This window comes from Streptomyces sp. NPDC005263, assembly GCF_042872365.1.
Taxonomy (GTDB): domain Bacteria; phylum Actinomycetota; class Actinomycetes; order Streptomycetales; family Streptomycetaceae; genus Streptomyces.
The window spans coordinates 1-57,671 of sequence record NZ_JBIAKJ010000004.1 but is presented as its reverse complement, the minus strand read 5'-3'; the positions used below and the strand labels follow the sequence as shown (position 1 = coordinate 57,671).

General features: G+C 68.8%; 47 protein-coding genes and 1 rRNA gene (1 of these 48 running past the window's edge). 31 read left to right on the top strand and 17 right to left on the bottom strand.

The window, feature by feature from the left end:
* The 3 genes in view from ACFYRY_RS18835 to ACFYRY_RS18825 are tightly spaced (at most 48 nt apart) and all read right to left on the bottom strand, a layout consistent with a single transcriptional unit that may run on beyond the window.
* Positions 1–330 carry the 5' portion of an aminoglycoside phosphotransferase family protein gene (locus ACFYRY_RS18835; protein WP_389146460.1) on the bottom strand. 567 nt of this gene lie to the left of the window's left edge, so only the first 330 of its 897 coding nucleotides appear in the window; it begins with the start codon at positions 328–330; its stop codon lies beyond the left edge, outside the window.
* A gap of 48 nt (positions 331–378) precedes the next feature.
* On the bottom strand, positions 379–846 hold the full coding sequence (locus ACFYRY_RS18830) for a ferritin-like domain-containing protein (RefSeq protein WP_389146457.1): 468 nt from the start codon (positions 844–846) through the stop codon (positions 379–381).
* Positions 843–1,397, bottom strand: coding sequence for a hypothetical protein (locus ACFYRY_RS18825; protein WP_389146454.1), 555 nt, complete (start codon positions 1,395–1,397; stop codon positions 843–845). Before ACFYRY_RS18825 ends, ACFYRY_RS18830 begins: the two co-directional genes overlap by 4 nt.
* A 225-nt stretch (positions 1,398–1,622) precedes the next feature.
* On the opposite strand from ACFYRY_RS18825, the gene rimP reads away from it, so the two are divergent.
* The 9 genes from rimP (at position 1,623) to ACFYRY_RS18780 (ending at position 13,168) form a co-directional block, all read left to right on the top strand.
* Positions 1,623–2,132, top strand: coding sequence for a ribosome maturation factor RimP (gene rimP / locus ACFYRY_RS18820; RefSeq protein ID WP_389146450.1), 510 nt, complete (start codon positions 1,623–1,625; stop codon positions 2,130–2,132).
* Between the two features lie 2 nt (positions 2,133–2,134).
* Complete coding sequence (gene nusA / locus ACFYRY_RS18815; protein WP_356767317.1) at positions 2,135–3,121, top strand: transcription termination factor NusA; 987 nt, start codon at positions 2,135–2,137, stop codon at positions 3,119–3,121.
* Between the two features lie 102 nt (positions 3,122–3,223).
* The gene (locus tag ACFYRY_RS18810) at positions 3,224–3,502 is read left to right on the top strand and encodes a YlxR family protein (protein WP_389146448.1); all 279 of its coding nucleotides are present in this window, start codon (positions 3,224–3,226) and stop codon (positions 3,500–3,502) included.
* Positions 3,503–3,648: 146 nt separating this feature from the next.
* Positions 3,649–6,792: a translation initiation factor IF-2 gene (infB, locus tag ACFYRY_RS18805; RefSeq protein ID WP_389146445.1), complete on the top strand. Its 3,144-nt coding sequence runs from the start codon at positions 3,649–3,651 to the stop codon at positions 6,790–6,792.
* Positions 6,793–6,946: 154 nt separating this feature from the next.
* The gene (locus ACFYRY_RS18800) at positions 6,947–7,240 is read left to right on the top strand and encodes a DUF503 domain-containing protein (protein ID WP_389146442.1); all 294 of its coding nucleotides are present in this window, start codon (positions 6,947–6,949) and stop codon (positions 7,238–7,240) included.
* 58 nt (positions 7,241–7,298) lie between these two features.
* Positions 7,299–7,745 (top strand): 30S ribosome-binding factor RbfA, encoded by a 447-nt coding sequence (gene rbfA / locus ACFYRY_RS18795; protein WP_389146439.1) that lies wholly within the window; start codon positions 7,299–7,301, stop codon positions 7,743–7,745.
* Complete coding sequence (gene truB / locus ACFYRY_RS18790) at positions 7,742–8,647, top strand: tRNA pseudouridine(55) synthase TruB (protein WP_389146436.1); 906 nt, start codon at positions 7,742–7,744, stop codon at positions 8,645–8,647. Before rbfA ends, truB begins: the two co-directional genes overlap by 4 nt.
* A 275-nt stretch (positions 8,648–8,922) precedes the next feature.
* Positions 8,923–11,970, top strand: coding sequence for a trypsin-like peptidase domain-containing protein (locus tag ACFYRY_RS18785; RefSeq protein ID WP_389146433.1), 3,048 nt, complete (start codon positions 8,923–8,925; stop codon positions 11,968–11,970).
* Positions 11,971–12,214: 244 nt separating this feature from the next.
* A complete protein-coding gene (locus ACFYRY_RS18780; protein ID WP_356767305.1) occupies positions 12,215–13,168 on the top strand; it encodes a bifunctional riboflavin kinase/FAD synthetase in 954 nt (317 codons plus the stop codon).
* 115 nt (positions 13,169–13,283) lie between these two features.
* Here ACFYRY_RS18780 and ACFYRY_RS18775 read toward each other — a convergent pair whose 3' ends face one another.
* From ACFYRY_RS18775 to eccE, 3 genes are all read right to left on the bottom strand, one after another.
* Positions 13,284–16,439: an SCO5717 family growth-regulating ATPase gene (locus ACFYRY_RS18775; protein WP_389146430.1), complete on the bottom strand. Its 3,156-nt coding sequence runs from the start codon at positions 16,437–16,439 to the stop codon at positions 13,284–13,286.
* A gap of 620 nt (positions 16,440–17,059) precedes the next feature.
* Positions 17,060–17,815, bottom strand: coding sequence for a hypothetical protein (locus tag ACFYRY_RS18770; RefSeq protein WP_389148318.1), 756 nt, complete (start codon positions 17,813–17,815; stop codon positions 17,060–17,062).
* 5 nt (positions 17,816–17,820) lie between these two features.
* Positions 17,821–19,212, bottom strand: a complete 1,392-nt coding sequence (gene eccE / locus ACFYRY_RS18765) for a type VII secretion protein EccE (protein WP_389146427.1) — start codon at positions 19,210–19,212, stop codon at positions 17,821–17,823.
* A 204-nt stretch (positions 19,213–19,416) separates the two neighbouring features.
* Between eccE and eccB the strand changes: the two genes are divergently transcribed.
* The 6 genes from eccB (at position 19,417) to ACFYRY_RS18735 (ending at position 25,646) form a co-directional block, all read left to right on the top strand.
* Complete coding sequence (eccB, locus tag ACFYRY_RS18760; RefSeq protein WP_389146424.1) at positions 19,417–20,943, top strand: type VII secretion protein EccB; 1,527 nt, start codon at positions 19,417–19,419, stop codon at positions 20,941–20,943.
* Positions 20,944–20,968: 25 nt separating this feature from the next.
* Positions 20,969–22,237 carry a type VII secretion-associated serine protease mycosin gene (gene mycP / locus ACFYRY_RS18755; RefSeq protein WP_389146421.1) on the top strand — a complete coding sequence of 423 codons (1,269 nt, stop codon included), beginning with the start codon at positions 20,969–20,971 and terminating at the stop codon, positions 22,235–22,237.
* 413 nt (positions 22,238–22,650) lie between these two features.
* Positions 22,651–23,004 carry a DUF4333 domain-containing protein gene (locus ACFYRY_RS18750; RefSeq protein ID WP_389146418.1) on the top strand — a complete coding sequence of 118 codons (354 nt, stop codon included), beginning with the start codon at positions 22,651–22,653 and terminating at the stop codon, positions 23,002–23,004.
* Between the two features lie 469 nt (positions 23,005–23,473).
* Positions 23,474–23,779 carry a hypothetical protein gene (locus ACFYRY_RS18745; protein ID WP_389146415.1) on the top strand — a complete coding sequence of 102 codons (306 nt, stop codon included), beginning with the start codon at positions 23,474–23,476 and terminating at the stop codon, positions 23,777–23,779.
* A 26-nt stretch (positions 23,780–23,805) separates the two neighbouring features.
* Positions 23,806–25,095 carry a putative T7SS-secreted protein gene (locus ACFYRY_RS18740; protein WP_389146413.1) on the top strand — a complete coding sequence of 430 codons (1,290 nt, stop codon included), beginning with the start codon at positions 23,806–23,808 and terminating at the stop codon, positions 25,093–25,095.
* A 35-nt stretch (positions 25,096–25,130) separates the two neighbouring features.
* Positions 25,131–25,646 (top strand): hypothetical protein, encoded by a 516-nt coding sequence (locus tag ACFYRY_RS18735; RefSeq protein ID WP_389146410.1) that lies wholly within the window; start codon positions 25,131–25,133, stop codon positions 25,644–25,646.
* Between the two features lie 84 nt (positions 25,647–25,730).
* Here the strand turns inward: ACFYRY_RS18735 and ACFYRY_RS18730 are convergent, their stop codons facing one another.
* From ACFYRY_RS18730 to ACFYRY_RS18700, 7 genes are all read right to left on the bottom strand, one after another.
* Complete coding sequence (locus ACFYRY_RS18730; RefSeq protein WP_389146407.1) at positions 25,731–26,444, bottom strand: hypothetical protein; 714 nt, start codon at positions 26,442–26,444, stop codon at positions 25,731–25,733.
* A 630-nt stretch (positions 26,445–27,074) separates the two neighbouring features.
* Positions 27,075–27,581 carry a hypothetical protein gene (locus ACFYRY_RS18725; RefSeq protein ID WP_389146404.1) on the bottom strand — a complete coding sequence of 169 codons (507 nt, stop codon included), beginning with the start codon at positions 27,579–27,581 and terminating at the stop codon, positions 27,075–27,077.
* A gap of 54 nt (positions 27,582–27,635) precedes the next feature.
* Positions 27,636–29,963 (bottom strand): hypothetical protein, encoded by a 2,328-nt coding sequence (locus tag ACFYRY_RS18720; RefSeq protein WP_389146401.1) that lies wholly within the window; start codon positions 29,961–29,963, stop codon positions 27,636–27,638.
* 102 nt (positions 29,964–30,065) lie between these two features.
* Positions 30,066–30,572: a hypothetical protein gene (locus tag ACFYRY_RS18715; RefSeq protein ID WP_389146399.1), complete on the bottom strand. Its 507-nt coding sequence runs from the start codon at positions 30,570–30,572 to the stop codon at positions 30,066–30,068.
* Between the two features lie 417 nt (positions 30,573–30,989).
* Complete coding sequence (locus tag ACFYRY_RS18710) at positions 30,990–31,667, bottom strand: hypothetical protein (protein WP_389146395.1); 678 nt, start codon at positions 31,665–31,667, stop codon at positions 30,990–30,992.
* A gap of 73 nt (positions 31,668–31,740) precedes the next feature.
* Positions 31,741–33,978 (bottom strand): hypothetical protein, encoded by a 2,238-nt coding sequence (locus ACFYRY_RS18705; RefSeq protein WP_389146392.1) that lies wholly within the window; start codon positions 33,976–33,978, stop codon positions 31,741–31,743.
* 11 nt (positions 33,979–33,989) lie between these two features.
* Positions 33,990–34,460, bottom strand: a complete 471-nt coding sequence (locus ACFYRY_RS18700; RefSeq protein WP_389146389.1) for a hypothetical protein — start codon at positions 34,458–34,460, stop codon at positions 33,990–33,992.
* Positions 34,461–34,945: 485 nt separating this feature from the next.
* Between ACFYRY_RS18700 and ACFYRY_RS18695 the strand changes: the two genes are divergently transcribed.
* From ACFYRY_RS18695 to ACFYRY_RS18670, 6 genes are all read left to right on the top strand, one after another.
* Positions 34,946–35,395, top strand: a complete 450-nt coding sequence (locus ACFYRY_RS18695; protein WP_389146386.1) for a hypothetical protein — start codon at positions 34,946–34,948, stop codon at positions 35,393–35,395.
* Between the two features lie 2 nt (positions 35,396–35,397).
* Positions 35,398–37,164 (top strand): hypothetical protein, encoded by a 1,767-nt coding sequence (locus tag ACFYRY_RS18690; protein WP_389146382.1) that lies wholly within the window; start codon positions 35,398–35,400, stop codon positions 37,162–37,164.
* Between the two features lie 90 nt (positions 37,165–37,254).
* The gene (locus tag ACFYRY_RS18685; RefSeq protein ID WP_389146379.1) at positions 37,255–38,496 is read left to right on the top strand and encodes a S8 family serine peptidase; all 1,242 of its coding nucleotides are present in this window, start codon (positions 37,255–37,257) and stop codon (positions 38,494–38,496) included.
* A gap of 127 nt (positions 38,497–38,623) precedes the next feature.
* Positions 38,624–38,974, top strand: a complete 351-nt coding sequence (locus ACFYRY_RS18680; RefSeq protein ID WP_356767263.1) for a WXG100 family type VII secretion target — start codon at positions 38,624–38,626, stop codon at positions 38,972–38,974.
* 74 nt (positions 38,975–39,048) lie between these two features.
* Positions 39,049–39,348, top strand: coding sequence for a WXG100 family type VII secretion target (locus ACFYRY_RS18675; protein WP_356767261.1), 300 nt, complete (start codon positions 39,049–39,051; stop codon positions 39,346–39,348).
* 190 nt (positions 39,349–39,538) lie between these two features.
* Positions 39,539–39,694 (top strand): S8 family serine peptidase, encoded by a 156-nt coding sequence (locus ACFYRY_RS18670; protein WP_389146376.1) that lies wholly within the window; start codon positions 39,539–39,541, stop codon positions 39,692–39,694.
* 539 nt (positions 39,695–40,233) lie between these two features.
* Here the strand turns inward: ACFYRY_RS18670 and eccCa are convergent.
* Complete coding sequence (eccCa, locus tag ACFYRY_RS18665) at positions 40,234–44,208, bottom strand: type VII secretion protein EccCa (RefSeq protein ID WP_389146373.1); 3,975 nt, start codon at positions 44,206–44,208, stop codon at positions 40,234–40,236.
* 336 nt (positions 44,209–44,544) lie between these two features.
* On the opposite strand from eccCa, the gene eccD reads away from it, so the two are divergent.
* Positions 44,545–46,053: a type VII secretion integral membrane protein EccD gene (gene eccD, locus ACFYRY_RS18660; RefSeq protein WP_389148315.1), complete on the top strand. Its 1,509-nt coding sequence runs from the start codon at positions 44,545–44,547 to the stop codon at positions 46,051–46,053.
* A 74-nt stretch (positions 46,054–46,127) separates the two neighbouring features.
* Here the strand turns inward: eccD and ACFYRY_RS18655 are convergent, their stop codons facing one another.
* Positions 46,128–46,418: a DUF397 domain-containing protein gene (locus ACFYRY_RS18655; protein ID WP_356778304.1), complete on the bottom strand. Its 291-nt coding sequence runs from the start codon at positions 46,416–46,418 to the stop codon at positions 46,128–46,130.
* 268 nt (positions 46,419–46,686) lie between these two features.
* Between ACFYRY_RS18655 and rpsO the strand changes: the two genes are divergently transcribed.
* From rpsO to ACFYRY_RS18630, 5 genes are all read left to right on the top strand, one after another.
* Entirely contained in the window at positions 46,687–46,974 is a 288-nt protein-coding gene (gene rpsO / locus ACFYRY_RS18650; RefSeq protein WP_003993372.1) for a 30S ribosomal protein S15, read from the top strand.
* Between the two features lie 344 nt (positions 46,975–47,318).
* A complete protein-coding gene (locus ACFYRY_RS18645) occupies positions 47,319–49,559 on the top strand; it encodes a polyribonucleotide nucleotidyltransferase (RefSeq protein ID WP_389146368.1) in 2,241 nt (746 codons plus the stop codon).
* A complete protein-coding gene (locus ACFYRY_RS18640) occupies positions 49,556–50,935 on the top strand; it encodes a M16 family metallopeptidase (RefSeq protein ID WP_389146365.1) in 1,380 nt (459 codons plus the stop codon). Before ACFYRY_RS18645 ends, ACFYRY_RS18640 begins: the two co-directional genes overlap by 4 nt.
* A 55-nt stretch (positions 50,936–50,990) precedes the next feature.
* Positions 50,991–51,743, top strand: a complete 753-nt coding sequence (gene dapB, locus ACFYRY_RS18635; protein ID WP_389146362.1) for a 4-hydroxy-tetrahydrodipicolinate reductase — start codon at positions 50,991–50,993, stop codon at positions 51,741–51,743.
* A 12-nt stretch (positions 51,744–51,755) separates the two neighbouring features.
* Positions 51,756–52,208, top strand: a complete 453-nt coding sequence (locus ACFYRY_RS18630; protein WP_389146359.1) for a hypothetical protein — start codon at positions 51,756–51,758, stop codon at positions 52,206–52,208.
* A gap of 77 nt (positions 52,209–52,285) precedes the next feature.
* Here ACFYRY_RS18630 and ACFYRY_RS18625 read toward each other — a convergent pair whose 3' ends face one another.
* Together ACFYRY_RS18625 and ACFYRY_RS18620 are read right to left on the bottom strand one after the other, a co-directional pair.
* Complete coding sequence (locus ACFYRY_RS18625; RefSeq protein ID WP_389146356.1) at positions 52,286–52,840, bottom strand: hypothetical protein; 555 nt, start codon at positions 52,838–52,840, stop codon at positions 52,286–52,288.
* A 101-nt stretch (positions 52,841–52,941) separates the two neighbouring features.
* Positions 52,942–53,181, bottom strand: a complete 240-nt coding sequence (locus ACFYRY_RS18620; protein ID WP_389146354.1) for a hypothetical protein — start codon at positions 53,179–53,181, stop codon at positions 52,942–52,944.
* A gap of 190 nt (positions 53,182–53,371) precedes the next feature.
* Between ACFYRY_RS18620 and thyX the strand changes: the two genes are divergently transcribed.
* The 4 genes from thyX to ACFYRY_RS18600 all read left to right on the top strand — a co-directional run.
* The gene (gene thyX / locus ACFYRY_RS18615) at positions 53,372–54,112 is read left to right on the top strand and encodes an FAD-dependent thymidylate synthase (RefSeq protein ID WP_389146351.1); all 741 of its coding nucleotides are present in this window, start codon (positions 53,372–53,374) and stop codon (positions 54,110–54,112) included.
* A gap of 212 nt (positions 54,113–54,324) precedes the next feature.
* Positions 54,325–55,224: a 4-hydroxy-tetrahydrodipicolinate synthase gene (dapA, locus tag ACFYRY_RS18610; protein WP_389146348.1), complete on the top strand. Its 900-nt coding sequence runs from the start codon at positions 54,325–54,327 to the stop codon at positions 55,222–55,224.
* 153 nt (positions 55,225–55,377) lie between these two features.
* A complete protein-coding gene (locus tag ACFYRY_RS18605) occupies positions 55,378–57,063 on the top strand; it encodes a ribonuclease J (protein ID WP_389146345.1) in 1,686 nt (561 codons plus the stop codon).
* A gap of 516 nt (positions 57,064–57,579) precedes the next feature.
* Positions 57,580–57,671, top strand: a 16S ribosomal RNA gene (locus ACFYRY_RS18600); the annotation flags it as partial.

Here is a 57,671-nt window from a genome sequence, read left to right as displayed (position 1 = left end):
CAGCCGCTCCAGGAGCAGCACACCCTCCGCCGTGCAGGGTTCGAGCAGCTGTACGGCACCCCGACCGGCCCACCGGACGAGCGCGGCCCGCTCGCTCTCCGGACGTGCCCGGGGCGGGGCCAGCTTCAGCACCGCCGGCGTCCCGTCCGCCCGCCGTACCAGCACCACCAGGCTGCTGCGCCCGCCGGGCACCTGCACCCGCTCCACGGTCGCCTCGCCCAGCGCGACGGCCTCCCTGGCCGCCTCGGGCAGCTTCTCCAACCAGCCGTCACCGTCCGGTGCCGTCTCACCGAGCGCCCTCACCAGACGCGGCGGTGGTTCGAAAGCCATACGCGAGCCGTTCCCTTCCCGCACGAATCGAGCCGTACGCGTTACGCGTTACCCAGTGGGCGTCGCCGACGCCGAAGCGTCCTGGGCCCGCTCGGCGAGCCCAGGGAAGGCTACGCTCTCGCCCCGCCACCGCACCGCCCGCACCGCCGCCTCGCGCAGCGCCCCGGCCGCCGCACCCCGCCGCTCACCCGTCGCCGCCCGCACCAGATCGGAGTACACCCCGGCCACCCTGTCCTCCAGCTCGGCCGCCAGCCGCACCGCCGAGGCCGGGTCCGGCACCGGGAAGGGCAGCGCGTACCCCGGCGCCGCGGACACCGGCGTACCGCCCAGGTCCCGCACCTGACGGACCAACGCGTCCCGCCGGGCGCGATGCGCGTCGTAGGCGGCCCGCGCCTCGGCGCGCCGGTTCCTCGGCACCCGGCCGCCGACGACCCCGTAGCCGTACACCGCCGCGTGCTCGGCGGCCAGCGCCGCCTGCACGGCCCTCAGTTCTCGTGCCCTCGCCGGTCCCGTCACTTCGTGCCCTCCGTCAGCAGGTACGCGTGCGCCGCCCCGGCCGCCGCGACCGAGGCCAGCAGCCGTGCCAGCTCGCCCGGCACGTCGAGCAGCGCCTTCGCGCGCCGGTCGGCCAGGGCCCGCTCGGCGGCGGCCAGCTCCGCGAGGGCGTCCCGCTCGGTCCCTGGTACGGCGGGCGAAGGGGAAGCGGAGCTTGGCAGCGAGGGTGAGGCCCCGGACGCCTTGGCGGGAGCCCCCTGGGCGGCGTCCTCGGGCGCCCTGCCGCCGAACGCCTCCGTGTGCCCCGCGACCGCCGCCCGCAACGGCCCCAGCCGGTCCGCCAGCGCGGGATACGCGGCGAGGACGGCGTCGTACCGCTCGGCCAGGCCCTGGCTGTCCCGGGCGGCACGCGCGCGTGCCCGCGCCGCGACCGACGGACTGCCACCCGTCGTCCCCCCGGACCCGTCGGAACCGGCGGAGCAGCCCGCCGACAGGGCGGCCCCGGCCGCCGAGACGAACAGCGCTCTTCTGCGCGGCCCCGAGGGGGTGCGCGGCGGTGGGGAAAACGGCACGGCAGACGTCCTCGGGAGCTCGTACGAACACACGGGCGGGAAGGGCGGCCCCGCAGGTGATCACGGTACCCGCGTACCGGCCCGCCGCCGATCATCGGCGCCGCCGAAGCCCGCGCCGGGTGCCCCGGGCACACGGTGGACGGCAACACACCCTGGGACCGGATACCCTTTGACCAGACACGCGACGTTCCCCACAACAGCACACGCGGCCGAGGAGTCACCCGGATGAGCACCACCCAGAGCGAGAGGCTGCGAGAACTTCTGGAGCCGCTCGTCGGCTCCCAGGGCCTCGATCTCGAGGAGATCGCGGTGGACTCGGTCGGACGCAAGCGTGTGCTGCGCGTCGTCGTCGACTCCGACACCGGTGCGGACCTCGACCAGATCGCCGATGTGAGCCGCGCGCTCTCGGCGAAGCTCGACGAGACGGACGCGATGGGGGAGGGCGAGTACACCCTCGAAGTCGGCACCCCCGGCGCGGAGCGCCTCCTCAAGGAGCACCGGCACTACGTACGCGCCGTCGACCGGCTGGTGAAGTTCCAGCTGCACGAGGGCGACGAGCTGGTCGCGCGGATCCTCCAGGTCGCGGACGAGGGTCTCGACGTGGAAGTGCCCGGCGTCAAGGGCCGCAAGGCCACCACCCGCACACTCGCCTTCGCGGACATCGACAAGGCCCGCGTGCAGGTGGAGTTCAACCGCAAGGACAACAAGGACATGACGGAAGAAGAGGAGGCGTAGCCGTGGACATCGACATGAGCGCCCTGCGGGGCTTGGTTCGGGAGAAGGAGATCTCCTTCGACCTGCTGGTCGAGGCGATCGAGTCGGCCCTCCTCATCGCCTACCACCGCACCGAGGGAAGCCGCCGTCACGCGCGCGTGGAGCTCAACCGGGAGACCGGGCATGTGACCGTGTGGGCGAAGGAGGACCCGGACGACCTCGAAGAGGGCCAGGAGGCCCGCGAGTTCGACGACACCCCGTCCGGCTTCGGCCGTATCGCCGCCACCACCGCCAAGCAGATCATCCTGCAGCGGCTGCGCGACGCCGAGGACGACGCGACGCTGGGCGAGTACGCGGGCCGTGAGGGCGACATCGTCACCGGCGTGGTCCAGCAGGGCCGCGACCCGAAGAACGTGCTGGTGGACATCGGCAAGCTGGAGGCCATCCTGCCGGTGCAGGAGCAGGTGCCGGGCGAGACGTACCAGCACGGCATGCGCCTTCGGTCGTACGTCGTACGCGTGGCGAAGGGGGTGCGCGGTCCGTCCGTGACCCTCTCCCGTACACACCCCAATCTGGTGAAGAAGCTCTTCGCCCTCGAGGTGCCGGAGATCGCCGACGGTTCCGTCGAGATCGCGGCCATCGCCCGTGAGGCCGGTCACCGCACGAAGATCGCCGTCCGGTCCACCCGTTCGGGTCTGAACGCCAAGGGCGCCTGCATCGGCCCCATGGGCGGACGCGTGCGCAATGTCATGGGCGAGCTCAACGGTGAGAAGATCGACATCGTCGACTGGTCGGACGACCCGGCCGAGATGGTGGCGAACGCGCTGTCCCCGGCCCGCGTCTCCAAGGTGGAGGTCGTGGACATGGCGGCCCGGTCGGCGCGGGTGACCGTGCCGGACTACCAGCTGTCGCTGGCGATCGGCAAGGAAGGGCAGAACGCCCGGCTCGCGGCCCGTCTCACCGGCTGGCGGATCGACATCCGTCCGGACACCGAGCAGCCCGGGGAATAGATCCAAGCCGCAGGTCGCTCAGATCACGACAGTTTGGTGTGCGGCAACTGTTCGATGCTTGCCCCGAAGGGGTGAGGTCGTTGCGGGGAGGTAGACTTAAGAGTGTCTGGCCGGACGCGAGCCCGCGCATGCCCTGAGCGCACCTGTGTGGGGTGCCGGGAGCGAGCGGCCAAGAAGGACTTGCTGCGGACCGTGGCGATCGAGGGCGAATGCGTCCCCGATGATCGCGGTACGCTGCCCGGCCGGGGTGCGTATGTGCACCTCGCCCTGGTCTGTCTCGATCTGGCGATACGCCGTCGGGCGTTCCCAAGGGCGTTGCGCGCCCCGGGACCGCTCGACACCGAGGCGTTGCGCCGCTACGTCGAGCAGGCAACACCGTAAGAAGTGTCGCGCGGAACCCCGTGCGGCCCTGGTACCCCGCGAGTTGGAAGTAGGTCGAGATTGCGATGAGCACTCGATGAGCACGCGATGAGTACGCCCATGAAGTAGCGACGGTCCGGACGCAACCCGGACCTAAAAGGAGCGAAGTGGCTAAGGTCCGGGTATACGAACTCGCCAAGGAGTTCGGGGTGGAGAGCAAGGTCGTCATGGCCAAGCTCCAAGAACTCGGTGAATTTGTCCGTTCGGCGTCCTCGACGATCGAGGCGCCCGTTGTACGCAAGCTGACCGATGCCCTCCAGCAGGGCAACGGAGGCGGCAAGCCCGCCGCACGCAAGGCTGCCCCGGCCAAGCCGGGCGCCCCCTCTCCCGCGCAGGGAGCCCGTCCGGCTCCTCCGCGCCCGGCGGCCCCCAAGCCGGCCGCCGCCGAGAAGCCCGCGGCTCCCGCCGCGCCGGCCGCTCCCGGCCCCCGTCCCACTCCGGGCCCGAAGCCCGCGCCGCGGCCCGCCCCGGCGTCTCCGGCTCCGACCACGCCCGAGTTCACGGCCCCCCCGGCGGCTCCCGCCGCACCGGCTGCCTCCTCTGGCTCCTCCGGCTCCGGCCCGCGTCCGGGCGCTCCGCGTCCGGCCGGCCAGGGTCAGGGCGGCCAGGGCGCGCGTCCGGGTGCCCGTCCGTCCGGCCCCGGCCAGGGCGGCCAGGGCCGTGGTGACCGCGGCGACCGTCCCGGTGGCGACCGTCCCGGTGGTCAGCGTCCCGGTGGCCAGGCGCCGCGTCCCGGTGCCCGTCCGGCCGGTCCGCGTCCCGGCAACAACCCGTTCACCTCTGGTGGCTCCACCGGCATGGCGCGCCCGCAGGCGCCCCGTCCGGGCGGTGCCCCGCGTCCCGGCGGTCAGTCAGGCCCCGGCGGCGCTCCGCGTCCGCAGGGCTCCGGCCAGGGCGGTCCCCGTCCCCAGGGCGCGTCGGGCGGTCCCCGTCCGCAGGCTCCGGGCGGCGCTCGTCCCAGCCCGGGCGGCATGCCCCGCCCGCAGGGCGGCGGTCCGCGTCCCGGCGGCGGCCCCGGCGGCGCCCGTCCCAACCCCGGCATGATGCCGCAGCGTCCGGCTGCCGGCCCCCGTCCCGGTGGCGGCGGCCCCGGCGGTCGTGGTCCCGGCGGCGGCGGTCGTCCCGGCGGCGGCGGTCGTCCGGGTGGCGGCGGCTTCGCCGGTCGTCCGGCCGGTCCCGGTGGTGGCGGCGGCGGCTTCGCCGGTCGTCCCGGCGGTCCCGGTGGCGGTGGCGGCGGTTTCGCCGGTCGTCCCGGTGGTCCCGGTGGCGGTGGCGGTCGTCCCGGCTTCGGTGGTCGTCCCGGTGGTCCGGGCGGTCGTGGTGGCACGCAGGGCGCCTTCGGTCGTCCCGGCGGTCCCGCGCGTCGAGGTCGCAAGTCGAAGCGGCAGAGGCGCCAGGAGTACGAGGCCATGCAGGCCCCGTCGGTCGGCGGTGTGATGCTGCCTCGCGGCAACGGACAGTCCGTCCGCCTGTCGCGCGGTGCGTCCCTCACCGACTTCGCGGAGAAGATCAACGCCAACCCGGCGTCGCTCGTCGCCGTGATGATGAACCTCGGCGAGATGGTCACCGCCACGCAGTCCGTCTCCGACGAGACGCTGAAGCTCCTCGCGGATGAGATGAACTACATCCTCGAGATCGTCAGCCCGGAGGAGGAGGACCGCGAGCTGCTCGAGTCCTTCGACATCGAGTTCGGCGAGGACGAGGGCGGCGAGGAATTCCTCATGCCGCGTCCGCCGGTCGTGACCGTCATGGGTCACGTCGACCACGGTAAGACCCGCCTCCTTGACACCATCCGCAAGACGAACGTCGTCGCGGGCGAGGCCGGCGGTATCACGCAGCACATCGGTGCGTACCAGGTCGCCACCCAGGTCAACGACGAAGAGCGCAGGATCACCTTCATCGACACCCCGGGTCACGAGGCGTTCACCGCCATGCGTGCCCGTGGTGCGAAGTCGACCGACATCGCGATCCTGGTCGTCGCGGCCAACGACGGCGTCATGCCGCAGACGGTCGAGGCGCTCAACCACGCGAAGGCGGCCGACGTCCCGATCGTCGTCGCGGTCAACAAGATCGACGTCGAGGGCGCCGACCCGACCAAGGTGCGCGGTCAGCTGACCGAGTACGGGCTGGTGGCCGAGGAGTACGGCGGCGACACGATGTTCGTCGACATCTCCGCGAAGCAGGGCCTCAACATCGAGAGCCTGCTGGAGGCCGTGGTCCTCACCGCGGACGCCTCGCTCGACCTGCGGGCCAACCCGGAGCAGGACGCGCAGGGCATCGCGATCGAGTCCCACCTCGACCGTGGCCGCGGTGCCGTCGCGACCGTCCTGGTGCAGCGAGGCACCCTGCGGGTCGGCGACACCATGGTGGTCGGCGACGCGTACGGCCGTGTCCGCGCGATGCTCGACGACAAGGGCGAGAACGTGGAAGAGGCGGGTCCCTCGACCCCGGTCCTCGTCCTCGGTCTCACCAACGTCCCGGGCGCCGGCGACAACTTCCTGGTCGTCGACGAGGACCGCACGGCGCGTCAGATCGCCGAGAAGCGTGCCGCCCGTGAGCGGAACGCCAACTTCGCCCGCCGGGGTGTCCGGTTCTCCCTGGAGAACCTGGACGAGGCCCTCAAGGCCGGTCTGGTGCAGGAACTCAACCTCATCATCAAGGGCGACGCGTCCGGTTCGGTGGAGGCTCTCGAGTCCTCGCTGCTCCAGCTCGACGTCGGCGAAGAGGTCGACATCCGCGTCCTGCACCGCGGCGTGGGTGCGGTCACCGAGTCGGACATCGACCTGGCGACCGGCTCCGACGCCATCGTCATCGGCTTCAACGTCCGCGCTGCGGGCCGCGCGGCGCAGATGGCGGACCGCGAGGGCGTCGACGTCCGGTACTACTCGGTGATCTACCAGGCCATCGAGGAGATCGAGGCGGCCCTCAAGGGCATGCTCAAGCCGGAGTACGAGGAGGTCGAGCTCGGCACGGCGGAGATCCGCGAGGTCTTCAAGTCGTCCAAGCTGGGCAACATCGCCGGTGTCCTGGTCCGCTCGGGCGAGGTCAAGCGCAACACCAAGGCGCGCCTGGTCCGCGACGGCAAGGTCATCGCGGAGAACCTCACCATCTCCGGGCTGCGTCGCTTCAAGGACGACGTCACCGAGATCCGCGAAGGCTTCGAGGGCGGTATCAACCTCGGAAACTTCAACGACATCAAGATCGACGACGTCATCGCGACGTACGAGATGCGGGAGAAGCCGCGCGCGTAAGCGCTCGGACTTCCGAGACGGTCCGGTCCGGGGCCGGTCGACGGAGATTATTTCCGTCGATCGGCCCCGGCCGTTCGTTGTACGGTTCTGATGTCCCTGCCACATGGATGGCGGGGCCATCGATCCCGGACCGGCGGGTGAACCGGTTACACACATGTATGTGGGGACTCTGTCCTTCGACCTTCTCCTCGGCGACGTACGGTCGTTGAAGGAGAAGCGCTCCGTGGTCCGCCCGATCGTCGCCGAGCTCCAGCGGAAGTACGCGGTGAGCGCGGCCGAGGTGGAACACCTGGACCTGCACCGGCGGGCGGGCATCGGCCTCGCGACGGTGTCCGCCGACGTGGGGCACGTGACCGACGTACTGGACCGGTGTGAGCGGCTGGTCGCCGGACACCCCGAAGTGGAGCTGCTGTCGGTGAGACGGCGCCTGCACGGCGACGACGACTAGAGGCCCTTCGGGCGACCAGATTCTATGAACGTGAAACAGGAAGAACGGGAGACGACCAGTGGCCGACAACGCGCGGGCTAAGAGGCTGGCGGACCTCATCCGAGAGGTGGTGGCCCAGAAGCTGCTGCGCGGGATCAAGGACCCGCGGCTCGGCTCGAACGTCACCATCACGGACACCCGGGTCACGGGTGACCTGCGGGAGGCGACCGTCTTCTACACGGTGTACGGGGACGACGAGGAGCGGGCGGCCGCGGCCGCCGGGCTGGAGAGCGCCAAGGGCGTGCTCCGCTCCGCCGTCGGCGCGGCGGCGGGCGTGAAGTTCACGCCGACCCTGACCTTCGTCGCGGACGCGCTGCCCGACAACGCCAAGACCATCGACGACCTCCTCGACAAGGCACGCCAGTCCGACGAGAAGGTGCGCGAGGTCTCCGCCGGCGCCCGCTACGCCGGTGAGGCGGACCCGTACAAGAAGCCCGGTGAAGACGAGGACGACGCCGCCGAATGACCCAGAAGAACCAGACGCCCGACGGCCTTGTCATCGTCGACAAGCCGTCGGGCTTCACTTCGCACGACGTCGTCGCCAAGATGCGCGGGATCGCCAGGACCCGGCGCGTCGGGCATGCCGGCACGCTCGACCCGATGGCGACCGGAGTGCTCGTGCTCGGCGTCGAGAAGGCGACCAAGCTCCTCGGGCACCTCGCGCTCACCGAGAAGGAGTACCTGGGCACGATCCGCCTGGGGCAGACCACCCTCACCGACGACGCCGAGGGCGAGATCACGGGGTCGGTCGACGCCTCGAAGGTCACCCGCGACGCCGTCGACGCGGGGATCGCCAAGCTGAGCGGCGACATCATGCAGGTGCCGTCGAAGGTCAGCGCCATCAAGATCGACGGCGTCCGCTCCTACAAGCGGGCGCGTGAGGGCGAGGAGTTCGAGATCCCCGCCCGGCCGGTCACCGTCTCGTCCTTCGCGGTGTACGACCTCCGGGACGCCGTCGCCGAGGACGGCACCCCGGTCCTCGACCTGGTGGTGTCGGTGGTCTGCTCGTCCGGCACGTACATCCGGGCCCTCGCCCGCGATCTCGGCGCCGACCTCGGCGTCGGCGGTCACCTCACGGCGCTGCGCCGGACCCGCGTGGGTCCGTACAAGCTCGACTCCGCCCGGACCCTCGACCAGCTCCAGCAGGAGCTCACGGTGATGCCCGTCGCCGACGCGGCCGCGGCCGCGTTCCCGCGCTGGGACGTGGACGCCCGGCGTGCCCGGCTGCTGACGAACGGCGTGCGGCTCGACATGCCCGAGGAGTACGCGGGCCGGGGCGCCGTGGCCGTCTTCGACCCCGAGGGCGTCTTCCTCGCCCTCGTCGAGGAGCAGAAGGGCAAGGCCAAGAGCCTGGCCGTCTTCGGCTGAGGACGCACGCGGTGTCCTTCGCCCGTGGAGCGGCGATCACGGGGTCGTCACTGACGCCGCTCCACGGTCCCCCTCGGTTCCCCCACCCCTAGGGTTATCCAGCCACCCCCGCCCATTCACCCGTCCGGGCAGGCGCTCGGAGTGAAGCGGGGGAGCGGGAGGGGGCGCGTTCGTCCCGGGACCTGTGCGGCTGATCATCTCGGGCCTACCGTCGAAAACAGGCACGTGCGTGCGTACGGAGGACACGCACACGCGTACGGCGGGGAGGTTCGACCATGGCGGGACGGAGCGTGCGGGGCGGGGACGCCGACCACACCGTGCGCCTGCTCCAGGCCGGCGACTTCGCGCGGCCGCCCCGGACCGATGACATCGCAGGCCCGCCCGGGACCGACGGCCCCGCGCGGCCGACCCGGGCGGCGGGCCCCTCCCGGTACCCGCGCGGCGGGTGCGACGAGGCGCTCGTGCGCATCCACGACCTCGCCGGGCGCCCCCGCGGCACCGGCTTCCTGGCCGACCACCACGGCACGGTCGTCACCAGCCACGAGACCATCGACGGCCTGCCCCGACTCGCGCTGTACGGCACCGAGGACCGTGGTTGCGTCGTGACCGCCGACGCGGTGATCCCGTTGCCCGAGCTGGGCCTGGCTCTCGTACGCACCGAGGGGCTCGGCGTGGACCCGCTCCCCGTGACCGTGCGGGGCCGGGTCGACAGCGGCGCGTATGTGCGGCTCCCGGCCGGGTGCTGGCGCGAGGCGCGGGTTCTGGGAGTGGCCGGTGCGACGTACGCGGCCACGGACCGCTCGCATCTCCTCGACGGTGTACTGGAGTTGGCGATCGGCACGGCGGGGCGGGACGCGTTGCGCCCGGGCGGTGGGGCGGCGGGTGGCCCGGTGCTCGACACGGGGACCGGCGCGGTGATCGGTGTCCTCTGCACCGCCCTGCACAGCGGCCACCGGGACGCCGCCTTCGCGGTCCCGCTGCGCCCGGCTCCCGACGGCCCCCTCGCCGCCCTGCTCACCGAGAACGCCACCACCGTCCCCGCCTACGGCGCCGACCTCAACCTCGCGGGCGTACGGGAACTGACGGTCACCTCGGTGGCGCAGGACGGGCCGCCGCGGCTGGCGGAGGTCATCGAACGGGCCGCCACGGCCGCGGAGTTCGGCGCCTTCGTCCAGGGTTCGACCGCCGTCCTCGGTCTCGTCGGGGATCCCGGGAGCGGGCGTACGACCCAACTCGCGGCCCTGGCCGCCCGGCGCCACGGGGGTGCGCAGCCGGCCCCCACGCTGTGGCTGCGCGGGGCCGACCTGGAGGACGGGGACCTGTCGGTCGAGGACGCCGTGAGCCGGGCGCTGACCCGGGCCGCCCGGACCCTCGCGGCATCGCGGTCCGCCCTCGCCGGCGACCTCGGTGACCTCACCCCGGACCGTCTCGCCCGCCTCTCGCACGCCGCGGGCTGCCCCCTCCTGCTCCTCCTCGACGGCCCCGAGGACATGCCGCGGGCCCTGGCCCAGCGCCTTTCCGAGTGGACCGCGGGGACGGCGGCATGGCTGCGGGAGACGGGCGCACGGCTGGTGGTGGCGTGCCGGGCGGAGTTCTGGGAGGAAGCGGGAGCCGGATTCCCGGCAGGGACGCTGTACGACCCCAGGGACCGCACCGGGCGGGGCGACGGACGCGAGACCGGTGATGCGGGTGCGGCTGTTGATGTGGGTGAGGAGGGTGAGGCGGGGGAGGCCATACTGGGGTTCCTCCCTCCCCATGTGCGCCTCGGAGACCTGCGCGAGGACGAGGCCCGCCGAGCACGCGCGCGCTACCGCATCCCCGACGACGCCCTCGCCGAACCCGACGCCCGCCATCCCCTCACCCTCCGGCTCCTCTCCGAGGTCCACGCGGCCCTCCCCGGCTCACCCCAGGCGCAGGTCCACTCCCACACCCGCGTCGACAGAGAGGACGTGTTCTCGGCGTACCTCGACCTGATGTGCCTCCGCGTCGCCCTCCGCCTGGCCGCCGGACAGGGACTGCGCGGCCCCGCCGTGCGCCGGCTCGCCGCCAAGGTCTCCGGACAGGTCCACGAGGCCGCCCGCCGGTCCCTCGGCTCCGGACGGGGCGAACTGGACCGGGAGTCCTTCGAGGAGGTGTTCCCGTGGGGCCGGGCCCCCGCGCGGCTCGGCGGCGGCACCGGCTGGGCGTCCGCCGTCCTCACCGAGGGCCTCCTGGTCCCCGCCGGCACCGGCTACCGCTTCGCCCACGAGGAACTCGCCGACTGGCTCCAGGGCACGCACCTCGACCTGGACCAGGCCCTGCTCGCCCTGATCCACCACCGCCCCGACCCGCCCGGCAGCGCGCCCACCGTGCCCGTACCGCACCACCGCATCGGACCCGTCATCCAGGCCCTGCTGCTCCTCGCCCGCCAGCACGGAACGCCCCAACTCTTCCTCCGCCTGGAGGAGTTGACCGACGCGCTCGACACCGACCCCTCCCCTTGGTGGGCCGCCCGCCTCCTCGCCGAGGTCCTGCGACGTGTCCCGGACGCCACCCCGTACACGCCCGTCCTGCGCCTGCTCACCGACCGGATCGTGCGCCGACGGCAACAGGAGCCGACGCTGCCGCCGCCCGCGGAACTCGGGCCCGACTTCTGGACCGCCCTGCCGCTCCCGCCGGGCACCCGGCTGGACCTCCTGCGCCGCCTCGTCCTGGCCGACGGCGCTCCGCATCAGGCCGGACCACGGTTCCTGGACGCCGTCGCCGGACTGCTCACCGCGGACCCCACCGCCGTACAGACGCACCTCGTCGACTGGTTCGACGACGAACGGCCACTGCCCGCCACCCCGCACGCGACCGTCGCACAGGCCGCGCAGGCCCTGCTGCACACCCACCGGCACCGTGCGCTCGACGACCTCACGGAGCTCCTGGTGACCTGCGCGCACCAGCGGGCCGAGGAACTGCTCGCCGTACTGGCGCAGGACGAGCCGTCCGCGATCTGCCGGGCCGTCGACCGGTGGGCCCGCGACGAGCGGCCCGCACGCCGGGGCGCGGCGGTGGCGTACGGGCTGCGGGCCGCCCCGCACGTACGTACCGAGGCGGACCGCGCACTGCTGCGCCGCACCGCCCTCGCCCTGCTCGACCACCCCGACGACCGCACGGTGGACGGCGGTGCGCTCGCCCTGCTGGCGCACGATCCACGCACCCGCGCCCGCCATCTCCCGCAGGCGCTCGCACACTTCGTCGCCGGCGACCCGCGGCTCCCGCCGAGCACCCTCGTTCCCGCCCTCGCGACCCACCCCGAGCCGGTCTTGGACGCCTTCCACGCGCGGCTGGCGCGGTGACCGGAAGGTGCGCCGGCACGCGTTCCCCGCGCTGACTGCGGCTGCCTCCCGCGACGACGTCCGCGACGGCCGCCCGCGGCGGCCGGTGCGGGTGTGCCCGTGTGGCTGTGTGCGTGCGCTGGGTCACAGCCCCCATGCCGATGCCGATGCCGGGCAAGGGCACGCGGCATGGCACCCTTAGACCTGCGTAAGAGGCGGAGCGACGGACACAGGTTCGGCGAGGATGCGACGAGGAGCGGTCACAGTGCAGCGCTGGCGTGGCTTGGAGGACATCCCCCAGGACTGGGGGCGCAGCGTCGTCACCATCGGGTCCTACGACGGAGTTCACCGCGGACACCAGCTGATCATCCGGCATGCCGTGGAACGCGCCCGCGAGCTGGGCGTTCCCGCCGTCGTCGTCACCTTCGACCCGCACCCCAGCGAGGTGGTCCGCCCCGGCACCCACCCGCCGTTGCTGGCCCCGCACCACCGCCGCGCCGAACTCATGGCCGACCTCGGCGTGGACGCCCTTCTGATCCTCCCGTTCACGACGGAGTTCTCGAAACTCTCGCCCGCCGAGTTCGTCGTCAAGGTCCTGGTCGACAAGCTGCGCGCGAAGGCGGTCGTCGAGGGCCCGAACTTCCGCTTCGGCCACAAGGCCGCGGGGAACGTCGAGTTCCTCGCCGGGCAGGGCAAGATCTACGACTTCGAGGTCGAGATCGTCGACCTGTACGTACGCGGTGAGGCGGGCGGCGGCGAGCCGTTCTCCTCGACCCTGACCCGGCGCCTGGTCGCCGAGGGCGACGTCGAGGGCGCCGCGGAGATCCTGGGCCGTCCGCACCGGGTGGAGGGCGTGGTCGTCCGGGGCGCCCAGCGTGGCCGCGAACTCGGTTTCCCGACCGCGAACGTCGAGACCCTCCCGCACACCGCGATCCCCGCCGACGGCGTCTACGCGGGCTGGCTGCACGTGAACGGCGAGGCCATGCCGGCGGCGATCTCCGTCGGCACGAACCCGCAGTTCGACGGCACCGAGCGCACGGTGGAGGCGTACGCCATCGACCGCGTGGGCCTCGACCTGTACGGGCTGCACGTCGCCGTCGACTTCCTGGCCTTCGTGCGCGGGCAGGCCAAGTTCGACACGCTGGACGCGCTGCTGGAGCAGATGGCCGAGGACGTCAAGCGCTGCCGGGACCTGGTGGCGGGGGCGGCGACCGAGTAGGAGGCCTTCGCCGCTCTCCGCGTCTGCCTCTGTCTGTCTCTTTCTCTTCTCTTCATGACGTCGAAGGGCGGCCGGTGCCTCGGGCACCGGCCGCCCTTCGATCATGTCGTGCCGCCTACTGCTGGGGCGGCGGGGGAGGGGGCGGGGTCTGTCCGTCCGGCTGCGGGTGGCCGGGGTACGGCTGACCGGGCTGTCCCTGCTGCGGCGGGTAGGGCTGCGGACCGGACTGCGGGTACGGACCCGGCTGGCCGGGCTGCCCCGGGTGGGCGGGCGGCTGTCCCGGGTGACCTGGCTGGCCCGGCTGAGGGTAGGGCTGGCCGGGCGCGAACTGTCCCGGTCCCGGTTGCCCCGGCTGCGGCTGCTGAGGGTACGGACCCGGCTGACCGGGGACCTGCTGGCCCGGAACGGGCTGACCGCCGTACAGCTGCTGGCCCTGGTGCCCCGGCATCGGCGGCGCGGCCACCGGCGGCGGGTTGCCGTCGTTCGTCCACAGGCCGTGCGCCTGCTGATGCCGTACCAGGTCCTCCGCGACCAACGCGGCGAGGTTGAAGTACGCCTCCCGCACCTTCGGCCGCATCATGTCCAGGTCGACCTCGGCACCGGCGGCGAGGTGCTCGTCGAACGGCACCACGACCACACCCCGGCACCGCGTCTCGAAGTGCGCCACGATGTCCTCGACCTTGATCATCTTGCCGGTCTCGCGGACACCGGAGATGACGGTGAGGGACCGGGAGACCAGGTCGGCGTACCCGTGCGCGGAGAGCCAGTCCAGCGTCGTACTCGCACTGCTCGCACCGTCCACGGACGGCGTCGAGATGATGATCAGCTGGTCGGCGAGGTCCAGCACACCGCGCATGGCGCTGTACAGCAGACCGGTGCCGGAGTCGGTCAGGATGACCGGGTACTGCTTGCCCAGCACGTCGATCGCGCGCCGGTAGTCCTCGTCGTTGAACGTGGTCGACACCGCCGGGTCGACGTCGTTGGCGATGATCTCCAGGCCGGAGGGCGACTGGGAGGTGAACCGCCGGATGTCCATGTACGAGTTGAGGTACGGGATCGCCTGGACGAGGTCACGGATGGTGGCCCCGGTCTCCCGGCGCACGCGGCGGCCGAGCGTACCGGCGTCCGGGTTGGCGTCGATCGCGAGGATCTTGTCCTGCCGCTCGGTCGCGAGGGTGGAGCCCAGGGCGGTGGTGGTCGTGGTCTTGCCGACGCCGCCCTTGAGGCTGATCACGGCGATCCGGTAGCAGGACAGCACCGGGGTGCGGATGAGGTCCAACTTCCGCTGCCGCTCGGCCTCTTCCTTCTTTCCGCCCAGCTTGAACCGGCCGCCGGCGGCCGCCGGACGGCTGCTCTTCGCCTTCTGCCGCTTGCTGTTGAGCAGCCGGTCCGAGGACAGCTCCACCGCCGCGGTGTAACCGAGCGGCGCGGCACCGGAATGCGTCGCCTGCCGCTGGTCGTGCTGCATCGGCTGCGGCCAGGCGGCACCGGTACGGGGGTCGACCGGCGGGTGGGGCTGCTGACCCTGGGGGTGCTGACCCTGGGGGCCGGGCTGGGGCTGAGGCGGCTGACCCGGCTGTGGCTGGCCCGGCTGGCCCTGCTGTGCGGGCGGCGGCGGGAAGCCGTATCCGCCTGCCTGGGCAGGGGAGTCGGGCGAGTTCGGCGCGGGCGGGGCGGGAGGGGCGGGGGGCTGGGGGAAGCCGTACCCCGACTGCTGCGGGCCGGTCTGCGGTTGCGCATGGGGGTGCGGGAAGCCGTAGCCGCCCTGCGGGTCGGGCATCGGGGCTGGGGGCTGCTGCGGGAAGCCGTAGCCGCCCTGGGGGTTCGGCGCCGGGGCAGGGGGCTGTGGGGGGAAGCCGTAGCCGCTCTGCGGGGGAGCCGGAGGGGTGGGCTGGGGCGCCGCGGGCGCCGGGGCGTTGTGGCTGCCGGGCTGCGGGAAGCCGTAGCCGGGTGGAGCCTGCGGGGCGGGCTGTGCCGCGGGGGCGTTCCAGGAGGCCGGCGCGGGCTGCGGGGCCTGCGGCTGGAACGGCTGCTGCTCCGGCTGCTGCGGGGACGGCTGCTGTTGAGGCGGCGGGGGGAAGCCGTAACCGCCGGGCTGAGCCTGGGCCGGGTCCGGCTGCGGGACGGACGGAGCCTCCGGCTGGGACTGCGCGGGCCACTGCGCCGCCGGGGCCGGTGCCGCGGGCTGGTAGGACGGCGGCAGCGGCGGGACGCCGCTTTGCGGTGCCGGCGGGGGAGGAGTCCAGGCGGCCGGGGCGTCCGGCGCGGGAGCGGCGGGGCCTACGGGCTGCGCGGGGCTCTGTCCGGCGTCGGGACCGGCGGGCGCCTCGGCGCCGTGGGCGCCGTCGTCGTCCGGGGCACCCTCCGGTGCGGGGGAGTCCGGCGCCCCGGCGGACGAACCGGCCGGGTCGGGCGTACCCGATGTGGCGGAGGTGCCGGGTGTGCCGCCGGAGGGCTGGGCGCTCTGGGTTTCCTGATCGGTGCTCTCGGGCTCCTCCGGTGTGCCGGTCGGGTCCGTGAAGGAGGGCGCGCCCCCGTCACCGGCTCCCTGCCGGCCGTCGGCGGTGGGCTCCTCCGCGGCAGCCGTGAGGTCGCCCGCGGGAGCCGCCGTACCGTCCGCACCGCCCTCTCCCGTGACCCGCTCGGCACCGGTCTCGGCGTCACCGGCGCCGTTCTGCGGCGCGGCCTCGCCGTCCGCCGCAGGGGGCATGGGAGCGCCGGTCGAGAACGCGGCCGGCGTCCCCGTGCCGGACTCGGGCTCTTCGGCAGCGGAGTGCGCACCCGCCGGGAACCCCCCGGCCTGGGCGTCGGCCCCGGCCGCGGGCATGGCGGTGCCGTCGCCGGAAGGGGCGTCGGTGTTCGCTGCCGCGTCGCGCTCCGCGATCTCACGCTTCAGTGAGGAGGACGAGATCCGCATCGTCGCGCCGCTGACGAGGTCGCCGTCCGCGGCTTCCTCCTCGGGTGCCACGGGCGCGGGCGGTGGCGTGGGCGTCCAGGCGGGCTGGTAAGCGCCGCCGGGCGGCAGGTCGGGTACGGCCACGGGGGGCCCGAGCGGCGGCGGAGGCGCGGTGGGACCGGTCGCCGGGGCCGGCGGGGGCGTCGGAGCCTGGGGAGCCGTGTTCGACGCACCCGAGGCGTTCTGCGTGTACCAGGCCGGTGGGGCGTAGTCGATGGTGAACTCGCCCGTCATCTCGATGGCGGACTCCGCGTCGGTCTGGTCGTCGTCGGGTGTGTCCCAGCCCCCGCGGATCCCGTCCCGATCGCTGTTCACAGTTCCTCCTGATGTGGTCGAGCACCCTCATGCCGTGCTGGGGCGACCGTTACTGTCGTCCGATTCGCCGGGCCGCCCCCTACGGGCCCCGGGCCTGTCGTCGCAGAGCCCGCATCGCCCGCTCGCGAGTACTCGCGACGTGCTCTACCCCAGCCTAATCATCAAAACAGCGAGCCCGGCAGGCCCGCCCACCCGACGGGCTTCCCCAAAGCAACCCAATGCCCGCGAGAACGCGACAAGTTGGACATGACAGTCAGGGTGAATGTGTACGCGTGAGACGTCACGGCCCGGCCCGGCACGCATCCCTGGACAGCGCGCCCCGCCCGAAAAGCGTGGCGGGCCACCGGAGATGCGCGGTGGGCGCCGGGGATGCGCGGCGACCCTCGGAGTAGCCGCCCGCCCGACATCCCGTGCCGATGCCGACGCGTCCTGAGAAGTCGGTCAGCCGACGTCCCGACAGGCTGCCCCGAAGAGCCGCTCCATCAGCTCGGCCCGTGCGGCCCGTTCGACCCGTGCGGCCCGTGCGGCCCGTTCGACCCGTGCGGCCCGTTCGACCCGTGCGGCCCGTGCGGCCCGTTCGACCCGTGCGGCCCGTGCGGCCCACGGGGCAGTGCGCCGCCTCAGTCCATGCGGCGGGCCACGCCCAGCAGCCCGGTCTCGGCATCCGTCGCCTGCGTCAGCACGTACTGCCGGTCCCGCTCCGTGCACCACAGGGTGAGACCGTCCTGCAAGGTGGGCAACGACTCGATCTCGGGGCGCGGCAGCCCTATCACCCGCCCGATCTCCGCGGCCTCGTCCGGCGACACCCGCTGCACGCCGACCAGCCGCGCCTGGCGCAGCAGGCGCGGCGCGACCGGGCTCAGATACGGCAGCAGGGTGAGCACGGCCTGCCAGGGCGCCGACACCACGCGTCCGCGCGGCGGCCGCATACCGCAGTCCCGCACCACCAGTACGGGCGTACCGGCCGACGCGCCCTGCGGGGGTACCCGGCCGACGTCGTACACGGCCAGGCCGTTCTGCCCGCCGCCCATGGCGTGCACCATCGGCATCCAGGCCTGCGGACGACCCGTCTCCACGGCCACCCGGGCGCCCGTCGCCGCCGCACGCAGCGCCAGCACCTGGGCCGTCCACAGACCGCCGATGAGGAGGATGTCGTACGGCGTGGGCCGGTTGACGCCGAGCACCGCGGGCTGACCCTCGGCGTTGACGCCCGCCACCACACCGTCGTCCCCGAGGGGCAGGGACAGCGCGCCCATCTGCTCCACGGGCAACGTGTGCCGCGGATGCCGCGGGCCGATCAGCCCGAACCCGGTACGCAGCCGCTCCCTGAACGCCGCCCCGCCCTCGGACGAGGACGACTGCGTCGACGTCGTCATGGCCATCAGCGGGCACCTCCGAGCGGCAGGGTGGCGAGAACGCCGGGGAGTTGTTCACGATCCAGCCGGGCGAGCCCGGTACGCACCTGCCGCGCCGCCTGCTCCAGATCGCGTCGCGCGTTCGTCAGCTCCTGGTTGCTGCGCCCGGTGATACGGAGGTGACCGGCGACGGACACGTCCTTGCGGTCCCCCCGCGCGAGAGTCAGGCTGAAGGTCGTCGCCAGCGCGGGAACGGCGGTGAGCTGCGCCACCAACTGCGCCAACGACGTACCAGAATCGCCCAGTTGAGGCCAGCGCCGCACCCAGTACGTGGTGTGCCGCCGGTTGTCGCAGCGCCAGCTGCGGCTGGTCTCCTCGGTCCGCCGCTGCGGCACCTCACCCCGCCCCGCCTGGGCGGCCTGCGCGGTCACCATCGGGTTGGCGCACGCGGAGGTGGCGATCGCGGCCGTCAACTCCTCCTCGGTGAGGATGTTGGCGAGGAACCCGGCACCGGTCAGCCGGCTCGCCAGATGCTCCGCCGACCGCACCAGACACTTCTGCGCGCCCAGCAGTCCACCCCCGCGCGCGGCCACCGCCTCCGGGCACAGCTCGGGGTCCAGCTTCAGCGCGATCCACGTGATGCGCACCGAGGGAGACCCCGTCTGCGCCTGCAGCGGGGCGTAGTTGCTCACCACGACGGACTGCTGAGGCAGATGCAGCGCGGGCGCCGGCTGGGTGTGCACCACGATCTGCGCCGACTCCAGGAGGATCCCGTCGACGTCGAGGGCGTCCTGGACGAGCCCGACGGGCAGCGGCCGACGACTGCGCTCCGCGCGCAGCGCACCGGCGTCCGACTCCACCTGGAGCAGCGCGGTGAGGAAGCCACCGTCGCCCACCATGCCCACCGGCCGCCGCTGATCGCGGTCGTCGCCGCGGCTGTGGCTGTACGTCCGCAGGTTCGGGTCGCACTCCACGGCGGGCGCCAGACCGGAGTCGGTGCCTGGCGGCAGCGGAGTGTTCGCGGCCTTGCGGGTGCGGGCCCGCAGCGCCAGCAGGGCGCCCAGCCACTCGGGCAGGGACAGCCCGCGGCGGCGCACCAGAGCGAGCACCACGAGGACCGCGGCGACCACGCCGGCCGGTACCAGCGCGACCGGGCCGATGAGCCACCCGACAGCGACCAGCGCCGCCGCCAGCTCCAGCATGACCAGCCGCTGCACCGTGAACGAACCCCCGCGCCCGGAGCGCGACTTGAGGTGCGGCGTGACGGAGCCGTGGTGCGAGACGGAGGCGGCGTGAGCCGCGCCCGACTGTGCCGTGGGGGGCTGGGGCGAGGACGGGCCGGGGGAACCCGACCGGCGCGCGCGACTCGATCTCGACCCCGATTGCGATCGCGACCGGGCCCGCGTTGCGGAAGCCATCACTCCAAAACCCCCGAACTCTTCCTAAAACCCTTGCCCTTCGGCCCCTTCCAGGCCTGAGCACCCTACCCGTGCCACCAGCACGGTCACGCAACAGGCATAGTAGGGGGCGGCTCTGACAGCCCAGGCATCAGAGGCAACAGAGAACGGGGTAGAACCTTCACAGGTCCCCCACGGCTCCGCACGGGGAGAGAGCGGACACAGATGGCATCACGGCGGGACGAACTCAACGCCTACACCTTCGCGAAGCGCCGCACGCTCGCATCCTTCTTGCAGCCCTCTCCGACGGGCTCGGAGGAAGGCGCGCCCAAGCCGCTGAAGGCACTGTTGCCGGGCACCATCGTCGGGGTGGTGATCCTCGCGGTGTTCGGCGGCATCGGCATGTTCAGCCCGACCGCGCCCAAGGGCTGGAACACCCCCGAAGAGCACGTCATCGTCGCCAGCGACTCGACCACCCGGTACGTGGTCCTGAAGACGGGCAAGCAGACACAGCTGCACCCGGTCCTCAACATGGCCTCGGCCAAGCTCCTGCTGGACCCCGGCAAGGCCGACGTCATCACCGTCGACGAGAAGATCCTGGACAGTGGCAAGCCGCCGCACGGCGCCACCATCGGCATCCCGTACGCCCCCGACCGCCTGCCCTCGGCCGACGAGGCCGAGACCGCCAAGCGCTGGGCGGTCTGCGAGCGTCCCGGCGAGGGTGGCCGCGCCATCCAGAAGGCCGCGTTCGTCTTCGCCAAGAAGGAGTTCGGCAAGACGGAGGGGCCGAACAAGCTCACCGGCGGCGACCTGATGTACGTCGTCGGCCCGGACGAGAAGACCCAGTACGTGGTCGACGCCCGGGGCACGGCGTACCAGATCGAGAACACCGCCGACACCGAGCTGCTCAAGGCCCTCGACACCCAGGGCCGCGACCCGCAGCGGGTGTCCCAGGAGTGGCTCGACACTCTGCGCAAGGGCGACCCGATCTCCATTCCGTCGATCGGGAACACCCCCGGCGCGAAGGCGAACGTCTCCGGCCTCCCCGAGCAGTACGACAAGGTCGGCGAGGTGATCAAGGCCTTCAACGGCTCGAAGATGCAGTACTACGTGGTGCTGCCCGGCAGGGTGGCCGAGATCTCCGAGTTCGTCGCCACCCTGCTGCTCAACAGCGGTGACCTCGTCGCCGTCGGGCAGGCGGGCGAGGCGCAGCAGGTGAGCCCCGGCGCGGTGGTCCAGAGCACGCCCTTCGAGACCGCGAAGAACACCTGGCCGACGTTCAAGCCCCGGACCGTGAACGACGGCACCAGCGCCACCTCCGGCCGCAACACCGTCTGCAACGTCCTGCTCTCGGTCGGCGCCAAGGGCAGGACGACCCTGTCCACCTGGGCGGGCACGGACTTCCCCGCCCAACTGCCCACCGGTTCCTCCAGCGGCTACGTCACCGCCGGCTCCGGCCAGCTCTACCGCCAGTTCCAGGGCACGGAGACCGGCGCGGGCGGCGTCTTCCTGGTCACCGACACGGGCCTGCGCTACGCCCTGCAGTCCAACAGCGACAGCGCCACCGACGACGAGGGCATCGGCACCTCCGCCAAGAAGCGCCAGGAGGAGCTCCAGGAAGCCAAGATCGCCCAGACCCGGCTCGGCTACGAGAAGGTGACGCCCACGCCCGTCCCCGCGGTGTGGTCGACGTTCCTGCCGACGGGCCCGCGCCTGTCGGAGGCGGCGGCACGGCTGCCGCAGGGCTCCTAGCGGCGCGGCGGAGGAGAACGAAGCGATGCTGAACGCAAGGACGTCGGCGATCCGGGAACAGGGCAGGAGAGCGGCCGCGCTGGCCGCCGCCACCACGATCGTGGCAAGTGTCTCGGTGGTCGCCCTGCCCGCGACCGCCGCCCACGCGGACGAACAGTGCACGTTCCCGTCGAAGCCGTACACGGGCCGCCCCTGGGCCCTGCAACGCGTCAACCTCGACGAACTCTGGGCGCAGTCCAGGGGCAAGAACGTCCAGGTGGCCGTGATCGACACCGGCGTGGACGTCAAGAACCGCCAGCTCACGAAGGCCGTCGAGGCGTCCAAGGGCGCGAACCTCCTGCCCCCGAAGAACGCCAAGGGCGAGAAGATCGACCGCGGCAACAGCCAGGGCACCACCGACACGGTCGGGCACGGCACACGCGTGGCCGGCATCATCGCGGCCCGCCCGATGAAGGGGACCGGCTTCGTGGGCCTCGCGCCCGACGCCGAGATCATCCCCATCAAGCAGAACAACGCGGAGGGCGACGGAACGGCCAGCACCCTGGCGGAGGCGATCAAGCACGCGGTCGCCGAAGGTGCCGACGTCATCAACATCTCCCAGGACACGGCCAACGCCGTGAAGCCCGACTCGCGCCTGGAGGACGCCGTCGACTACGCCCTCGGCCAGAAGGTCGTGGTCGTCGCCTCCGCCGGCAACGACGGCCTGGGCGGCAAGGTCCAGATCACCTACCCGGCGTCGTACAAGGGCGTCCTCGCGGTCGCGGCCTCCGACCGCAACAACGAGCGGGCCGCCTTCTCCCAGTCGGGAGATTTCGTGGGAGTCGCCGCCCCCGGCGTCGACATGATCTCCACAGTTCCCGGCGGCGGTCACTGCTCCGACAACGGTACGAGTTTCTCGGCGCCGTACGTGGCGGGAGTGGCCGCGCTCCTCAAGTCCAAGTACCCCACCTGGACGGCCCAGGAGGTCGTCGCCCAGATCGAACAGACGGCGGAACGCTCGATCCCCGGCAAGGACCGCAACGTCGGCTGGGGCGTCGTCGACCCCGTCAAGGCCCTGACGGACGTGGACCCGGAACACCCCGTCCAGTCCCCCAAGCCGGAGGACGGCGTCTCCCGGGCCGAGGCACCGTCCATCACCCCCCTGCACTTCGGCGAGACAGCCGAGGAACGCAACACCCGTCTGGCGACGTACGTCGTCGTGGGCGGGCTCGTCGTGGTGGCCGGGCTGGGCGGCACGGCGGTGGCGGTCCGGGACGCGCGTCGGCGGCGGGGGCGGCTCGGGGGTCAGGTGTGACGGTGATGGGCACGGCTGAGCGCCAGCCGTGACGGTGGCGTGCGCGGCTCAGGGCGAGCTATGACGCCGGTGGTGCCGCGCGACCGGCGAACCCGGACCAACTCGCATCAGCAATGCCGCTGCTGAGATCCCCGCGGTAAGGCTTGATGAGATCGAGATCGAGGTCGAGATCAAGGGAAACAGTTCGATAACTTCAGGACTCGGTATTTCCGATCTGCACCCTCATTGGTGAAGATTATTTGCGGGTACGGCGAAGTGCTCATGGAACGCCGTTCGTCACTCGCTTCGAGCTGTAATCCTTATTGCTCCTATCCAGTTCTGTGAGCCTCTGGGGCGACATTCCGCAGCTGCGTCGCCACGTATGCTTTCGGTGTCTTCTTACCTTGATAAGACCCGGAAGGAATCCCCCCACCATGACCAAGCCCCGCTTGTCCGCAGTAACTTGGAGCCTGTCGACCGTAGTGGTCGGCGTGCTGATGGCGGGCTGCTCGGCGTCGGCCGACACCGGAAGCTCCGAGCCGAAACTGTCCTCGGACAAGCTGGCCGCCACGGTGGCCGAAAAGCTCGCCGCCACAACGGGCCAACCGAAGCCGGACATCACCTGCCCCGAGGACCTCGCCGGGAAGGTCGGCAACACCACCCGTTGCAAGCTCACGGCGTCCGACGGCAGCACCTTGGGCGTGACGGTCAAGGTCTCCTCTGTCGACGGAGACAACATCAACTTCGACATCAAGGCCGACAACGCGCCTTCTCCGGCCGCGAGCTGACTGGCCATCGGCCCACACGGAGCATGTGCGTCCCCGTCGGCGGCGGCCTCCCGCTGCTTCCGCACGGATGCCGGTGGGTGACGACTCTTTGAAGGGGACGGCGCCCCGTAACGGCTGACCTCCGCCCACGACCTGTGCCCACGGTGCGTTGACCCGCTGGCCCGTTCGCGAGGCGACGAGACCCCCTCCTCGTAACTGCGGCCGCACTGCCGCGGGTTGGGCCAGTCCGGGCCAGACGACGCCTGCGAAGCCCCTCCGATGAGACGGAGACGCGGTGTCGGCCACGAGGAATCGACACCCGGAGATCCCTTGCTCGCAGGAGGGCGCCGAGGGGCCCTGCGTGGCTGCTTTGCCGGTGTCGTGAAGAGCCGGTGAGCGCGCGTTTTCGGACACATCAGCGGTGATAGCGTTCACGCGCTCAGCGCCATGTGTGCGCGATACAAACGGAGTTGAAAGACGGGGGTATGCCGTGGCCGGCGATCTCGGAGTGGGTCCCGACGTCCTCAAGCAGGGCGGAAAAGACATTCTGGAAGTGCTCAAGCCGGTCAAGGAAGTGGACCTGGGCGACGAGGCCAAGCAGGCCTCTGAGATCGGTGACGACGACGCCGCCGCGGCAATGGTGACGTTCTGCGCGACGTGGGAGGGGGGCGCCGCGTTCCTCGCCGACTGTGCGGCCACCTTGGCGGAAGGGCTGAACAAGGCCAACGGCGACTTCGATGACACGGACCAGGCCATTCGCGATTCGGTGAACTCCGTCAAGAAGGTATTGGTCTAGCAACAGAAACGGGGGAATCCGCAGTAATGGCAGCTTCGCTCGGGTCCACGAGTGACCCGAAGGACCTCATCCCGGGAGACGCCGGCAAGCTCGGCAGCCTCGAGACCTCACTCAAGAAGTGGTCGACCACGTTCGACGGAATAGGCGACGGCCTGCGTGACGTGCGCGTCAAGGACTGGGTCGGTCAGGCCAGTGACGCCTTCTGGCCCACGTTGGCCAAGGAGAAGACCAACTGGTACTTCGCCAGCGACACGATGTCCGGGGCCGCCAAGGCGGTCCACTCGTACGCCTCCACCCTGACCTGGGCGCAGGGACAGGCCGGGACGGCGATCGACAAGTGGAAGGCCGGCGACCACGAGGCCGCGGAACATCTGCTGAGCACTGCGCGCAAGCAGCTCAAGGAGCAGGCCGACACGCTGACCAAGAAGCTCAACGACCTCGCGGGCAGCGCGTCCGACAGCCCCGACTGGCTCGTTGCGGTCAGGAGCGGCGTGGATGCCAAGAAGTGGGCTGAAGAGCACGGCGTCGGCAAGAGCGCCATCTCTCCCACGGCGTGGGCCAAGGAGACCAAGAGGTGGAAGACCGACGAGGCCAGCCACTGGCGCCGCAGGGAGAAGGAGTGGGGCAAGGACGCCGACGGCAACTACTACCTGCGGAACAAGCCCGGCACGGCCGAGGACGGCGACCCAACCACTCCCGGGCCGAAGGCCGACTGGAACATCAAGCTCGCCGAGTGGTCGGATAAGGCCAGCGTTTGGTCGGATGGTGTTGCGGGAGAGAAGAAGGCGGGCGGCTTCACGGGGAAGTACGCGGCCGACGTAGCGGCGCTCGGCGTGGACGGCTCGGTCGGCGCGAGTGTCGCGAACGGGCAGCTACAGGCCGGTGCTTCGGGGACCGCGTACCTCGCTCAGGCATCGGCGAACGGCAGCGTGGAGTACGGCGTGGCCGCCATCCAGGGCGAGGCCAAGGCCTTCGCGGGCGCGGACGCCTCGGCGAAGGTGGGCGTCGGCAAGGACGGGGTGCACACCGGCGCGGAGGCGTTCGCCGGAGCCAAGGCCACCGGGTCGCTCTCGGCCGACGTCGCCGGTGTGGGCGCCGGTGCGACCGGTGAGGCGTGGGCCGGCGTGGGCGCCGAGGCCAACGCCGACCTGGGCATGAAGGACGGCAAGTTCACCATCGGTGGAGAGCTCGGGGCCGGTCTGGGCGTCGGCGGCAAAGTCGGTGTCAACATCACCGTCGATCCCGGCAAGATGGTCGACTCGATCGGGTCCGCGGCAGACGACGCCTGGGACCACACAGTCGGCAGTTGGTTCTAGCCCCAGTCGACGATCACTGAAGGATGGGATCCACCATGACGACCACGCTGCCGGTCAAGATTTCCTTTTCGCTGCCGGACGGCTGGCAAGCGGCGCCGCCGGACGAGGTGGGAGCGCCTGGCGCCGCCTTCGTTGCGCTGCATCCCGCCTCCATCGACGGCGGGTTCACGGCGAACATCACCATCTCCGGTGAGATGCGCAACGACGGCGCCACGCTGTCGGAGATCGCCGACGAGTCGGTGCCCAGGCTGGAGCAGGCAGGGACCGTACGGATCATCAAAAAGGTTGATGCGGGTACTCCGGACATCCCGGGCCTGACGGATCCTCCGGGGATTCTCCAGAACCTCGTCCTCTCCACCACCCTGCGAGGGGAACCCGTGGAGCTGTGCCAGAGTCAGCTGTACCTCGGCATGGAGGATGTCCACTCTCCGGCGAAGCGCGCGGTGCTCGAGTTCGTCCTCACGGCGAAGCAGAACCAACTCGACGAAGTCATCGATGACTTCCGGCAGTTCCTCAGGACGGTACGCCCGGCCGACGACACCGAGGCCTAGCGAGCTCAGGAACATCGGACACACATCCGAGTGCCCCTTGCCCCGGCGAATCATCGCCTCGGGTCAAGGGGCACTCGGCGTTGCTCAGGCCGCCGTCCATGCCTGTGCGGGAATCTGGTCGAGCACGTCACACAAGTAGTTCAGCTTCTCTTCCAGGTCCTGCGGAGACAGCGTGCCCGTGTACCACGTGAACAGTTCGTCGTCGCGCAACTGAAGAGGAGACTGCCTGCCCCGTGGGTCCGTGACCAGGAAAGATGCCACGGAGTCGCTCAGGATGCTGCGGGCGAAATCCTCGTCCTGGGTGACGACCCGGAATGTGTCATCGAATTCGGTCATGCCGAGCCGCATCCGCTGCCTCCGGTCGAGCAGCGCGTCCGTCTTGCTCGGTCGCAGAATCTCCACCGGCTGCCCATGTCCAGGGGCCTGGACTACAAAAATTGCTTCGATGGTCGGTCGTTTGCGTTCGCCGGCATTGCCGGACATGGGGTTGTTGTAGCGGTGCTCGAAGCACTTGAAGGAGCGGCCACGGAACTCGCCGGTGATGTAGTGCCAGGCACTCAGATTCGAGCCGCTGCCAGGCATGGGGCCCACACCGCAGTACTCAGTGGCCTGCCCACGCGCCCGTTGTTCATACGTCCAGCCGCGCGCCCCGGCGACCCGCGGGAGCTCCGCCCAGTCGCGTCTGATCCGCTTGTCCTCCTTGTTGCTACGCACGAACACCCAGATGACAAGAGTGAACATTCCGACAATAAAAGCGAAGAAGACCACCTTCGCCAAGATCCCTAGCAGCTGCTCCATGACCCGAGATTATTGCGGACTCCATGTGCTCCCGTGAACGGAGGCTTCCTCGATGTCCGGGGCAGCCAACCCCCGTCAGCGCGGGTCCTTCGCGCACCGCACAAATGGTGAAGATCATCTGCATGCACGGCAAACTTACCGAAACCGGATAACGAGACTCGGTGGAGGTCAGGGGAGTCGCGTGTGCTTGCGAGGTGCGCCGCTTTCGATCAGACGCTGACTGCTGAGGCCCGCTGTTCGAGCTGGTGGGCCCGGCGTTCACTGAAGCCTGCCGCCTCGCGCGACTTACTCGCACGCACTGCACCAGGTTGCCAATCGTGAAGGTTCGCAGGAGATTCTTACCTGTGGTGGGCGATCCCTCTGGAACGTAGCGTCGAGCGGCGTACTGATCTCAGGACCCTGATGACAGGCTTCTGCTCCTTCAGGGCTGCCATATGGCCGGAGATCAAGTCTTCGTCGGCGGTGTCCCCCGCACCTGACCGAACGCTCAACTCCCGCCTCGGACACGGAAGCCAGGACTGATCCACCTCAGGTGTTAGCCGTTGTAAGGTCGCCCATAATTCTGGAAGGCGCCTAGATTTCACTCGAGGTTGACGAGCAGGTTTTCTTTCCAGGAGGCGTGACTTTACGCTACTGGCACTCGTCGGAATTCTCGACAGCGCGAGTGTATGCTCGCATCAACTTCTTTACGGCGTCCGCGTTATTCACGCTCTTGCCGTAGGTTTGAATTGCAGTGAAAAGAGTGTGCTTGGTGTGATCCCTGTTGACACAAGAATTCACCCGCTCCACTCCACCCGTGCCGGAATATAGATACGTGTCGTTAACGCCTGGCTGCGCCGACTCCAGCTGCGGGTGCGCATCGGCGACGTCGTTAATACTGTCTCCTTTCTCCCACCATTCTCGGCTCGCTATGAGTGCCGCTTTGCCGTCAATGTTGATCTGGCAGCGCTTCCTGCTGGGGACCGGATTTTTCTCTCGAACCTCGACCGTCTTTCCCGGGGGTAGGAGTTTCGAGATCAACTTCGGGTCCACAGGCGCGCCACAAAGGTTCTTGGGGACGTCATACTCCCGCGCTTCATTCGACCCGGAGCAGCCGACGAGCGTGCCCAGTGTGACGAGCAACAATGAGGCAGCCATAACTCGTACGTTATTCAACTGGAAAACCTCTCATTCTGCTTGAGGTACTCGGTTCTAGATGTCTGTCACAAGCTCCGGCGCCACCCGGTCCATGTAGGAGCCTGCGTCCAGGAACCCCTTGGATGACTCATCTTCAGCCCAAGTAGCTACATCGCCTGAAAGGTGATAGGACCTTGCAGCTTCCGACGCGGCGCTTCGGGTGTACTTCATGTTGCTGTCCTGGCCGTTCTCCCAGCTCTCACCCATTTTGGGGCCGGCCTCGTCCTTCGCGCTTCCCTCTGCGTCTTTGAACAACTGCTCCAAGACAACGCTGGTTGCGGTTCCGGCAGCACCACCGACACCAGCGCCAACTACAGGAGAAGCGATGAATGACGTACCGATGCCGACGCCGGTGCCCACAGTTCCAGAGATGACGTTCTTCCACTGAGACACCGCGTGGTCGTAGTCGTCGTCTGCCAGGGCGCCGGGTGCTGCGATAGCCTCATTACGGCCCATTGCCAGGGTTCCAGAAACCTCACCTGAATGGCGTGCAATGGAGCGAACCGTGAGCTGGAGATCACCATCAGGACGCTGGCTTTGCGGCAGATCGGGGTTCAGGTGGTACTCCATCAGTTCTGCCATGTAGGCCTTCTGGCCCACCTCGACCGCGGCATAGCCTTCTGGGTTCTGACCGATGGCAAACAGGAACCGCGATACGTCGCGGTGGTTCATCTCGGCCGCGGATCCATCTACGGGGTAGAGTTTCTGGACGCGATCCCACGCATCCAGACCGTCCCTGTCGCCCTTGTCCGGGTTTGGATCGACATCTGTTGCGGCCCGGTCGATGTCCGGCAGGTACTCAGAAGCGATCTGCCCGATGCTGTCCGACATATAACTGCTGTCGGTTAGACGCCCATTATCGTCTGAGATCGAAGCCACGATGCTCTCGAAGAGCTTGGTCTGGCCCTCATTGTGGGCGGGTGTGTCCATTGTTGGCTGCTCGCCAGCAGGATGCCCGGTGGTGGCAGCCTCCAGGGCCAGAGCCAGGTTGTTCTTCCCCGTGTGGAGGTCGTCGCCCTTCGCGTCCGTCTCCTCAGGCCAGTCCCGCTCCTCAAAGAGGTACTGGAAGTTGGACAGTTCCTTCTTGCCCTTGTAGTCGTCCTCGTCGTCTGAGTCCCACTCGAAGGGGTTGTCCGGATCGTCCTTCGAGACGTACTGCTGGTTGAAGAAATCGGTAGCCGCGTCGGGGCTGTTGGACAGGCCCTTCAGGTAACCCGTGAGGGGATCGGAGCCGCTGTCGTCCCCGATCCGGTTGAGCCATGGGTCCATCCCCATGCGCTGCCACGCCATGTTGTCGTGCTCACCATTGCCGGTGAGCCTGCGCTCAGTGACCATGAGCTTGGTCCCGTAATCCTTGAGAAACTGGTCGTCGTAATCGCCTGTTCGCATCAGGTTGCTCATGACCTGGAAGCCCATCGGGCCACCGTTGTTGCCATAGATCGGTTTGTCGCCGATGTCGATCATCGAGCGCTTCCACTCAGTCATCGCGACTGAGTCGCTCTGCGTCGCGTTCGACAGAGTCATCCCCAGATTGCGCTGCAGGTCGTCGAACTGGTCGAGGCGCTTTTGCCCGAGTTCGTAATTGCCCCGGTGAGGATCGTTGACCCCGGTCCAGAACTCCAATGTCTTCTGTGGCCCGAGAGTTGTGGCGAACGTCTCGGCGAACAGGCTGTCGTTGGCGTACTGCTTGAGCCCGGCGTTGAGCCGGTCGAACTCCCCGACAGTCAGGTCTTCAGGGTTCTTCCTCGCCAGTTTGGCCAGGTCTTCAGCCTGCTTGATGGCCTTTTCCGCAGAGTCTCGGTTTGTGTAGTTGGCGTCTGAGAAGCCGAGTTGGCTCTGGTCGGCGATGGTCTGAAGAACCTTCTTCGCGGAACTATCGCTCTCAGTCGCCTTGTCCAGAATCTTCTGAATCTCGTCCCTCAGCGCAGTGATGTCACCCTTGTTGTCCTGGTCCTCCTGGGCCCGGCCCTCCGGAGGCACATTTGTGGTGACCGTGAAACCGCCCTCGTAGGCGATGACCGTGAGCTTTTTCTTCCGACCGCCCTCGATGGCGTCGACAAGCTGCTGGTGGTAACCCTTCAGCTCATTGCGGGTGTCTCTGATGATGCTGTGAATGGTCTTGGCCTGCGTGTGTGCGTCACTGAACTCGTCGGCCGTCTTACCGATGAACTCCTTGGTGACCGTGGCGTTCACACCTGCCCAGTCAGCCTTGTTGGCGGCCTGGTGAAGTTCGTTTTCGGCGTCCTTCTTCAACTGCTCAAGGTGTTTGACGAGCGTCGACCAGTCCGTGACAGCTTCGTCAAGCAGATTGAAGTTGGCGTGGTGGAGAGCGTCGAGGTCCATGGAAGTTCGTCCCTAGGGCTGGCGGGCGGAGATGAAGGCTTGTCTTCTGTGGGTGAAACCCAACTGCGCATCGGAAGACGCGGCGTCGACACTCGACCGCCACTACTCCTTCTTCTCGTCCTTCTTCCCATAGAGGGGGTTCTTTTCGCCGGGCTGCCCGACCCTCTCGTCGAAGCCGGCATCCAACAGGTCGATGCTGCTCATCTGACGCTCGATGAAGTTCTCGTCGCCGGAGTGCAGCTTCTTGGTGACCTGAAGGTGATTCGAGATCTGAGCGCAGGCGTCCATCAGGGACTTGAGTTGTTCGTCCCACCGATTCGACACGTGCTGCAAGCCCGCCCCGAGCTCGAATCCCTGCTTAGACAGGTCGGAAGCGGCGCTGTCACTCGGAGCGACAGCTACGCGGGCCTTGTCCCACAACTGGTTGTAGAGGTCGTGCGCGGACTTACTGATCTTGGTGAGACTCTCGTTCTTGACCTTCAGATCGCCGTACCCGCTCGGCCGCACGTAGCGTCCGCCATCCCCAGGGTCGAGTTGGTTCAACTGCATGTGGGCCGACTGCCGCTCCGCCGCCTGGGCTTTGAGCTGATCCCACTCTTCCCACGCCATGCGTGATCTCTCCCCCGTGTGCTCGGCTGCCGGTCCTCGCGGCCCGCGCGGACGGACCCTGCCTCTCGATGGTTTCGTGGCCATCAAGTTAGCAACCCAGACCACGGAAAATTTTGGTCATGTCCGCTGCGCGTAGATTGTCGTTCGTGGAGGTCCGCAGAGGGTGCACACCGGATGACACGCACCAGCAGCCGACAGGGCAGCCCACTGTTCCAGCCGAACCACGGCCGGCTGGAACAGTGGGCTGCCTCGGCTGAGGTGCCTCGGCCGCGTCCGGGCACGCGCGTCACGATCACCCGGATGGGTCGCCGATGCGCTCACCTCTTGAGGTACGCCCCGGCCTCTTCGTAGCGCTACTGAACTCCCCGTCCGAAACCACGTGAATCCAGGGCCAGACACGCGAACCCATGGGTGCGGTCAACCTTCGTACCCAGGCCAATTCACCTTGCTGATCGAAGGAACCGAACTAGGGAGGTTGGTGTCGTTCTTGCAGCCCCCCTGTTTGGCAACGTCCCGCGCCAGCTGGAGCATGATGTCCACGCCGACCTTGCGGGCCTCGGCTGCGGACAGGCCGCTCCCCTTCATCGGCCGTGCCAGGACATCGACCTTGATGTACTTGTCCCGTTTCCTGTACGCGGGTGCGTCGTCCGGGAGATCGGGGTTGCACTCGAAGAACACCACCTGCGAGGCCCTGAGGTAGTACGCGAGGACGCCCATGTCCATCTGAGTGCGAGCTTCGTCCCCCCTTGCGTCGGCCGTGGGGAGCTTGTCGGCTGGAGGAGTGTCGTCGTTCCATGCGATGTCGACGTCCAGAACGGTGTCCAGAGAGCCGTCGCTCTGTGCTTCGTATTCGCAATGGCTCGGAAAGTGCTCCGAGACGACCCGGAAATCATCCTGTTGATGCAGGAGCTTGCTGCCCGGGGCGAGAAGCTTCTGCAGGGTGGCCTGGTTCGGTGTCCCGTTCCAACACGGTTTGGAAGGGGCCTTGAGCGCGTCGGCTTTTCCCTCGTCAGAGCGGGCCGACCAGAAGTAGACGCCCGCTCCGAGTGCGGCCAGTACGACAACGACACAGAGCGCTTTCGCTCTGCCGGACATTCTTCCGACGCTCATGTCATCCCTGCTTGGTCGCTTGCTCTACGAAATTTCGTCAACTACTACTGAACCAAGGTCATTTCGGAGGATTGCGCTTGTAGTGGTCCTTGGCCTCCCGCTGAAGCTCCTTGCCATGGTCGAAGCCCTCACCTGTCTGCTGTGTCACGTCTCGACGCATGTCCGTCGGATCCACGCCAGCAGGGGTGCCGGCGACCTGAAGTCCGTTCGACGCCTGGTCAAGAGCGTTCTGGCGGGCGTTGAAAGAGGACTCTCCCGCCTGGTGAGCGGTCTCGGCAGAGGTGTTCCGTTCTGCTCCTTCGACAACCTCGCCGACGACTACCTCGGTGACGCCGTTGATGACCTCTCCGGCGATGGGCACCCGCTCGGTGGCCAGACCGACAGTGGAACCGAAGGCGGTGTTGAACATGTCCGCCCGCTTCTGCAGCGCATCGTTGTAGTCCTGGTCGCTCTGCTGGCCCCCGGTGACGATCTGGTCGTGTCGAGCCCCGGAGAGGAGGCCTTCCACCGTTCCGGTGTTGTAGGCGATGTGCTTCAGGTTCTCGGCAGGCGTTCCCGCATATTTCTCCGGGTGCGCGTTGGCGTCCTGCATCACCCCGGCCGAGTAGTTCTCCGCTCCCAGAGTGGCCTCGGCATAGCCGTCCGGATTCCTGCCGACGGTGTCAAGGAACTCCGCGGTGGCAAGCGCGTCGGTGAACTTGGTCGGACTGCCGTAGAGATCGTCGAATTCGTCGGACTGGCTCAACGTGGAATTGACCTCGGGCATGTACTCGCCAGCCATCCGTCCGAGGCTGTCGCCCATCGTGTCGTCGGCCAACTTGGGATCAGCGGCCACCGCGTTGATGACCTGGTTCATGATGTCCTGGCGCGCTTGGCTGTGTTCGGGGTGGGCACCGACGTCACCATGGTCGTACGGAAGTCCCGACACCGCCGCCTCAAGAGCGTGACCGAGAGCGTCCTTCCCGTAGATCACCGGGTCCTTGGCCGCCATGGGAGAGGTCATGTCAGGAATCCACTGCCGGGCGCCGTCGCCCTTGCCGTCCGCACCCATGCCCATCAGGTAGTCCAGATTGCTCATCTGCTTGCCCGGGCCCGCGACGTCGGCGTTGAAGAAACTCGTGGCCGCGTCCGGATTGTGCCCGTAAGCCTCCAGAAGACCCGTGACCGGATCCCACCCGCGGCCGCCTTCTGTGTCGGCGTTCAGGCCGAAGTTCTTCATGCCCCCGTAGTTTCCGTCGGGGCGCCCCCACGATCCGCCTTCCCGCTCGTACGCGATCATGTCCTTGCCGACCTTGTCGAGGAAGCCCTTCGGGTACTCCCCGTGCCGCAGCAGCGTGCCAAGCACCTGGTACCCCTTGGGTACCACCTGGTTGCCCTGCATCTGCAGATCAAGATCACTGCGTCCGACGCGCATGAGTTCGTCGGTCCACTTGTCGCCGAGACCGGGAGTCGCGGTGGCGAGCGCCGTGCCCATGCTGTCCTGGATGCTCCTGGCGAGACGCAGTTGCTCCCCGCCTTCCGCTGTGCCGTCGAGTGAGAGCTGGGCCTGGAACCGCAGCGCCCCCTCCTGGCCGAGGCCTCGGTACAGATCGGTCGCGAACTCCTTGTCTTCCGCGTTGTACTTGATGAGGGTCTGAAGTTCCCGCAACTCCTCGGTGGAGAGCTCCTTGCCCTCCTTGTAGAGCGCCAGGCTCTTCTTCGCCAACTCCTCGGCCCGTTGCTCCTGGGCGTCGTCGAGTGATGTGTAGTTCTCGTGACCGAAGTTGAACTCGTCGCTGCCGTGGCTCTTGCGCAGCGCCCGACTCACGGAGTCGTCGATCTCTCGTGCCTGCGAGATGATCTCGGCGATGCGATCGGCGAGCTCCTGAGCCGTGTTGAGTTCAGCTTCTGTGTGCGTGTCGTCGGTGGTGCGATCGTGCGGGTAGAAGACGTGTACTTTTCCGTCGCCTACGTCATTTACTCGCAGTCCCAGCCCAGGCGCCTCGGTGTGAACGGCCGAGTTCAACTTCTTCTGGAGTGCGACGAGTTCGGTGCAGGCGTCGTCGAGGACCTGGTAGATGCTTGAGGCCTCGGCGTGGGCGTCTGTGAACTCCTTGGCTGTCTTCTTCACGAACTCCCGCGTCACGTCGGAGTTCACGCCGGCCCATCGGGCGCCCTCCGATTTTGCAAGCAGGCCTTTCTCGGCCCTGTCGGCGAGCTTCTTGAGATTGTCGACGATCTTCTTCCAGTCGGCGACAGAAGCTGTCAGCTTCCCGAGATTGACCTCGGACAAGTTCGTCATGGTGATGCCGGACACAACAGCCCCCGCTACTTGAAGTACTTGCTGAGCTCCGATACCGACCTGCCGGAACCGTCCCTGCCTTTGACCGCCGCCGCGATCTCCGCATCGTCGTTCGCATGCAACTTCTTCGAGAAGTCGAGATGGTTCGATATGAGAGCGCAGGCATCGAGCAGCGATTTCACCTGGCTCGTCCAGATCTCGACGGTCAGCGAGAGGCTGTCGCCCAAGGCGAAGTTCGAGTTGGACAGCTCGGTTGCCGCCTGCATCGTGCTGCCGGAACCGTGCTTGTCCACCCCCATGCCGACCACGTCGGCCTGACCGTGCAGGTCACCATGCAGCCCATGAGCCTCATGGCCGACGGCGCCGAGGTCATCCTGGTTCACTACCAGGTCACCGCCGCCTCCGCCGCCGTCCGGCGCGAGCTGGTTCAGACGCATGTTTGTCGAACCTCGTTCGGCAGCCTGTGACTTGAGCTGATCCCACTCGTCCCATGCCATGTGCGGCACCCTTCCCCGTGACCGTGCTCTTCCCCGTGGTCATGCTGAACTCTTGTGGCTCCTGTGTGACTCCTGCCTGCTTCTGGTGATCGCGCGGAGTGTGCAGCACGCTAGCAAGCCTGTTCGTGTTATTGGGAGGTTGCTGCGAGGTCGCGATCGCCCACCTGTAGAAGTTTGATGAAGATCGCGAACGGGGCTCTTTGGCGGCGGCGACAGAGGTCACGATTGGTCAGCGCCTTGGGATCCGCACCGTGAGGGGTTCGCGCAACCAGCTGACGTGAACGCGCAAAACGGGCAAAGGCTCGCGCCTGCCGCGGTCTCGTAACGGACTTAACACACACCGCTGTTGGTCCCGTTGTGCAGGTTGACTACAGTGGTAAAGGCGTTGTCAGGCGTGGCTCGCTTTGCGATCGTACGGCGAGTGGTTGGTCGGTCCCGGCTTGGTGAGGGCCGATGGAAGTACGGGGAAACGGGGGAGGAGCGTCGTGGGGCTGCCGGACAGTTCGGGGGGCGCGTCGGCGAGCAGGGCGGCGGACCTGGAGGTCAGTGGCGAACTGCTGACTCAGTTCGTGAATCGGGTGGACGCGGTACTCCGGAAGCTTCAGGCGTCCGCGGGTAACCCGACCAAGGTGAGCGCTCAGGGGATCAGGAAGACATCTCTGGGCAATGTGCCGGACACCTCGACCTTCCCTGAGGCGCATCGTCTGTACGAGCAGTACGACCGAGTGCACCAAGAGCTCACATCCCTGTCCAAGACCCTGCACCTACAGATCGAGGCAACCGGTATCGCGGTGCAAGGTGCCGCTCATGGCTTCGACAATCTCGAAGAGGAGCAGCGCCAGCGCTTCTGGGCGATCCAAACGGAGATCCGTGACATCCAGCAAGCGCAGGGTAACAGGCTGCACACCCACGACTCGAAGACCACGAGGTTGTGACGATGACCGATAAGCATGAGGCGGACCTTAAGCGGGTCAATGCCGAGAACGCCTACACGGACATCACCAGGACTGGCGAGCACCTGCCGCAGGGTGGCGGGCTGTTCACCACGATGGTCAACGGCATCGTGCGCACGGTTGCCGAGACCAACCCGAACAAGAAGGCAGTTTGGGGGAGCACGGACTTCGACGGTAAGGATCTCGCTCTCAACCAGATGCTCGACCTCGTTGAGGGAACCGACCCGGAGGATCTGGAATCCTCAGGCAAGGCCCTGTGGGATGCGCGGGACGCCATCAAGGAAGCGGCTGATGAGCTCAACGGGCACATCGACAAGGTCCGTTGGGTCGGAAAGTCGGGTAGTGACTTCCGTACGTGGGGCACGCATCTCGTTGCGAGCACGACGGAGCTGAGCAAGTTCGCCGGAGACGCCGGCGATCAACTCGCTACTGCGGCCGTAGGCCTGGCGTCTGTGCGTGGCTCCATGCCGTCTCGTGACACAGAGGCGAACCGGAAGCGGCCCGAGCACTTCACAGAGGCCGAGAAGACGGCGAACAAAGACGAGTACGCCGCTGCCGTGCGGGTGGAAAAGGATCGCCAAGAGGCGATCAACCAGATGAACCGCTTGGCGTCGTACTACGCGGTCTCGGGCCAAGAACTCGAGGGCCTGCAGGCGCCGACGTTCAAGAGTATGCCCAGTGTGGGAGTGCCTCGCCCTGAACAGCAGCACTGGAACCCTTCAGGTGGTTCTGAAGGTACCGGAACAACTACCCCGGCGATTCATCACTCGGTCGCGCCAACGGGCCGTACGGGCACTCACGACGTAAGCGACACTGCGACGCCCTCGAAGGACATCACGGGCAGTGTTACGCGTCCGGATGAATTTGTCGGTACGAATATCGACAGCGTCGGTACATTGCCGCCGTCTACGACAGCGCCTGTGACCGGCCATGCGCCGCCAGTCACAGGGACCCCTCCCATGGGCGGCGGCCAGCCCCCCATGGGTGAGGGCCTCGGGAATCCGATTCCCAACGGCATGCTGGGCCGGAACCTGAACGGAACAGGAGGCCTCCGGACCCCTGCGTCCGCTCAGGGGCGGTCGGGGGCGCCCGGCCTGACTAATTCGGGCTCCGGACGTACCGCGGGGCAGGGGGCCGCCAATCAGATGGGGCGCGCCACGTCGACCGGTCAGGCTGCTGCCAAGGGACTTACCGCCGGATCGAATTCGTCCCAGATGGGCCGAGGGATCAGTGGCGGTACGCCGCGTGCCGGCGGCACGGCGACGCCACGGGCTGGCAGCGGGCCGGCGACCGGTGCCGGGCGGGCCAACGGAGTCGTCGGGGGACGTCCTGCCGCTGGTGATGCCTCAGCGAAGGGTGGGTCGAGGATTCCTCGCGGCACGGTTGTTGGTGGCGAGGGAGCGGCCAACTCCCGGTCCACTACCGGTCGGCCGGGGCAGCGCGGTGTTTTCGGGGCAGGACCTGAGTCCACGGCGAGGCCTGGGTCCAGGGCGTCGTCCGCTCCACGGGGCAGTGCGGGTACGGCCGATGCGGTCACGGGTAGGGCGGCCGCACGTAACTCCGCTGCCGGAGCCGAGCGCAACGGTATGACGCGCGGCGGGGCCGGTCTCGTACGCGGGCCGGCTCAGAACGGGAAGCCCGGTGAAGAGCGGAACGCGCAGGGGACGACGCGTCCCGACTACCTGGTCGAAGACGAAGAGACCCACTTGCCCGACAAGCCCCGGCGCGATGTGCCGCCGGTCGTCAACTGAGCGCGAGCGAGGACACGGAACACGATGAAGTCTGGGACCAGCCGACGAGACGAGCGGGCTACGTTCCGCAGGACGCGCCGAGGTAGACGAGTGCGTGCTGTGGGCGCGGTCGTCGGCGCCTTGGCGGCTACTACTGTCGGGTTCGCGCCCGATGCCGCTGCGTACGACGCGAAGTCGAAGCAGTGGTACTTGGCTCCGATGGAGGCCGAGCAGATGTGGAAGGTCAGTACGGGGAAGGGTGTGAAGGTTGCTGTCATCGACAGTGGCGTGAACGCAAATACCCCGTCACTGAAGGGACAGGTCCTGACCGGTGAGGTCCCCAAGTCGGTCTCCTATCGTGCAACGGACGACTACACCGGCCATGGCACGACCATGGCCGAGTTGATCGCAGGCACTGGAGCAGACGGTGGCCTGCAGGGGTTGGCGCCGGGGGCGAAGATTGTTCCGATTCGGCTCGCACTCGAGGGTCTGAAGGGCGGGGCAGAAGAGAAGCAGAAGATGCCCGATTCCGTGGACGCAATCAAAGCGGCCGCTGATACCGATGTAAAGATCATTAACATGGCCTTCGGTGCAGAGGGGCCGGACCCCGACGAAGAGGCGGCTATCGACTACGCGGCTTCGAAGGGCAAGTTGTTGATCGCAGCAGTCGGTAACAATGGCAAGTCCGGGGGGCCCATCAGTTATCCTGCCGCTTCACCGTACGTGGTTGGTGTGTCGGCCATTGGCAAATCTGGCACGGTGTCCAAGTTCTCGTCGAGCGGAGGTTATGTGGACCTCACGGCGCCAGGACAAGGCTTCCCGGGGTGGTGCGATGCGAACTTCCGCTCGTACTGCGATGGCAGGGACGGTACGAGTGGGGCAGCCGCGATCGCCTCGGCCTCTGCAGCCCTGATCTGGTCAGCCCACCCCGACTGGACAGTGAACCAGGTCACCCGTTCCTTGATCGATACGGCAGGGCGGGACTGGCCGAAGGACGAGCCGAGCACCTACCTCGGATATGGATCTGTTCGCCCCCGCGTGGTACTGGCAGAATCCAAATACAACCCCGGACCTGCGAACGTCGATCCGCTCGCCAAGGAAAACGGTGGCGATCTGCTGGCAAAGTCCGCATTGTCCTCCTCATCTTCCGCTTCGTCCGCGCCCTCCGCCTCTGCTTCAGGAGCGTCACAAGCCCCGGAAAAGGGTTCAACCGGCGGAACCTCCGCGGCAGGATCAACCACAGAAGCGTCCAGCGACAGCAACACCCTCTGGATCGCACTCGGTGCAGCCGCCGCGGTCATCGTGATCGGCGGTGCCGGCGTGGCCATCATGCGGGCGCGCCGCGCCAGGTAACAGCCCTCAACCGTTCATCGTCCTGTGCCCTTCGGATGGGGCGTGCAGAACGTGCTCACGTTGCGGTGTCACAAGCGCAGAGTGAGCCGAAACAATCAGATCAGCAACAGCCTCAGAAAGGGTGATCATGGCCGGCGGAAAGCAGAAGCTCGAAGATGCCGCAGTAGTCCAACTCCAGAAGCAGATGCTGGAGAAGTACGAGGGCATCACGAAGCGCGTGCACGGCCTTCAGGGTGTGATCGACGGCCTCGAGGGCCAGTGGCAGGGAATCGGTCGCGCCGCGTTCGACAAGAAGCAGTACGAGATCAACGAGTCGCTGCAGAACATCGGCAAGATCCTCGGTGACGTCATCGAGGCGATGACCTCGACGCGCAACATCAAGGACAGCAAGGAAGACGAGGTGCGCGCGGCCGTCAGCAAGATCGACGTCCAGGATGGCGCTCCGACGGTCCAGTCGTCCTCCCTCAGCTCTTACTGAGCCGAGCGGCGTTCAGATATTCGCCGGGCACCCGGCAGCCAGCAAGCACACCCAGCGAGACGAGGTAAACAGGCATGGCCAACAACGCCGATGGGCTGCAAGTCACTTATGACGGACTCGACGTCGCCGCCACCAAGATCGGTAATGAGGCGAGCCAGCTCGAGCAGGACCTGCAGGAGCTCAAGAAGCTCGTTGTGAGCAGCCTTCAGTACTGGGAAGGTGAGGCTCAGAACACCTTCAACGAGAAGCTGCACCGGTGGGACAAGGAAGCCAACGACATCCACCAGGCGCTCACCGGCATCGGCCACGTCGTCGCGACGTCGGGCGGTACCTACATGCAGGGCGACAAGAAGGCGGCCAGCTACTTCCAGTAGGAAGACGGCTGTAGCGGAATTCCGGGGTGGGCGCGCGCGGGAGGCGCCCACCCCATTTCTCTGCTCGCATGAAGATGAAGGCGAACATGCGCGCTGCAGCTCGCTGACCGAGATGCACCCGCCCCCTGCGACGGCTGTGCCGCCGGTCGCGCCGGTCGTCAACTGAGCGCGAGCGAGGACACCGAACCCCGTGAAGTCCTTCCCGGGGTGGTGCGATGCGAACTTCCGTTCGTACTGCGATGGCAGGGACGGTACGAGTGGGGCAGCCGCGATCGCCTCGGCCTCTGCCGCCCTGATCTGGTCCGCCCACCCCGACTGGACCGTTACCAGGTCACCCGTTCTCTGATCGACACGGCGGGCCGTGACCGGCCGGAGGACGAACCGAGCACCTACCTCGGATACGGAACTGTTCGCCCCCGCGCGGTGCTGGCGAAATCCACGTACAACGCCGGACCTGCGAACGTCGATCCGCTTGCCAAGGAGAACGGTGGCCATCTGCTGGCAAAGTCCGCATCGTTGTTCTCGTCCTCCACTCCGTCCGCGCCCTCCGCGACTGCCCCAGGCGTGTCACAAGCCCCGGAAGAGGGTTCTACCGGCGGAACCTCCGCGGCAGGATCAACCACAGAAGCGTCCAGCGACAGCAACACCCTCTGGATCGCACTCGGCGCAGCCGCCGCGGTCATCGTGATCGGCGGTGCCGGCGTGGTCATCATGCGGGCGCGCCGGGCCAGGTAACAGCCGTCAACCAGCGCCCCCCGGCCGGCATACGACCTCCAGCCCACGCCCCATCGCCCGAACGCCACCGGGGCCGCGACCGCCGAAGCGCCCGCGACCCCAGTCGCATCAATCCGTACCCCGGTCGACCGACCGCAGGTCAGCCCACGCTCATCCGTTGCCGTCTCCCACCAGGCCCACCTGGACCAGCGGCTTCCCCCGCTTGCGGGACACGAACACGCCCCGCCCCGCAGGCATCGGGCGCGGGCGTACGTTCCCCAGCACGTCGCCCTCCGCCGGGTCACCCGCGAGGACGACGCCCTGTGCGCCGAGCTCCTTGATGCGCTGCATGAAGGTCTCGTAGCCCGCGCGGCCCGCGCCCGCCGTGGAGCGGGCGATGATGAAGCGGACGCCGACGTCACGGGCGAACGGGAGCAGGTCCGTCAGGCCCGCCAGCGGGTTGCCGCTCGACGTGGACACCAGGTCGTAGTCGTCGACGATGACGTACACCGTGGGGCCACGCCACCAGCTGCGGTCCCGCAGCTGCTCCGCCGTGACGTCCGCGGTGGGCGTGCGGCGCTGCATCAGGTCGGCCAGCGCGTCCATGTGGTGCTGCATCTGGTTCGACATGGGGATGTACTCCGCCAGGTGGGAAGGCGGGGTGACACCCAGCAGCGAACGGCGGTTGTCGACCACGAACAGCTTGCAGTTGTTGCCGTCGTACCGCTCGGTGAGGCGCTTGATGAGCAGCTTCAGCAGGTTCGACTTACCGGACTCGCTCTCGCCGAAGATGAGGAAGAACGGGTCCTGGTCGAAGTCCACGAACACCGGCTCGAGGTTGTCCTCGTCGAGACCGAAGGAGACGCCACGGTTCGGGAAACGGTCGCCCGGGGGCAGCTGGGCCGCCGGGAACTCCCTGGGCAGAAGGCGTACTTCGGGTGCGCCGGGCTGCTGCCAGTGCCGCGTGACCTCGGCCGCCAGGGCCCCAGTCGCCTCCGCCAGGTCCGTGTCGGAGGACAGACCGTCGATGCGCGGGACGGCCGCCATGAAGTGCTGCTTCTGCGGAGTCTGACCGCGTCCCGGCACACCCGTGGGCACGTTGGCCGCGACCTTGCGGTCGAACTCGGAGTCCATCGCGTCGCCGAGCCGCAGCTCCAGGCGGTTCATCAGGTGGTCCTTGAGGTTCGCGCGGACCTCCATGGAGCGCGAGGCGGTGAGAATCAGGTGGATGCCGTAACCGAGGCCGCGCGCCGCGATGTCCAGGACCAGCGGCTCCAACGCCTCATAGTCCTGACGGAAGTTGCCCCAGCCGTCGATGGCCAGGAAGACATCGCCCCAGGGCTGGTCGGTCACCGAGATGTCGCCCCGCGCGCGGCGGGTGCGGAACTCGGCGATCGAGGAGATACCCGCCGAGCGGAAGTACTCCTCGCGGCGCGTCAGGATGCCGTACACCTCGGCCGCCGTACGCCGTACCTTCTCGGGGTCCAGACGCGAGGCCACACCGCCCACGTGCGGCAGGCCGGCCACCGACGACAGACCGCCACCACCGAAGTCCAGTCCGTAGAACTGCACTTCGTGCGGGGTGTGGGTGAGCGCGAACGACGCGATGATCGAGCGCAGCAGGGTCGACTTGCCGGACTGCGGACCACCGAGGAGCTGCATGTGACCGGCCGCGCCGCCGAAGTCGGCCCACAGCGGGTCGCGCCGCTGCTCGTACGGCTTGTCGACGAGGCCGACCGGGATGACGAGCCGGCCCGCGCCCTCGTAACCGGGCTGGGTCATGCCACGGCCCTGCACCGGAGCGAGTCCGGGCAGCAGCGAGTCCAGCGACGGCGGACTGTCCAGCGGAGGCAGCCACACCTGGTGGGCGGACGGGCCCTGGGCCTCCAGGCGCCGCACGATGACATCCAGCACGGTGTCGGCGAGCGCGTCGTCCTGCTTCGCTTCCGGCTCCTCCTGGCGCTGCTGCGGGATCGGCGAGTACTGCACCGGGACCTCGGCCGCGGTGAAGAGGACCGGCCGGCGGTCGACCGGGAGCGGCCCGCCGGGTGCGGCGGACTGCTGCGAACTCGTGCGGTAGACGCCGGAGACGTACGCCGCCTTGAAGCGCACCATCTCCTCCGTGCCGAACTTGAGCAGGCCGGAGCCCGGGACGTTGGGCAGCTCGTAGGCGTCCGGTACGCCGATCGCGGCGCGGGACTCGGCCGCGGAGAACGTCCGCAGACCGATCCGGTACGACAGATAGGTCTCAAGACCCCGCAGACGGCCCTCCTCCAGGCGCTGCGAGGCCAGCAGGAGGTGCACGCCCAGCGAACGGCCGATCCGGCCGATCTGCACGAACATCTCGATGAAGTCCGGCTTCGCGGTGAGCAGTTCGCTGAACTCGTCGATGACGAGGACGAGGGAGGGGATCGGCTGCAGGGGGGCGCCCGCCGCGCGGGCCTTCTCGTAGTCGTGGATGTTGGCGTAGTTGCCCGCGTCGCGGAGCATCTCCTGGCGGCGGTTCAGCTCGCCGCGGATGGAGTCACCCATGCGGTCGACGAGGGTGAGGTCGTCCGCGAGGTTCGTGATCACGGCCGCCACGTGCGGCATCTGCGCCATACCGGCGAAGGTCGCACCACCCTTGAAGTCCGCGAGGACGAAGTTCAGCGTCTCGGAGGAGTGGGTCACGGCCAGACCGAGCACCAGCGTGCGCAGCAGCTCCGACTTTCCGGAACCGGTCGCGCCGACGCACAGACCGTGCGGGCCCATGCCCTCCTGCGCCGCCTCCTTGAGGTCGAGCATCACGGGCCGGCCGTCCTCACCGAGGCCGATCGGCACCCGCAGCCGCTCCGACTGCGACCGCGGCCGCCAGGTGCGCCGCGGGTCCACCGAGGCCGCGTCACCCAGGTTCAGCAGGTCCGTGAACTCCAGGTTGGCGAGCAGCGGTTCGCCGTCGTCGCCGCCCGTGCCCATGCGCAGCGGCGCCAGCTGCCGGGCGAGCGCCTCGGCGGCCTCGTAGGACAGGAGGTCCGGAGTGCCCTCGTAGACCATGCCGTGCGACGACTCCAGGCGCAGTTCCTTCGGGTGCACGATGACCGCGAGGTCCCCGCGCCCGAAGCTGAGGTCACCCGGCACGACCTCCACGACGGTCACGCCCTGCAGGCCCTCGGGACTGGCCAGCAGGGAGGTGGGCGGCAGGGAGACACCGTCGAGCACGACCACCAGGTGCGGCTGCTCGGGCACCGGCGGAGCGGCGGGGTGGAAGCGGGGGCGGCCCTGCAGGAGGGTGTCCAGCCGCTCCTCCAGCTCCAGCGGGTCGGTCGTGATCAGGCGCATGCTGCCCGCGCCGTCCGTGGCATCCCCGGTCTGCAGGTGCGGCAGCCACTTCGCCCATTCCCACTCGGGCGCCGACTCCCGCCCGGCGGCGACCGCGATGACCATGTCCTCGGGGGAGTGCAGCGCGGCGAGGCAGGCGGCCACGGCACGGGCGGTGCCACGCACCGTGCGGGGTTCGCCGGAGATCGTCACGTGGTAGAAGGCCCGCAGCGAGACCGCCATCGGCAGGTCCTCGAGGGTGCTGTGGGTGGCGAGGAAACGCTGCATGGCGCCGGTGGTCAGCGGCTCCAACTCGTCGACCGGCGCCGTCTGCGGAGGAACCAGGGGAGTGGCCAGGGCCTGCGGGCCGAGGCCCACCCGCACCTGTCCGAAGTCCTCGTCACCGGTGCGCCGCTCCCACACCCGGCTGCCCTCGGCGACCAGAGCCCACAGTTGCTCCGGCGAAGGGTGCAGGTAGTACTGGGCGTCGCGCTGGACCTGGGCGGTGCCCAGGGCCTGGCGCCGGGTCTGGGACAGATAGCGGAGGTAGTCGCGGCGCATGTCCGCCAACTGCCCCTGGTTGCCGCGGCGGTAGCGGACCAGCATCGCGATGCCCATGGCGACGGTGGAGGCCACCATCACCATGCCCATGATCTTCATGAAGGGCTGGGCCTGCGGGTTGAAGAAGAACACCACCGAACCGCCCATGCCGAGCATGGGCAGGAGCTGCATCAGCGCGCCCTCCTGCTGCCCGCGCGGAAGCTCCGGCGGCGCCTGGAGCATCACCTCGTCCGTGGGCACTTCCTTCGGCAGTGCCCGCGGCGGGCGCTTGACGACGATGTGGCTCACTACGCACCAATTCCCTTGCCGGACCGAGTTGTTTCGTCCGCCGCCCCGTCTCGGGCGGACGTCGATCGCGAAGCGTGATCCTACTGACAACCACTGACACCGGCGGGCGGTAGGGTGCCGGAGAGACGCGTGAGCAGTTGCGAATCGCCCTGGAGAAAACGGGCAATCCGCAACGGTTCGAACCATGCGCCTGCCCGTAATTCCCGGGTGCGACGGCCTCGTTGCCCGGCTGCGCGGGTGGCGCGACGCAACCTACACAGGATCTTTACGGGCGGAAGTGGGCGCGGCGATACCGCGAGCCGCCCCATCACCGACGAGGGGGAACAGCAGGTGAGCATGACGGCCTCCGCGCCGGCCGGCGCGACCGGCGGACCGGGCACCCAGGCCCCTTCCGGGGCGGGCACCGGACTCGGCTTCAGCCGGGTCACCATCGTGGCGCCCGACAGCCGCATCGACGTGGCACTGCCGGACGACGTACCGGTCGCCGACCTGTACCCGGAGATCCTGCGGCTGTCCCAGCAGGGTCCCGAGGAGGGTGCCCCCGTCGGGTACCACCTGGTACGCCGTGACGGCACCGTCCTCGACGGCTCGCGGTCCTTCTCGGCCCAGCGCATCCTCGACGGCGAACTGCTCACCCTGCGCCCGTTCGCGGAGTCGCTGCCGCCGGCCGTCATCGACGACGTCTCCGAGGCGGTGGCCGCCGCCGTCACCCGCGACCGCACCCTGTGGAACGGCGAGTTGACCCGGGTCGGCGGCCTCGTCGCCGGCGGCATCCTGCCCGCGCTGCTGGCGTTCGTGGCCTGGAGCTCCCAGATCCGCCACGACATGCACAGCCTGCAGGGCGTCGTCGCCGCCGTCGCCGGAGTCCTGCTGATCACCATCGCCTGCGTACGGGCCCGGGTGTACGACGACCGGGGCTCCGCGATCGCCCTCGGTCTGGGCGCGTTGCCGAACGTCGCCGTGGCCGGTTCCGGGCTGCTTGCGCTCTCCGCCGGCGAGGGCATCGGGCGGCTGCAGTTCCTGCTCGCCTGCACGGGGGTCCTGGTCGCCTCCCTGGTGCTCACGCTCGTGTCACCCGGTGGCGACGGCCCGTTCGTCGCCTTCGTCTTCGCCTCCGTGATCGGGCTGATCACCTCCTTCATCGCGATCCTCACGGAGCTGCGGCCGATCGAGACGGCGGCCATCTGCGCCCCGCTGTCCGTCGTCGCGCTCGCCTTCCTGCCGGGCCTGTCGATGCGTTTCGCGCGACTGCCCATCGGCTTCGAGCCGCCCAACCCGTCCCGCGGCGGCTACGACGCAGGCGAGCCGGCGGCGCAGGAGCCCGTCGATGTCGAGCGCGTCGCGGCCCAGGCCCGCCGCGGTCACGAACTCCTCGTCGGCCTGGTCGGCGGTTGCGCGCTGGTCTCCGTGGGCGCGTCGATCGTCCTCGGCTTCTCCGACAACGTGTGGGCGGAACTGCTCGCCCTCGCCACCGGGGTGGCGATGCTGATGCGTGCCCACCTCTTCCGCTACACCGCGCAGGTCGGCGCCACCTTGGCCGCGGGCCTCGCCGCCCTCGTCTTCCTCGGCCTCGGGCTCGCCCTGAACCCGCCCCGGGACTTCCTGCGCGACGCGGTCCTCGGTGACACCACCGCCCTCGACATCCGCAGCGTCTGGCTCGCCGCGGCCATCGCCGCCGCCGCGGCCCTGGTCACCGCGATCGGCCTGATCACCCCGCGGCGCGGGGTCACCCCCTTCTGGGGACGCTTCCTGGAGATCGCAGAGAGCTTCGTCCTGCTGACGCTGATCCCGCTGGCCCTGGCCGTCTTCGACGTGTACGCACGAGCCCGGGCCATGACCAGTTAGTCGGAGAGCTTCCCGTACGAGCGGAGCCGTGTCCCTTCCCTGGGACACGGCTCCGCTCGTACCGGGCCTGACTCTTACGCCGGCAGGCTCCCGTCGTCCGGCGCAGGCTCCAGGTCGAACTCCCCGTCCCGCGCGCCGAGCACGAACGCCCGCCACTCCGCCTCGGTGTACCGCAGCACGGTGTCCGGGTCGAGCGAGGACCGCATCGCCACCGCCCCGCCGGGCAGATAGGCGATCTCGACCCGCTCCTCGTGCTCCTCGGTCCCCGGCGCGCTCTGCCACTCCACACCGGAGATGTCGAGGGCGTACAGCTCGTCCCTCTCCCGCTCCTTGCGCGCCTTGGTCTCCTCTGCCGTCTCCGCCATGCCGCAGCGACCCCTTCCCGACGTACCTGCCAACGATTCGACGGCTCACCCTAGTGGCGCGCATCGCCCCGGCCACGGGCTTCTCGTACCCGGGCGAAGGCGCCCATCAGTGGCTGGTACCCTGAGTGACGGCCGTTTGTGTACGCACCCCCGGAGCCCCGCTCCGGAGGCCGCGCCCAACGGATCCCCGCCTCCCGAGTAACGGAAGCTCCCCCGAGACACAGACCGGGGGCACTCGGTGGCCCTTTACAGACTACGAGGAGTACGCGTGCCGCTCGACGCCGCTACGAAGAAGCAGATCATCACCGAGTTCGGCCAGAAGGAGGGCGACACCGGCTCCCCCGAGGTCCAGGTCGCGATGCTCTCGCGCCGTATCTCGGACCTGACCGAGCACCTCAAGACCCACAAGCACGACCACCACTCCCGTCGTGGTCTGCTCATCCTGGTCGGTCAGCGCCGCCGGCTGCTGCAGTACCTCGCCAAGAAGGACATCCAGCGCTTCCGTGCGCTGGTCGACCGCCTCGGCATCCGCCGCGGTGCGGCCGGCGCCAAGTAAGTCGCCGTGAGGGGAGCGGTTCCCGAAGATCGGGGGACCGCTCCCTTTTGCTGTACAAGGATTCCTGCCGTGCGGAGTGTCACCGGCGCTTTGTAGTGTGGTAGGCACAACGCAATACGTACGACACAGCGTGATGGCCCGTGCCCGTAGCGGCAGGGTGGCATCGCACACGAGGAGAAGCGCGCCTCGCCGCCGCCGGTCCTCGGTAGTGGCCCCCGGGGGAAGTGAGCCCGGGTGCTTCGATCGAAGACCGGCCCGCACCAGACGGAGCGCTTCTCCACGACGGTCCCCCTGCCATACGGGCAGTGAGGGACAAAAGACGACAAGTAACGGAGAAAACGCTAGTGGAGAACGAGACCCACTACGCCGAGGCCGTCATTGACAACGGTTCCTTCGGCACCCGCACCATCCGCTTCGAGACGGGCCGCCTGGCCAAGCAGGCCGCCGGCTCCGCCGTGGCGTACCTGGACGACGACACCATGGTGCTGTCGGCCACCACCGCCTCCAAGAACCCCAAGGACCAGCTCGACTTCTTCCCCCTGACGGTGGACGTCGAGGAGCGGATGTACGCCGCCGGCAAGATCCCCGGCAGCTTCTTCCGCCGTGAGGGCCGCCCCTCCGAGGACGCGATCCTCACCTGCCGCCTGATCGACCGCCCGCTGCGCCCGTCCTTCAAGAAGGGCCTGCGCAACGAGATCCAGGTCGTCGCCACGATCATGGCGCTCAACCCCGACCACCTGTACGACGTCGTGGCGATCAACGCCGCCTCCGCGTCCACGCAGCTGGCCGGTCTGCCCTTCTCCGGCCCGATCGGCGGCGTCCGCGTCGCGCTGATCAACGGCCAGTGGGTCGCGTTCCCGACGCACACCGAGCTCGAGGACGCCGTCTTCGACATGGTCGTCGCGGGCCGCACCCTGGAGGACGGCGACGTCGCGATCATGATGGTCGAGGCCGAGGCCACCGAGAAGACCATCCAGCTGGTCAAGGGCGGCGCCGAGGCGCCGACCGAGGATGTCGTCGCCTCCGGCCTGGACGCCGCGAAGCCCTTCATCAAGGTGCTCTGCAAGGCCCAGGCCGACCTCGCCGCGAAGGCCGCCAAGCCGACCGGTGAGTTCCCGGTCTTCCTCGACTACCAGGACGACGTCCTGGAGGCGCTGACCGCCGCCGTCCGCCCGGAGCTCGCCTCCGCGCTGACCATCGCGGGCAAGCAGGAGCGCGAGGCCGAGCTGGACCGCGTCAAGGGTCTGGCCGCCGAGAAGCTCCTGCCGGAGTTCGAGGGCCGCGAGAAGGAGATCTCCGCCGCGTACCGCGCGCTGACCAAGTCCCTGGTCCGCGAGCGCGTCATCAAGGAGAAGACCCGCATCGACGGCCGCGGCCTGACGGACATCCGTACGCTCGCCGCCGAGGTCGAGGCGATCCCGCGGGTGCACGGTTCGGCGCTGTTCGAGCGTGGCGAGACCCAGATCCTGGGCGTCACCACCCTGAACATGCTCCGCATGGAGCAGCAGCTGGACACCCTCTCCCCGGTGACCCGCAAGCGCTACATGCACAACTACAACTTCCCGCCGTACTCCGTCGGTGAGACCGGCCGCGTCGGCTCCCCCAAGCGCCGCGAGATCGGCCACGGCGCCCTCGCCGAGCGCGCCATCGTGCCGGTCCTGCCGACGCGCGAGGAGTTCCCCTACGCGATCCGTCAGGTGTCCGAGGCTCTCGGCTCCAACGGCTCGACGTCCATGGGCTCGGTCTGCGCCTCCACCATGTCGCTGCTGAACGCCGGTGTGCCCCTCAAGGCCCCCGTCGCCGGTATCGCCATGGGCCTGATCTCCCAGGAGATCAACGGCGAGACCCACTACGTCGCCCTCACCGACATCCTCGGTGCGGAGGACGCCTTCGGCGACATGGACTTCAAGGTCGCCGGCACCAAGGAGTTCGTGACCGCCCTCCAGCTGGACACCAAGCTGGACGGCATCCCCGCCTCCGTCCTGGCCGCCGCCCTCAAGCAGGCCCGTGACGCCCGCCTCCACATCCTCGACGTGATGATGGAAGCGATCGACACGCCGGACGAGATGTCCCCCAACGCTCCGCGGATCATCACGGTCAAGATCCCGGTCGACAAGATCGGTGAGGTCATCGGCCCCAAGGGCAAGATGATCAACCAGATCCAGGAGGACACCGGCGCCGACATCACGATCGAGGACGACGGCACCATCTACATCGGTGCCGCCCAGGGCTCGCAGGCCGAGGCCGCCCGCGCCACGATCAACGGCATCGCCAACCCGACCATGCCGGAGGTCGGCGAGCGCTACCTGGGTACGGTCGTGAAGACGACCACCTTCGGCGCGTTCGTGTCCCTGCTCCCGGGCAAGGACGGCCTGCTGCACATCTCGCAGATCCGCAAGCTCGCCGGCGGCAAGCGCGTGGAGAACGTCGAGGACGTGGTCGGCGTGGGCTCCAAGGTCCAGGTCGAGATCGCCGAGATCGACTCCCGCGGCAAGCTGTCCCTGATCCCGGTCATCGAGGGTGAGGGCGACGACGAGAAGAAGGACGCCGCGACCGACGGTGGCTCCGCTGCGGGCGACAAGTGACATCGAGTAACCCCACGGCGACGGCCCGCACCTCCTCGGAGGCGCGGGCCGTCGCCCGTACGCAAACCCTGATCAAGGGGACCAGCGGCATCGGCACCGTCCGCAAGACCACCCTGCCGGGCGGCCTGCGCATCGTCACCGAGACCCTGCCCTCCGTCCGCTCGGCGACCTTCGGGATCTGGGCCCACGTCGGCTCCCGTGACGAGACGCCGGCCCTGAACGGCGCCACCCACTACCTGGAGCACCTGCTCTTCAAGGGCACCTCCCGGCGCAGCGCCCTGGACATCTCCTCCGCCATCGACGCCGTCGGCGGCGAGATGAACGCGTTCACGGCGAAGGAGTACACGTGCTACTACGCACGCGTGCTCGACACCGACCTGCCGCTGGCCATCGACGTCGTCTGCGACATGCTGACCGGCTCACTGATCGTCGAGGAGGACGTCAACGTCGAGCGCGGCGCCATCCTCGAAGAGATCGCCATGACCGAGGACGACCCAGGCGACTGCGTGCACGACCTGTTCGCGCACACCATGTTCGGCGACAACCCCCTCGGCCGCCCGGTCCTCGGCACCGTCGACACCGTCAACGCCCTCACCGCCGACCGCATCCGCCGCTTCTACAAGAAGCACTACGACCCGACCCACCTCGTGGTCGCGTGCGCCGGCAACGTCGACCACAACACGGTCGTACGACAGGTCCGAGCCGCCTTCGACAAGGCGGGCGCCCTCAAGAACCCGGACGCCACACCCCTCGCGCCCCGGGACGGCCGCCGCGCCCTGCGCACCGCGGGACGCGTCGAGCTGGTCGGCCGCAAGACCGAGCAGGCCCACGTGATCCTCGGCATGCCGGGCCTGGCCCGCACCGACGAGCGCCGCTGGGCGCTGGGGGTGCTCAACACGGCCCTCGGCGGCGGCATGTCGTCCCGCCTCTTCCAGGAGGTCCGCGAGAAGCGCGGCCTGGCCTACAGCGTGTACTCGTACACCTCCGGCTTCGCCGACTGCGGCCTGTTCGGCGTGTACGCGGGCTGCCGCCCGAGCCAGGTGCACGACGTGCTGAAGATCTGCCGCGACGAGCTCGACCACGTCGCCGAGCACGGCCTCTCGGACGACGAGATCGGCCGCGCCATCGGGCAGCTCCAGGGCTCAACCGTCCTGGGCCTGGAGGACACCGGAGCGCTGATGAACCGTATCGGCAAGAGCGAACTGTGCTGGGGCGAGCAGATGTCGGTCGACGACCTGCTGGCCAACATAGCGTCGGTCACCCCCGACGACGTCCGCTCGGTCGCCCGCGAGATCCTGGGGCGGCGGCCCTCGCTGTCGGTCATCGGCCCGCTGAAGGACAAGCAGGCGTCCCGTCTGCACGAGGCCGTCGCCTGATCACCTCCACCCTCCGAACTCCGACCCTCCGGAAACCCGGTAAGGAAGCAAGAAGATGAGCAAGCTGCGTGTGGCGGTCCTCGGTGCCAAGGGCCGGATCGGTTCCGAGGCGGTACGGGCGGTCGAGGCCGCCGAGGACATGGAGCTGGTCGCCGCCCTCGGCCGGGGCGACCGGCTGGAGACGCTCGCCGAGAGCGGCGCCCAGGTCGCCGTGGAGCTGACCACGCCGGCCACGGTCATGGACAACCTCGACTTCTGCGTCCGGCACGGCATCCACGCGGTCGTCGGTACGACGGGCTGGACCGACGAGCGCCTGGCGCAGCTGAACGGCTGGCTCGCCCAGTCCCCGGAGACGGGCGTGCTGATCGCGCCGAACTTCTCCATCGGGGCGGTCCTGACCATGAAGTTCGCGCAGATCGCCGCGCCGTACTTCGAGTCCGTCGAGGTCGTCGAGCTCCACCACCCGAACAAGGTCGACGCCCCGTCCGGTACCGCCACGCGCACCGCCCAGCTCATCGCCGAGGCCCGCCGCGCGGCCGGCTCCGCCCCGGCGCCGGACGCCACGGTCACGGCCCTGGACGGGGCGCGCGGCGCGAACGTCGACGGTGTCCCGGTGCACGCGATCCGCCTGCGCGGCCTGCTGGCCCACCAGGAGGTCCTGCTGGGCGCCGAGGGCGAGACACTGACCGTCCGCCACGACTCGCTGCACCACAGCAGCTTCATGCCGGGCATCCTGCTGGGCGCCCGCCGTGTGGTGACCAGCCCGGGCCTCACCTTCGGCCTGGAAAACTTCCTGGACCTGAACTGAGCCCCTGAAGTCATGCGCGCGAAGCTCTCCTACGCCGTCACGGCCGCCGTCCTGGTCTTCTACTTCGTCCTGGTCGGCAGCCGAGGCGTCATGCTCATCCAGTCCGGCACGCTCCTCACCGTGACCTTCGGGGTCGCGGTGCTTATCCTGCCGGTCATCGGTCTGTGGTTCCTGTGGAAGAACACCCAGTTCGTCCGCAAGGCCAACCGGCTCGCCGCCGAACTCGACAGCGAGGGCGGCCTGCCCGTCGACGAGCTCAAGCGCACCCCCGGCGGCCGCATCGACCGCGACGCGGCCGACGAGGTCTTCGCCCGGCGCAAGGCCGAGACGGAGGCGGCCCCCGACGACTGGCGCAGCTGGTTCCGCCTGGCCATCGCCTACCACGACGCCCGCGACACCCCCCGCGCCCGCAAGGCGATGCAGCGGGCGATCGCCCTGCACGAGGGCAGGCCGGTCCAGGCCTGACCCGGCACGTCGAAAGGGCCGGTCCGCGACGCGCGCGGACCGGCCCTTTCGTGTCGCCCGGAGGGCATCGGGGACGGTCAGCTCCTGCGGTGCTCGGCCGCCCATGCCTCCACCGCGTCCGCGGCCCGGTCGAATGCGCCGTGGCGCGCCAGGAAGTCCGCGTTGTGCGTGGTGAGCAACACCGGACTGTCCGCCGCCCCGCGATCCCGCTGTACGAGGGTCAGCGCCTGCCCCTGCACGGTGCGGGGCAACCCGAGCCAGCGCACCGGCTGCTGCACCGTCCGTACGGCGACAACTCGCTCCCACCGCACCGTGCGGGTGCGGAGGAAGCCCACCTGCCGCAGGCCCCGGGCGCTCACCCACACACCCACCCGCAGCAGCCGCAGCGCACCGGCGATGACGAGCACCGCGATGCCGAGAACCACTCCGGCCTCGGGCACCGAGCCGGCCAGGGCGATGATGACCGCCGCGAACAGCACGTACGAGGCGAGCAGCAACGACATCGCGGCCACGCCCACGCGCCACGGGCCGGGGCGGTACGGCCGCCGCCAGCGGTCGCGGTCGTCGAAGGGCAGAGCGATGTCCTCCGCCGCCTCGAACGTGCGGTCGGCCGTCAGGAAGGGCAGGGGCACGACAGGTCCTCACTCAATCCATGCTTGGGCTGTGCCCGGTGAGATTATCGACCTGCGTACCCACTCACCACCTCTGGGGGGCCGGATGGGGTCAGACCGGCTCAGTGCCCCTCGGACGCCTGGGACTGCTGCGTCTGTGCGGGTGCGTGGTTCTGCGACACCGCCGGCATCCCGATGACCAGGGAGCCTCCGAGGCCGGCGACGATGGTGAGGCCCAGGAGCCAGCGCCCGGCCATCTGGCCCAGGGACGCCCGCGCACGGGGCGGGGGAGTGACATTGCTGCGGAACTTGTCGGCTTCAGCGAGGAAGGCGAACGGTACGGGTTCGCGCCGACGGAACATCGGACTCGCTTCTCCCTTCAGGGGTCGAATGAATCTCTGCTGTTGATACAGACGAGCGGGTGCCACACATGGTGCCCTCATGCACCGAATTCACAGAAGTTGTCGCGGACCGGCACCTAACGGCCCGATGTCAGTGCCGGGCCGTAGAGTGGGCGCCGCCCGAAGAAGTGATGGAAGGACCCGCCGAGCCGTGACCGACACCCCAGCCGACGACCCCAAGCCCAGCTTCCGGAGCGACGTCAGCGTCGAGCTGGTCAAGCACACCGCGTCCGACGCCGACGTGCTCTTCGCCGCCCGTGTCTCGACCGCGGGAGAGCAGTCCCTGGACGAGCTGGGCAAGGACCCGGAGCGCTCCAAGGGCCTGATCAACTACCTGATGCGGGACCGGCACGGCAGCCCCTTCGAGCACAACTCGATGACCTTCCTCATCAGCGCCCCGATCTTCGTCTTCCGCGAGTTCATGCGGCACCGCGTGGGATGGTCGTACAACGAGGAATCCGGCCGCTACCGGGAGCTCCAGCCCGTCTTCTACGTGCCCGACGCGTCCCGCAAGCTCGTCCAGCAGGGCCGCCCGGGCAAGTACGTCTTCGTCGAGGGCAGTGAGGCCCAGCAGGAGCTGGTCACCCGCACCATGGAGAACTCCTACCAGGAGGCGTACGAGGCCTACCAGGAGATGCTCGCCGCCGGTGTCGCCCGCGAGGTCGCCCGCGCGGTCCTCCCGGTCGGCCTGTTCTCCTCGATGTACGCCACCTGCAACGCCCGCTCGCTGATGCACTTCCTCGGCCTGCGGACCCAGCACGAACTGGCCAAGGTCCCGTCCTTCCCGCAGCGGGAGATCGAGATGGTCGGCGAGAAGATGGAGGCGGAGTGGGCGAAGCTCATGCCGCTGACGTACGCCGCCTTCAATGCGAACGGCCGGGTTGCGCCGTAACGCACCCGCGTCCTGCTCCCCGGGCACAGATGTGCGGGCCAGCCTCGCGAAGTGTCCGTATTGCGGCATTTGGAGAAGTGCATCTAGCCTGATCGAACGGACCCGGCACTGCTTGAACCCCCGAGCAGGCAGTGCCGGGCTCCGCATTTGTCACCACTTGTCGCCAGCCCCGAGGGCAGACCCCACCTTGAGCAACGAGTAGCGTGTTACCCATGGCTCCGACCTCCACTCCGCAGACCCCCTTCGGGCGGGTCCTCACCGCCATGGTCACGCCCTTCACGGCGGACGGCGCACTCGACCTCGACGGCGCTCAGCGGCTCGCCACCCACCTGGTGGACGCAGGCAACGACGGCCTGATCATCAACGGCACCACCGGCGAGTCACCCACCACCAGCAACGCGGAGAAATCGGACCTGGTACGGGCTGTCCTGGAGGCCGTCGGCGACCGCGCGCACATCGTCGCCGGAGTCGGCACCAACGACACCCGCCACAGCATCGAGCTCGCCCGGATGGCCGAGCAGGTGGGCGCACACGGCCTCCTGCTCGTCACGCCGTACTACAACAAGCCCCCTCAGGAGGGCCTGTTCCGCCACTTCACGGCCATCACCGACGCCGCCGAGCTGCCGGTGATGCTGTACGACATCCCGGGCCGCAGCGGTGTCCCCATCAACACCGAGACACTGGTCCGCCTCGCCGAGCACCCGCGGATCGTCGCCAACAAGGACGCCAAGGGCGACCTCGGCCGCGCCAGCTGGGCCATCGCGCGATCGGGGCTCGCCTGGTACTCCGGCGACGACATGCTGAACCTGCCGCTGCTCTCCGTGGGCGCGGTCGGCTTCGTCTCGGTCGTGGGCCACGTGGTCACCCCGGAGCTGCGCGCCCTGGTCGACGCGTACACGGCCGGCGACGTCCAGAAGGCCACCGAGATCCACCAGAAACTGCTCCCGGTCTACACGGGCATGTTCCGCACCCAGGGCGTCATGACGACGAAGGCCGCGCTCGCCCTGCAGGGCCTGCCCGCCGGGCCGCTGCGCGCCCCCATGGTCGAGCTCATGCCCGAAGAGATCGAGCAGCTCAAGATCGATCTTGCCGCGGGCGGGGTACAGCTCTAGCACCAGACTTCGCGCGTCCGCTCGCGCAATCAGACTTCACAACTGAATAAGCAGGCCACCGGTGCCTGCGTCCACAACGACAACTGCTTCTGCACGAACGTCATGCGCGCCACGTGCCCACCGGTACGTGGCGTGTGTGGTGAGGAGAGTCTTTTGAGTCATCCGCATCCTGAACTCGGCCCGCCCCCGCCGCTCCCCGCGAGCGGTCTGCGCGTCACCCCGCTCGGCGGTCTCGGCGAGATCGGCCGAAACATGACGGTCTTCGAGTACGGCGGCCGCCTGTTGATCGTCGACTGCGGAGTGCTCTTCCCCGAGGAGGAGCAGCCCGGAATCGACCTGATCCTGCCGGACTTCTCGTCCATCCGGGACCGCCTCGACGACATCGAGGGCATCGTCCTCACGCATGGCCACGAGGACCACATCGGCGGTGTCCCCTACCTCCTGCGCGAGAAGCCGGACATCCCGCTGATCGGCTCCAAGCTGACCCTCGCCCTGATCGAGGCGAAGCTCCAGGAGCACCGCATCCGTCCGTACACCCTGGAGGTGGCGGAGGGGCACCGCGAACGCATCGGCCCCTTCGACTGCGAGTTCGTCGCGGTCAACCACTCGATCCCGGACGCCCTGGCGGTCGCCATCCGCACCCCGGCCGGCATGGTGGTCCACACCGGCGACTTCAAGATGGACCAGCTCCCGCTGGACAGCCGCCTCACGGACCTCCATGCGTTCGCACGCCTCAGCGAGGAGGGCATCGACCTGCTCCTCGCCGACTCGACGAACGCCGAGGTCCCGGGTTTCGTCCCGCCCGAGCGGGAGATCTCCAACGTCCTGCGGCAGGTCTTCGGCAACGCGCAGAAGCGCATCATCGTGGCGAGCTTCGCCAGCCATGTCCACCGCATCCAGCAGATCCTGGACGCCGCTCACGAGTACGGCCGCCGGGTCGCCTTCGTCGGCCGCTCGATGGTCCGCAACATGGGCATCGCGCGGGACCTGGGCTATCTGAAGGTCCCGCCGGGCCTGGTGGTCGACGTCAAGACGCTCGACGACCTCCCGGACCACGAGATCGTCCTGGTCTGCACGGGCTCCCAGGGCGAACCGATGGCGGCCCTGTCGCGCATGGCCAACCGGGACCACCAGATTCGTATCGTCCCCGGCGACACCGTGATCCTGGCGTCGTCACTGATCCCCGGCAACGAGAACGCGGTCTACCGCGTGATCAACGGTCTGACCCGCTGGGGCGCCAACGTCGTCCACAAGGGCAATGCCAAGGTCCACGTCTCGGGCCACGCGTCGGCCGGTGAGCTGCTGTACTTCTACAACATCTGCCGGCCGAAGAACCTGATGCCGGTCCACGGCGAGTGGCGCCACCTGCGGGCCAACGCCGAGCTGGGCGCCCTGACCGGCGTCCCGCACGACCGGATCGTCATCGCCGAGGACGGAGTGGTCGTCGACCTCGTCGAAGGCAAGGCGAAGATCTCCGGCAAGGTCCAGGCGGGCTATGTCTACGTCGACGGACTCTCCGTCGGCGACGTGGGCGAGCCGGCCCTGAAGGACCGCAAGATCCTCGGCGACGAGGGCATCATCTCGGTCTTCATGGTCATCGACTCGTCGACCGGGAAGATCACGGGCGGCCCGCATGTCCAGGCACGCGGTTCGGGTATCGACGACGCGGCCTTCGCCGACGTGATCCCGAGGATCACGGAGGTCCTCGAGCGCTCGGCCCAGGACGGTGTGGTCGAGCCCCATCAGCTCCAGCAGCTGGTGCGGCGGACCCTGGGCAAGTGGGTCTCCGACACGTATCGACGCAGGCCGATGATCCTCCCTGTCGTAGTGGAGGTCTGACGGCCCGTCGGACACTGGTCTGCGTGAACCCGGAGCGAGGCGCCCCGATTTGCATCGGGGCGCCTCGCTCCAGTAGGTTTACGGCTCCGCCCGAGGGGGAACCCGGCAGCTTCATGAGCCGGAACCAGTCTCCTGAGGGGGCGGGAATTCCGACTCAGAACTTCTGATAAAGTCGGAGTCGCCGGAAAGGGAAACGCGGAAGCGAGAACCTGGAAAGCACCGAGGAAATCGGGTCGAGAAAAGATCTGATAGAGTCGGAAACGCAAGACCGAAGGGAAGCGCCCGGAGGAAAGCCACGAGAGAGTCTCTCGGGTGAGTACAAAGGAAGCGTCCGTTCCTTGAGAACTCAACAGCGTGCCAAAAGTCAACGCCAGATATGTTGATACCCCGTCTCCGGCCATCACGGTCGGGACGAGGTTCCTTTGAAGAAAAACACAGCGAGGACGCTGTGAACGGTCGGGCTTATTCCGCCTGACTGTTCCGCTCTCGTGGTGTCGTCCCGATTACGGGAAAACATTCACGGAGAGTTTGATCCTGGCTCAGGACGAACGCTGGCGGCGTGCTTAACACATGCAAGTCGAACGATGAACCACTTCGGTGGGGATTAG

Excerpts from the sequence above, each read along its gene's own strand:
- ACFYRY_RS18700 (WP_389146389.1), bottom strand. The coding sequence starts at position 34,460 with ATGGCATGGGACGAGTGGGATCAGCTCAAGTCACAGGCTGCCGAACGA.
- dapA (WP_389146348.1), top strand. The coding sequence starts at position 54,325 with ATGGCTCCGACCTCCACTCCGCAGACCCCCTTCGGGCGGGTCCTCACC.
- ACFYRY_RS18630 (WP_389146359.1), top strand. The coding sequence starts at position 51,756 with ATGCGCGCGAAGCTCTCCTACGCCGTCACGGCCGCCGTCCTGGTCTTC.
- ACFYRY_RS18620 (WP_389146354.1), bottom strand. The coding sequence starts at position 53,181 with ATGTTCCGTCGGCGCGAACCCGTACCGTTCGCCTTCCTCGCTGAAGCC.
- dapB (WP_389146362.1), top strand. The coding sequence starts at position 50,991 with ATGAGCAAGCTGCGTGTGGCGGTCCTCGGTGCCAAGGGCCGGATCGGT.
- ACFYRY_RS18770 (WP_389148318.1), bottom strand. The coding sequence starts at position 17,815 with ATGACGACGTCGACGCAGTCGTCCTCGTCCGAGGGCGGGGCGGCGTTC.
- ACFYRY_RS18750 (WP_389146418.1), top strand. The coding sequence starts at position 22,651 with ATGACCAAGCCCCGCTTGTCCGCAGTAACTTGGAGCCTGTCGACCGTA.
- ACFYRY_RS18735 (WP_389146410.1), top strand. The coding sequence starts at position 25,131 with ATGACGACCACGCTGCCGGTCAAGATTTCCTTTTCGCTGCCGGACGGC.
- ACFYRY_RS18655 (WP_356778304.1), bottom strand. The coding sequence starts at position 46,418 with ATGGCGGAGACGGCAGAGGAGACCAAGGCGCGCAAGGAGCGGGAGAGG.
- ACFYRY_RS18730 (WP_389146407.1), bottom strand. The coding sequence starts at position 26,444 with ATGGAGCAGCTGCTAGGGATCTTGGCGAAGGTGGTCTTCTTCGCTTTT.
- eccD (WP_389148315.1), top strand. The coding sequence starts at position 44,545 with ATGACGGCCTCCGCGCCGGCCGGCGCGACCGGCGGACCGGGCACCCAG.
- ACFYRY_RS18720 (WP_389146401.1), bottom strand. The coding sequence starts at position 29,963 with ATGGACCTCGACGCTCTCCACCACGCCAACTTCAATCTGCTTGACGAA.
- ACFYRY_RS18680 (WP_356767263.1), top strand. The coding sequence starts at position 38,624 with ATGGCCGGCGGAAAGCAGAAGCTCGAAGATGCCGCAGTAGTCCAACTC.
- eccB (WP_389146424.1), top strand. The coding sequence starts at position 19,417 with ATGGCATCACGGCGGGACGAACTCAACGCCTACACCTTCGCGAAGCGC.
- ACFYRY_RS18800 (WP_389146442.1), top strand. The coding sequence starts at position 6,947 with ATGTATGTGGGGACTCTGTCCTTCGACCTTCTCCTCGGCGACGTACGG.
- ACFYRY_RS18675 (WP_356767261.1), top strand. The coding sequence starts at position 39,049 with ATGGCCAACAACGCCGATGGGCTGCAAGTCACTTATGACGGACTCGAC.
- ACFYRY_RS18725 (WP_389146404.1), bottom strand. The coding sequence starts at position 27,581 with ATGGCTGCCTCATTGTTGCTCGTCACACTGGGCACGCTCGTCGGCTGC.
- eccE (WP_389146427.1), bottom strand. The coding sequence starts at position 19,212 with ATGGCTTCCGCAACGCGGGCCCGGTCGCGATCGCAATCGGGGTCGAGA.
- ACFYRY_RS18715 (WP_389146399.1), bottom strand. The coding sequence starts at position 30,572 with ATGGCGTGGGAAGAGTGGGATCAGCTCAAAGCCCAGGCGGCGGAGCGG.
- truB (WP_389146436.1), top strand. The coding sequence starts at position 7,742 with ATGACCCAGAAGAACCAGACGCCCGACGGCCTTGTCATCGTCGACAAG.
- ACFYRY_RS18740 (WP_389146413.1), top strand. The coding sequence starts at position 23,806 with ATGGCAGCTTCGCTCGGGTCCACGAGTGACCCGAAGGACCTCATCCCG.
- ACFYRY_RS18785 (WP_389146433.1), top strand. The coding sequence starts at position 8,923 with ATGGCGGGACGGAGCGTGCGGGGCGGGGACGCCGACCACACCGTGCGC.
- mycP (WP_389146421.1), top strand. The coding sequence starts at position 20,969 with ATGCTGAACGCAAGGACGTCGGCGATCCGGGAACAGGGCAGGAGAGCG.
- rimP (WP_389146450.1), top strand. The coding sequence starts at position 1,623 with ATGAGCACCACCCAGAGCGAGAGGCTGCGAGAACTTCTGGAGCCGCTC.
- ACFYRY_RS18710 (WP_389146395.1), bottom strand. The coding sequence starts at position 31,667 with ATGTCCGGCAGAGCGAAAGCGCTCTGTGTCGTTGTCGTACTGGCCGCA.
- ACFYRY_RS18690 (WP_389146382.1), top strand. The coding sequence starts at position 35,398 with ATGACCGATAAGCATGAGGCGGACCTTAAGCGGGTCAATGCCGAGAAC.